This window comes from Hominimerdicola intestinalis (assembly GCF_054655215.1).
The window spans coordinates 285,206-342,876 of sequence record NZ_BAAHNZ010000001.1 but is presented as its reverse complement, the minus strand read 5'-3'; the positions used below and the strand labels follow the sequence as shown (position 1 = coordinate 342,876).

Below are 57,671 nucleotides of genomic sequence, written 5' to 3'. Positions count from 1 at the left end.
CGGATTGTAATAATTCGCAGGAATACCGCAATATAAAAAAACCGATACCGCCTTAAACGGTACCGGCTTCAGCGGATATACTTATCTGTAAATCCGTCTATATAACTTTTCAGCTCGTCAAGATCCTCCCTGCTTACCGATACAGACAAATCTGAAAGCTCTGTACCGGAGTAATCCCTGCCTACAAGATAGTCAAGGCTTACCTTAAAATAATCGGCCAGCTTAATAAGCGTTTCAATATCCGGCTCAACATTATGGTTTTCATATTTGTTTATACTCTGCTGGGAAACCATAACAATCTCAGCAAGCTCCCGCTGCGAAATGCCTGCTTTGCTGCGAAGCCTTTTCAGATTTTTTACCATTACTGCAACACCCCTTAATTTATTATAACAAATCCATGTTGTTATACAAACACCTTAAATTAGTTATTGACAACTATAAAGTGTTGTGATATAATATCAGCATTATATCAAAAAAATATTCAAAACTCATAGTAAAACTTATTGACAAATGCAAAGATGTATAATATAATTACAGTAAATGATATTTACTTATGCGCAATAATAGTCAGGTATTTTCCCCTCTGAAAAAATACTGCAGGACTACTTGTAAAACCTGCGGATTTATTATATAATAGGTAGTAGCATTACGGCTGCCTGCTAATATCGTTTAAAAGAAAGGAACGAAGTTTTATGGAAACTGCAGACCAGAATGTACTGGAAGTCAGGGGACTTTCAAAGCAGTACAAAAAAGGAGTTTATGCTTCTCAGGACGTAAGCTTTAACGTAAAAAAAGGAGAGATATTCGCTTTGATCGGGCCTAATGGCGCCGGAAAGACAACTACAATAAGAATGATCTCTACGCTGCTCAAGGCAACTGAGGGTGACGCCGTCGTTGCAGGACACAGTATTCTATCAGAACCTGAAAAGGTAAGGGAAAATATTACATATCTTCCCGACGAAGCCGGAGCATATAAAACAATGACCGGAAAAGGCTATCTTGAATTTATGGCGGGAATTTATGCCGGAAACAAAGCTCAGGCGGCAGAATTTGTTAAGACTGGCTGTGAGATATGCGAGCTAGGCGAAAGGCTGGAGGATAAAATAGGAAGCTATTCAAGAGGTATGATAAGAAAGCTTCTGCTTGCAAGAGCGATAATGTCAAAGCCTGCGCTTGCGATCTTTGACGAGCCTACCTCGGGACTTGATATAATCAATGCCCTTGAAATCAGACGTATGATAAAAAACCTGTCTGCTCAGGGTATGAGCTTTCTGCTGTCCTCTCACAATATGCTTGAAATAGAGTATGTTTCAGACCGGGTAGGAATAATAGCAAAGGGACATCTGCTTGAGGTCGGAACTCCGGCTGAGCTGAAAGAAAAATACAATACGCAGAATCTGGAGGAAGTATTTGAAAAGGTGGTGATGAGCAATGAAGTTTATTAATCTGCTGAGAAAAGAACTTAAGGAAATGCTCACTCCCCAGACTATTCTTACGCTGGTAATTATGGTGATCATTCTCTCAGTTGCGGGAAACGCTATGACTGGCGCTATGGAAAGCTCTCAGGAGGAAAGCTCAAAAATAACAATCTGCGATCAGGATAATACCGACTTTACCAAATCTGTTATAGCGCTTATGAAAAATCCTGCCGACGGGGTAGAAAACGACGTTACTCTTGTAGAGCTCGAAAGCGATGATTATGCAAAAGAGCTGAAAAGACTTGATAGGAAAAATATAGTAATTATCCCGAAAGGCTTTACGGAGCAGGTTGATAAGGGAGAGCAGGCACAGACAAAATACATAAGCCAGATGACCTCGCTTTCAACAATGTCAAACGTTTCAACCGGCTCGGATACTGCGCTATCAGTAATAGAAGCCGCTGTAAAATCAGCGCTTTATACAGACAAGGTATCAAAAGGACAGCTTACCGAACAGGAAGTTACGCAGCTCGATTCTCCTGTAGCTATTTCCGAAACAACTGTAGTAGCCGGAAAATCCGCTGAGATCTCTTCAATGATACTGTATTCAATGTGTCAGATGCAGGGTATGTTCGTTCCGATAATAGTATATCTTCTCATTATGTATTCATCTCAGATGATACTTAATGCGGTTTCAACGGAAAAGCTAGACAAAACTCTTGAAACGCTGCTTTCCGCTCCTGTTTCAAGACTGTCGGTGCTGAGTGCCAAAATGCTGTCCGCCGCAATAGTCGCAGCGCTGTACGCCGTAGTATTTATGTTCGGTATGAACAATATGATGTCGGGACTTATGGTAGGAGATACCTCACAATATTCAGGAATAGTCGAAGACCTGGGACTGTCTATGTCGGCAGGACAATATACCCTCGTAGGTATTCAGATGTTTATTACTATTCTTATCTCGCTTTCTATTTCACTGATACTTGGTGCGCTGGCAAAAGACGCAAAATCAGGTCAGACACTTATAATGCCGATAATGATCGCAGCTATTATCCCGTATCTGCTTTCGCTTATGCTCGATATTAAAACGCTGTCGCCGATACTGAGATATATTATTTACGCTATACCTTTTACTCATACGTTTATGGCTTCAGAAAATATTATGTTCGGAAATATGGAAGTTTACTGGGGCGGTCTGATCTACCAGCTGATAGTTCTGGCAATATGCATGAGCTTTGCTATCAGAGTATTTACAAGCGATAAAATATTTACTATGACTCTCAGTATAGGTCAGAAAAAGAACAGGGCCTCAAAAAGATTATTATTTGCCAAAAAGTAAATAAAAGGGAGAACAGCATAATGAAATCAAACAAAAATCTGAAAACCGCACTTATATGCCTGCTCTGTGCGGCGTCGGCTGTAATGGCAGCCTGCGGCTCCGGCAATAGCTCATCTGCAGAAGAAAGCTCGTCCGCCGCAACGGCTGCTCCGTCGGTCACGCTTCCGTCCGATTCACAGTCCAATGAATCCGAAAGCGACACCAGCTCACAGACGGATGACTCCAAAAGCTCGGATATAACGCCGCTTATGTGGGAAGTGACCTCGTCCGACGGAACAAAAATAACTATGATGGGTTCTATGCACGCGCTCAAGGACGAGACTTATCCTCTTCCAAATAAGATAACAGAAGCTTATGAAAACGCTGATATTCTTGCGGTCGAATGCGATATAACTACAGTTTCCACAAACTTTACGGCCCAGCTGAAGCAGCTTGAGAATATGTATTATGATGACGGAACAACGATAAAGGATCACCTTTCGCCTGAGGTCTACGACGGAATAACAGACTATGTTGAATCATGCGGGATTGATATTAAAAACTTTGAGACCTTCCGCCTGTGGGCGCTCAGCTCCCAGATGGAAACGCTTGCCCTTCAGCAGTCCGATTTAAAGATCAATAACGGAATAGACGCTTACCTCCTTAACAAGGCTCACGACGATAAAAAGGAGATATACGAAGTTGAATCTGTTGACTTCCAGCTTGATATGTTAATAAATATGTCCGACGAAATCTATGAAGCCATGCTTTCATCCTATAACGCCGAAACAAAGGACGATATGATAAAGCTGCTGGAGGACACATATCAGGCATGGGCAAAAGGCGATTATGATTTCCTTGCAGAATCAAACGATATAAACGTTTCGATAAAGCAGGCGGAGGAAGCCGGCGAGCCTCTTACAGACAAACAGATAGAGCTTCTTACCGACTACAATAAACAGCTTCTGTTTGACCGTAATATTACTATGAAAAACGCCGTAGAAGAGCTGCTTAAAGGAGATAAGGATGTTTTCTATGTAGTAGGCGTCGCTCATTTTGCAGGGGAAGGCGGTATAATAGACCTGCTTGAAAAGGACGGATATACGGTTACCAAGTTGGAATATTAATAAAATGCATTGCCGGTTAACGGCATACCAAAAAGCGTTACTTAGCTATAATTGCTCAGTAACGCTTTTTTACATTATTAGGTATAATACTGCGGTCATCTCTGAAAAACAATGTCAAACTGATAATACAGTTCCCCCGTCAGCATATTGATATAAATATATTTTCTCATATCTCCGTAACCATTAATTTCGCCTTCTTTTAAATACTCCGAATGGTCAACATCAATAATAAGCAAGCCGTATACCGCTGCTCAGTACAGGTCATATCTGTAAAAAATATTAGTGCCTGTATAGTCATTCAAATAAATACATTTGTTTACAGAATCGATCGCCGCACAGTGCATATTGGAAGCAGACGTAATATTATTGACCGTCTCTCCGCTGTCAAGGTCTATTATACTGACCTCCGTATTTTGTTCTTTGCTGTCTTCTGTTAAAAGGGACATATATACCCCGTCGTAGGAAATATGTACCTCATAATAATATTTATCTATTACATCAAGAATATCTTGATAAACTACCTGATATTTACTGCCATCGATCCTGACCGCCTTGAACTCCCCGTCCTCGGTGAAAGCGCTGTAGTATAAACGACCCATACTGTCTATATCGTATTGGTATAAATAACGTATCTTCTTATCTCCGAACAGATCGTAGTTATTAAACAAACTATACTTTTTATTACCATCGTTCAGATCATAATAACCGATCTCAAAATTACTTATATCTCTTCCTTCTTGTGTAACTGTATACTGATAGCTTTCATAATAAAGCCTGCCATTATTTACAGCCAACAATGATACCTGTTCCGATGGGTCATCATTTTCCGGTAGCTTTACTTCCGTATATTCGTCAGTTCCGGCTTCTGATTTATACAGAACCAGATTATCAAAGCTATAGTCCATCTGCTTATTCTGGTGATAGGAATAAACATACAAGGTCTGCATATCCTCTGACAAAAGAAATCCAGTATTGTACAGATCGTAAAAGTTCTTATATATATCCAGATTTTTTGAATTCCACTCTCCTATTTTCTGCATATCATCATTGTAGCATATCAGATCAAAGCCTGTATCATAGCTTCTGTCCTCATTTTCGGCTTGCTGGCTGTAGACTGCCGAAGAATAAAAACCGCCGGGAATAAAACAGTTATTGCGGTTCGGAGCAAGGCTGACGGATTCAGTCATGCTGTAATTCCATTTATCTCCGTCCCTGACGGCAGTTATCTTTCCGAGAGTGTCCTCTTCCTCATCATACCCAGAGATTCTAAGTGCATAGATTTTTCCGTTTTTTGCTTCTAGCTTCATCTGTAAGGGATTGCTCTGAATCTGCGAATCGACACGGAACAAACCTGTAAGATCAACAGGAGTTACCTTATCTGTTTTACCCATTTCAATAGAATAGTCCAGCGCAGAATCTAAATTTGCACCGCCCCAGCTGTAATCCGAACTATCAGCCTGCGAAACCGCTGATTTTACGGGAGCACTGAGTTCCTCATCGCCGCTGTCCTTTATTCCGCCGTCAAGCGAAACAAGCGCCCATACGCCTGCTATACACATTGATACGGCAGCCGCAATTGATACAAGCGGTTTTGAGCCGCTTATTTTAGCTTTTCCCGAAGAAACAGTCCTTACAGCGTTTTTCGGTGCATTTTCTCTTTCTTTTTTATCTTTCAGCAGCTGCTCCAGAACACGCCGCTTAGATTCATCAGGCATTCTGATCCTGTCGAATTCAGCCTTAACGGGATCATCAGCTTCCGTTGTTATAATCTTGTCGATCATTTAACCTGACCTCGCTTTCCGTTTTGCCGTTATCCGTTTGTTTTACACTTAATTTTTCCGTCTGATTTGAGCATTGTCTTTAATCTTTTTCTGCCCTTATGCAGCCAGCTATGTACAGTGCTTTCGCTTACATAATACATTCTGCCTATCTCCGCCGCAGTATATCCCTCATAATAAAAAAGGTATACAGCGTTTCTTTGCTTTTCCGGCAGTTCCAGCACCGATTCCATAGTTTCGCTTATTTCAAAATCCGCAGTTGTCTCCAATGCCTTATCCCGCTCTTTTCCGTCAGCTGCTTTTTTTCTCCACCAATGCTTTAAGGTGTTCTTGCATTGGTTCTGAGCGGTAACTATAAGCCATGCCTTTTCATGCTCCTGATTTTCAAACAGAGTTCCGTGCTCCATGTACTTTAAGAAGACAGCAGATACGGCGTCTTCTATATCGTACCGATTTCCTTTGAAATACATAAAGCATATTCGATAGATCATATCGGAATACATTTCAAAGGCTCTTTCAACGTCTTTATGCGTCGTAGTCCGCTCCCCCCTTTCTTTTTTAACAAACCTTTGTCTGTTATCTGAAAAGCTTTTCATTTATAATACAATCCTGCCCACTGAATCCTTGTGAACATTTTGTAAATGTTTTCACCGCAATACCGCTTCTACAGTTAAAAAAGAAAGCCTCTCCGATCTAAACGGAAAGGCTTTCAGGAAATTACGTAATTATTCCTCGTTTGAAGCTGTTTCGATATACTTTACAATATCTCCGACAGTCTTGATGTTTTCAACCTCTTCATCAGGAATTTCAACATCAAACTCCTCTTCAATCGACATAACAAGGTCAACAACGTCAAGTGAATCAGCGCCGAGGTCATCAACGATCGATGATTCCATAGTAACATCGCTCTCTTCAGCGTCAAGCTGCTCAACGACGATATCACGAACCTTTTCAAATACCACTAAAAGCACCCTCCATTCTAATGAGAATATTCGGCAGCACAGCAAGCCTATGATGCCTTATGATAGTTGAGCCGAATAACAGCTCTATCAACCATTATTTAGTCAAACTGCTATTCTCTTCAAAATCGCCAACTATTCTAAACTTATTATAGCGTTCATTTAGCAATTCGTCAAGACCTTTTTTCAATTTTCTTTGCAGCGCTTCAAAAATATAATCCGATATATTTTCAGCAGTCTGCTCGCAGTCGTTATGAGCTCCGCCGACAGGCTCAGGAATAATATGATCGCAAACCTTAAGCCGCTGCAGATCCTCCGCAGTGATCTTCATAATATCACAGGCTTCCCTCTCCCTTGAAGCGTCCTTCCACAAAATAGAAGCAAAGCCTCTCGGAGAAATAACCGAATAAATAGCATTTTCCAGCATAGCAAGCTCATCGCAGACTCCCATCGCAAGAGCTCCTCCCGAGCCTCCCTCTCCAAGTATAATTGAAATAACCGGAGTCCTGAGGGTCATAAAATCCATAATGCTCTTTGCTATAGCCTCGCCCTGTCCACGCTTTTCAGCCTCAACGCCGCAGAATGCGCCCGAAGTATCTACAAGGCATATTACAGGACGGCGAAACTTTTCAGCCTGCCTGGCAAGCCTGAGAGCCTTTCTGTAGCCCTCAGGATGAGGCATTCCGAAATTACATTCTTTATTTTCTTCAAGGTTTCTTCCCTTAACCTGAGCGATAACCGTAACCGGCATACCCTTGAATCGGCATACTCCTCCCATGATCGCTCCGTCATCGCCGTAATAACGGTCACCGTGCATTTCATAGAAATCGTCAAATATAAGGGGGATATAATCTCTTACCGTAGGTCTGCCCTTATGACGTATTATATCGAGTCTTTGGCTGGCTGTAAGATTATTCATCAATTACGCCCTCCTTTGCTTTATGTAGCTTCAGCAGATGAGCCAATGTCCTTCTCATCTTCTTGCGCTCAACTATCATATCTACGAAGCCTGCTTCCAACATAAATTCCGCCGATTGAAACTCGTCGGGAAGCTTTTGCTTTATCGTACCCTCGATCACTCTTCTTCCCGCAAAGCCTATAAGCACCTTAGGCTCGGCAATAATTATATCTCCGAGAGAAGCAAAGGAAGCCGTTACCCCTCCCGTAGTAGGGTCGGTCATTACGGTTATATAAAGCAGTCCCAACTGACTGTGACGAGCCACAGCGCCGCTGGTCTTTGCCATCTGCATAAGAGAAACTATTCCCTCCTGCATTCTTGCTCCTCCCGAAGCGGTAAAGGCAATTACAGGCAGTCGGTTCTCTGCCGCAAACTCAAACGCTCTTGTAATTTTTTCACCAACGACACTGCCCATTGAAGCCATCATAAAATTTGAATCCATTACGATAATTACAATATCTTCTCCTCGTATCTTGGCCCGTCCGGTTATAGCAGCATCGCTTAAACCGGTTTTTTCCCTAAGAGACTTCTGCTTTTCTTCATAGTCGGGAAAATCTATCGGATTTTTAGAGATCATATCCTTATCAAATTCCTCAAGACTGTCCTTGTCAATAGTTATATCAAGCCGTTCCCTTGCGGAAAGACGGGCATGATAATTACAACTAGGGCAGACCTTTCCGTTATTCTGAAAATCTTCGATAAAGGTAACGCCGGAACATCTGGGACATTTGAACAACAGTCCCTTTGGAATATCAGTTTTGCTTTTTTTTACCTCGTCAGCCTTTCCCTCGCCGTTAAAGCGGGTTCTTACGACTGAAAACAAATCCTCCAGCATTTAAACTTTCCCCCTTCTATATAATTTCCGTACGGTTAAGAAAGCCGTTGTCGTAATCTCCCTTTAAAAAGGCGTCGGTACGGATAAGCTTCAGCTGAAAATCTATATTGGTCGCTACTCCGTCCACTATAAATTCAGACAGCGCCCAGGTCATTTTTGCTATAGCTTCTTCACGGTTCGCTCCGTGAACGATAAGCTTTCCTATCATACTATCATAATATGGAGATATCTCATAACCCTGATATACTGCGCTGTCAACTCGTATTCCCGGTCCTCCCGGAATATGCAGGGAATTGATAACCCCGGGTGACGGACGGAAGCCCAGCGCAGGATTTTCCGCATTTATTCTGCATTCTATAGCATGACCGCTGTATTTTATATCCTCCTGCTTTATAGAAAGCCTCTCTCCGGACGCAATAAGCAGCTGCTGCTTAACAAGATCGACCCCTGTTACAGCCTCAGTAATAGGATGCTCAACCTGAATTCTGGTGTTCATTTCCATGAAATAGAAGCTGCCGTTTTTATCTACAAGAAATTCTATCGTTCCTGCATTTCTGTAGCCGCATACCTTTGCCGCCCTGACCGCCGCTTCGCCCATTTTACTTCGCAGTTCCTCGGTCATTATAGGCGACGGAGCTTCTTCAAGCACCTTCTGGTTTCTTCTCTGCATAGAGCAGTCACGCTCTCCCAGATATATTACATCGCCGTAATTATCCGCAAGTATCTGGATCTCAATATGCTTGGGATTTTCTATAAATTTTTCTATGTATATCTCGTCGTTGCCGAAGCAGGCAAGCGCCTCCTGTTTTGCAGCGGTCATCTGTGCTTCAAGCTCCTCGTCTGAACGCACGATCCTTATTCCTCTTCCTCCGCCGCCTGCTGAAGCCTTTACCATTACCGGATAACCAAGCTCGGCGGCAAGAGTATGAGCTGCGTGAATATTGGAGATCGCACCGTCTGAGCCCATAATTACAGGAACTCCCGCTTCCTTCATCGTTTCCTTAGCCTGAGCCTTATCGCCCAGCATTTCAATACTGTGAGCCCGGGGACCGATAAAAGTTATCCCGCATTTCTCACAGGTTTTAGCAAATGACGGATTTTCAGACAGGAATCCGAAGCCGGGATGAACTGCGTCCGCACCCGTTATCTCACAGGCGGAAATTATCGCTCTTACGTTTAAGTAGCTGTCCTTACTTGCCGCAGGACCTATGCAAACCGCTTCGTCGGCAATTTTTGCATGTAGAGCGTTTTTATCTGCCGTGGAATATACTGCTACCGTATGTATTCCCAGCTCCCTGCAAGCTCGTATCACACGAACCGCAATTTCGCCGCGGTTCGCTATTAAAACCTTTTTGAACATAGCTTTTTCGCCTTTCTCAAAGAAATTTCAAGAAAATCTATTCTTACTGCACTTTTAGCAGATCGTTTTCATATCTATTTTGATAAGCAGCAAAGCCTGCCGTTATCATGTTATCGTTCCATGGCTCGCTTGTGAAAACCTTATGACAAAGGCGTCTGCGATTTATGAACGGTCAAAACTCCTTACTTTAAGCTCTATATCCGATTCCGCCGTCTACTTTATCGCAAAGGTGATCTCCGCAGAAACCGCCTTTTTGCCATTTACCGTAGCAAGCGCCTTGCCGACTCCGATAGGCCCCTTGACTTTAATAATTTCAACCTCGATATTGAGAGTATCTCCGGGCAGGACCTGCTGACGGAACTTACAGTCCTTTATGCCGCCGAAAAGACCTATTTTCCCCTTGTTCTCAGGTAATGCAAGCAGCGCTACCGCTCCTGCCTGAGCGCACATTTCCACCATAAGGACTCCCGGAGTAACGGGATAGCCGGGGAAATGACCCTTGAACCAGAACTCGTCCTCTTTCATATACTTCGTAGCAACGACACGCTTTCCGACTTCAAGCTCGTTTACCTCGTCGATAAGCAGAAACGGGTCTCGGTGCGGAATTATCTCCATGATCTGATCTTTGTTAAGTACCACTGACATTTATTTTACCTCAATTCTAAAATGGGTCAGCCCCAGTAATCTTCTGCTCTAAGCTCGGAATGATTTTGCATATATTCATTCAGCTCAACAGAATCGCAGTTTATCAATTCAATTTTAAAATATCCTTTGAGTCCGCCTAGCTTTTGCATGATCCATTCGTCAAAATTTGAAATTTCTATATCGTCTACATAATACATAATTCCCTTATGCCGTTCAGCTTCATCATCTGAAGCGGCTAAATTGCATACCAAAATATGATATTTCTGCTTCTCATAATAAAGATTAAGCTCTTCAGCAAGCACCAAATTGTTTTCAACAGCAAATTCCTCCGAGTGCTTCAGATACAGTCTAAGCATATCATAATCAACAACATAGAAAAATTTTTCATTCCATTTTGCAATTAGCTTTTTAAATAATCCCATTTTCTTAACCAATAATCATAACCGTCTGATCGAACTCAAGTGCATCGCCGTCGGAAACCAGAATTTCCTTTACCACACCGTCAAACTCAGACTGAACCTCGCTCATAACCTTCATAGATTCTATAATAAATATAGTGTCTCCCTTTTTAATCTGCTGTCCGACCGTTACAAACGGCTTGTCATTAGGCGACGGAGCAGAATAAAAGGTTCCTACAATAGGCGCTTTTACTTCCTTGCCGGAAACAGCCGGAGCAGCGGAAGCTGAGGGAACGCTCTGAACAGGCTCTGCCGATGAAACTGGTGACGCAGCCATATTCATCACAGGCGGAGGCGGCGGACATTTTCTGCCCTTTATTGTGATCTTCTTGCCTTCGTCAATTATTGTTATTTCTCCGAGATTCTTTCCGTTTACAATATCGGCAAGCTTTTCTATTGTATCAAGGTCAAACTGACCGTATATCTTTTCACTCATTGCAGCTTCTCCTTAATCAGAATATTTTTTCAGGCATATCGTTGCGTTATGTCCGCCGAAGCCAAGGGAATTTGAAAGCGCACCCTTTATATCCACACTTCTGTTGCCCTCAACGCAGTAATCCAGATCACACTCCGGATCGGGAGTTTTATAGCCTAGAGTCTTATGAATAAAGCCCTCCTTGACCGACAGCGCGGTAACGATAGCTTCTACTCCTCCGGCAGCTCCGAGGAGATGTCCTATCATAGACTTTGTGGAATTTATAACGGTCTTTTCCGCCGCTTCTTCTCCAAGCGCAAGTTTAACCGCCGTTGTTTCATATTTGTCATTAAGATTTGTAGAGGTTCCGTGCGCATTGATATAATTGACCTCGTCGGGAGCAAGCCCTGCTTCCTCATAGGCATGCTTCATTGCATAAGCCGCCGCTTCTCCGGTAGGCGAAGGACTTGTCATATGATAAGCGTCACCGGTAGCGCCGTAGCCTGCTATCTCAGCAATAATTTCAGCGCCTCTTGCCTTAGCATGCTCAAGCTCCTCAAGACAAAGTATACCCGAACCCTCGCCAAGAACAAAGCCCTGTCTTTCAAGATCGAAAGGCGTAGAAGCAGTTTCAATTGTTTCCGCTCTTGACAGCGCTTTCATATTGTTAAAGCCGCCCAGAGCGAACCTTGAAATACAAGCCTCCGCTCCTCCGCACAGGCAAACGTCAAGATAACCGTCCTTGATTTTGCGGAAGGCCTCGCCTATAGCGTGAGTTCCCGAAGAACAGGCGGTAGTTGTACAGAAATTATCTCCCTTGAAGCCGGTCTTCATAGAAACCGTTCCCGCCGCCATATTTCCGATCATCATAGGTATAAAGAAGACAGATATTTTATCAGGCTTCTCGTTAAACTTAGTTACCTCCTGCTCGGTAAGATTCAGTCCGCCTATTCCGACACCAATAATAACGCCTGCTCTGAACGGATCTATATCCTTGAAGTCGGAGCCTGCCATTTCAAGCGCCTGTATTGAAGAGCAAAGAGCAAACTGCGTAAACCTGTCCATTCTCCTTGCCTCTTTTTTATCTATGTATCTGCTGCTGTCAAAATTTCTGACTGCCCCTACTACCTTAACAGGAAAATCTGCCGTATCAAACTGGTCTATATATGAAAGACCGTTTTTATTTGCCTTTATATTGTCCCAGAATTCTGAAACGCTCTGACCCAGAGGATTTACCGTTCCCATTCCTGTAATAACTACTCTTCTCATTTAAACACTCCTTTATTTTAATCAGCAATTGATGTTCTAACACGATAATATATTACCGACTCTACATAGAAAGTCCGCCTGAGATCTCTATTACCTGTCCTGTAACATAGCTTGCGTCCTTTGAAGCAAGGAACGAAACCACTCCGGCTATCTCTTCGACCTCGCCGTAGCGCTTCATTGCTATCTGAGCGATCATTGCGTCGCGCTGAGCGTCAGTAAGCTTGTCGGTCATCGGCGTTTTGATAAATCCCGGAGCTACTGCATTGCAGGTAACTCCCCTTGACCCCAGCTCCTTTGCCACAGTCTTTGTCATTCCGATTATTGCCGCCTTTGAAGCGGAATAGTTTATCTGCCCCGGATTTCCGTATACTCCGGCTACGGAGGAAAGATTGATTATCCTGCCCGACCTCTGACGCATCATAACGCTGCCCACGAACTTGCACATATTGAATACGCTCTTCTGGTTTACGGCTATTACGCTGTCGTACTGCTCCTCGCTCATTCTCGCCATAAGACCGTCCCTTGTTATCCCTGCGTTGTTTACAAGCACGTCAATACTGCCGAAGCGAGCCTTTACCGCCTTAACGGTTTCTTCTACCTGAGAATAGCTTGAAACGTCGCAGATGAATTTTTCGACCTCAACGCCCTCAGCTGCGATCCTCTCCATAATATCATTGTTCTCAAACATTGCCTCGCTGATGTCGTTAAGCGCAATATTAAAGCCGTCCTTTGCAAGTCTGAGTGCAATAGCCGCTCCTATTCCTCTTGCCGAGCCTGTTATAAGTGCAGTTGCCATACCTTTTTCCTCCTAGATAAATTCAGCTCCGAGCTGTTTCAGTTTTATATCATAATTTTCTTTTTTGTATAAAATGCCAGGATAATTATTCGCCTTTCACATACTTGGAAATTATCCCGTACCAGAATTTGCCCAGCTTTTCATAGCCCTCTTTTGTCGGGTGAACTCCGTCCTGAAGATCTTCTTTAGCGATCACGCTGTTTACGTCGGCAAGCTCTATATTTCTTCCCGCCGCCTTTTCCTCCTGTACAACAGTCTTTACCTTTTCATTATATTCGTCAACGTATTTATCCATAGCTTCTACCGTGAAAAACTCAGCTGAGATATAGGTGTTATCCTTTGCGTCCATATAAGGGATAGTTGCAAGATAAAGCATACCGTCCTCCGGCAGCTTTTCAAATATACTGTCCACAAGGTTTTTAAGTCTTGTGCCTGCATCGTCTAGCTCATAAAGACTTAAAATATCGTTAGTGCCGATTTGCAGCATTACCACATCGGGTGTATATAGGTCAAAAAGCTCGTCCACCTTGCCTGATATACCGCCCCTTACATCTCCCGTAACCGACTCGGAGATCGGGTCGATAGAATAGCCTGTATAGCCGCAGTGCTGATTATCGTAGCATTCTCCGGCTTTCTTTTTTCCTACAAAATCAACATACTGAGATAACCCGTTTTCCTCCAGCATATTAGCAAGCGGAACTCTGTATGAGCCTTTATATGTAAAGCCCTCGGTTATCGAATCGCCGAAAGCCATAAGCTTTATACTGCGAGGATACTGGACCTCAGCCTGTGACGATGAAGCCTGCGCCGCCGAGACGTTTTCCTCAGTTTTGGAAGAACCGTCCGACTTTCCGCATGAAGTCAGCAGAGCCGCAGATAATAATATAGGTACGATAAGCTTTACGATATTCATAATAATACCTCTCCTTTTCAGATTTCCGAAGCAAATCCAGGCGCATAGATTTATCTGTTCAAAAGCTGCTCCGCCTGAGCAAACATTTCCTCTATCATAGCCTTCGCCGGCTCTATTTTATTTACCATGCCTGCAATAGCGCCGCAGAGGAAGGAGCCTTCCTCAAGATTTCCGTCCTGTACAGCTTTTCTCAAAGAGCCTAAGGTAATCTCCTCAAACTCATCGGGAGTGATCGTTCCGTTCATTTCTCCGCCCGCAAGCTTTTTGGAAAACTTCGTCTTTACATTACGGCAGGGGTGACCGGTAGAACGTCCGGTTACTATACTGTCGGTGTCCTTTGCCTTTATAACAAGCTCCTTGTAGGTAGGATGAATCCGACATTCCTCAGCTGCAAGAAAACGTGTTCCCAACTGAACGCCCTCCGCTCCGAGCATAAAAGAAGCGGCGATTCCTCTGCCGTCGGCGATTCCTCCCGCTGCAACAACAGGAATTTCAACAGCGTCAGCAACCTGCGGAACAAGGCACATCGTAGTGTTCTCGCCGATATGTCCGCCCGATTCCGTTCCCTCTGCCACTACCGCGTCAGCGCCGGCTCTCTCCATTCTCTTAGCAAGAGCGACCGACGGAATAACCGGAATAACCTTGATCCCTGCCTCTTTCCACGCTGCCATATACTTGCCGGGGTTTCCTGCTCCTGTTGTTACGACAGGAACGCCCTCCTCGATAACGAGCTTTGCAAGTTCCTCTGCGTTAGGGCTCATAAGCATGATATTTACACCAAAAGGCTTGCCGTTTACAGCCGCTTTTGTCTTTCGGATCTCCTCTCTCAGATAGTCGATAGGGGCAGAGCCGCCTGCAATAAGCCCAAGTCCTCCTGCGTTTGAAACCGCAGCAGCAAGAGTCGATTCGGCAATCCAAGCCATACCGCCCTGAATTATAGGATATTTTATTCCCAAAAGCTCTGTGATTCTGGTCTTTGTCGTTGTCATATTCAAAACTCCTTTTCGCGCCTGCAGCGCGGCTATTTAATGTCGCTACAAATTTATTTTCCATGATAAATCATATTTTGCCAGAAGATGTTTTCCTCTTTGCAAAACGTCATACTCAGCGGCGCAGATTTTAACGCAGCCGTTGATAAAATCCTTTTCCAAGCTCCTAAAAGCAATAAGCTTAGGCTTTCCCTCGGGCTTTTCAGAAAAATCCTCCTGCATATCCTGCAAAAATTCTTCAATCTCAAAAGGATAAATACTGTTGATTTTTTCCTCTGCAAAATTTTCCGGCACGGCAGGCTTGTTCTCAAAGCCGTATTTTTCAACAAGCTTTCGATTTAAAATATGGTAATCCATATAAAGCCGAGCTGTCAACTCCGTGTCGCCGCGCCTTGAAAGCAGACCCTTAATATAGTAAAGATAATAACGGAAAAGGTTATCTTCGATCAAGTGAAAATAATATCCCAGATAAAGCTCGTCCGACATAACCTCGTCTTTAAAGCGGCCGAAAAAGCCATAAAAGTCAAAATGCTTACGCTTGCCGCCATCAAAAAGCTCTATAAAATGCGAGTTGACCGCTTTTTTATCCACCGACAAAACTGCGTCGGGAAGAATCTGACCTATTTCAAAACGATTTCTATCCGAAATAGACAGCTTACGTTCAAGCTCATATGCCACCGCCAGGTGCATTATTCTTGAGGCCATTACAATTAATATTCAAAAACCACTGCGCCGTAGGTCAGTCCGCCGCCGAAGCCTACCAGACAAACCTTATCGCCTCTCTTTATCTTCCCGTCCTTAACAGCGTCGTAAAATGCCAGAGGGATAGACGCAGAAGACGTATTGCCATACCTGTCGATATACATCGGGAATTTCTCCATAGGAAGTCCCAAATGCTTTGCGGCGGTCTCGATAATTCTTATATTCGCCTGATGAGGTACTATAGCGTCAAGCTCCGAAGGCAGGATACCGGCTCTTTCACAAGCCCTTTCTACCGCATTCGGCAGAGCCTTTGTCGCAAACTTATAGACCTCCTTGCCGTCCTGATAGAAATAATGCTCCTTGGTCTGAGGCATTTTCATATCGAAATCCTCCGTACTTGTACGGAATGCGTTTTCAGATCTCAGCGCTCTGGCTACAACCTTGTCAGCTCCGTTTCCATCCGCACCCAGATAATTTGAATAAACAGTCCCGTCGCATTTTTCAAGCACAAAAGCTCCCGCTCCGTCGCCGAACAGTACGCAGGAGGAACGGTCAGTATAATCCGTAAACTTTGAAAGCTCCTCAGTTGCAACGACAAGAACTGTTTTTACGTCACTGCCGCTGTGAAGATACCTCTTCGCCATATCAACAGCATAAGCAAAACCTGCGCACGCCGCATTAATATCAAAAGCCATACAGCCTATCGCTCCCAGCTCTCTCTGAATTATGCAGGCAGTTGACGGAGTATAGAAATCCGAAGTTACCGTAGTGGTTATAATAAGATCTATTTCAGACGGGTCGATCCCGGCGTCTGCAACCGCTTCCTTTGCCGCCATTGCGCCAAGGTAATATGTAGGCTCTCCGTTGGTTATATGTCTGGTCTTGATACCGGTGCGCTGAGTTATCCACTCGTCGCTGGTTTCAACTATTTTCGTAAAGTCCTCGTTTGTAGCAATCATTTTCGGAACGTATCTTCCTATTCCCCTGATCCTGATCCCCTGTGTTTTACTGATGTCCGCCAATTGAGTTTCCTCCCAAATTAAATAATATATTTTAAACAGGATATTGTACCGGCTTAAATTATATGCTATAATAGAATCAAACGCAAGCTTATATGTTAAAACCAAATCGCAATTAATTAAAATTTTATACTAAATACATGCACTTGTTTCAAAAAATAAGCTTAACCTTATTTATTATAAACCTATTTTATGGATTGGTAAATAACAAAAAATGAACAACTTGTGGCTGAACAAAACATTTCAATATTTTTTCATAATTAAGCTTTTACATATACAGAAGGTTCGGCTAACCGATCCGATCTAACGGCCTGATATGAAATTATATTATCACTTTACCCTGAACTTTTTTGTCAGATTATAAGTTTCGGTTTAATAATATCCGTTTGGTATATTGAAACGGAGCGTTTCAATTGTATAAAATAATTCTAAATTTAAAGGAGTAAAAACCATGGCAAAAAACATTTTTTTATTCTCAGGACAAGGCTCGCAGTACGCAGGAATGGCAAAGGAATTATACGACGGCTTCGACAGCGCAAAAGCGGTTTTTGAAACTGCGAATTCGATACTCGGCTATGATATTGCAGAACTTTGCTTTAACGGCCCTGATACCGAGCTTAATAAAACCGTTAATTCACAGCCTGCTATTATGGCTTGTTCTCTGGCGGCTTTTGAAGCGGCAAGGGCAAGCGGGATCAGCTTTGACGGAGTTGCCGGACACTCGCTTGGCGAATATGCCGCAATGGCGGCTTCAGGAGTTGTTTCAATTGAGGACGGCTTTAAGCTTATCAAGGCAAGAGCCTGCGCAATGCAGAAAGCCGCCGAAGCAAACAGCGGCGCAATGTACGCTATAATCGGACTGCCTGCCGAAGAGGTGGAAAAAGTCTGCGAAGAAACCGAAGGCTATGTCGTTCCCGTAAACTATAATTCAGCCGTTCAGACAGTTATTGCAGGCGAAACAGCAGCCTGCGAAAAAGCAGCCGAGGTATTTACAGGAATGAAGAAAAAAGCAATCAGGCTTAACGTCGCATCAGCGTTCCACTCAAAGCTTATGCAGTCTGCCGCAGATGAGTTTATCGAAACAGCTGTGACTGTAAAATTTAACTCTCCTGCAGTAGATTTTTATTCAAACGTTCTCGGCGCAAAGCTTGAAGATTTTTCAAATATGCCAAGCCTGCTCGCAAAACACATTGTTTCGCCTGTTAAGTTCACATCAGAGCTCGCGGCTATGAACGACGCCGGCTATGAAAACTACATTGAGCTAGGACCTAACAAAGTTCTCACAGGTCTTGTCAAGAAAACCCTCAAGGGAGCAAACGCAGTAAATATTGAAAATTCCGCAAGCCTTGAAAAGGCTCTGGCAAGTCTGAAATAAACCCGTCTTAAATATTGAAAGGAGCGTATATTTATGAAGCGTCAGGATTACTTATCTTGGGATGAATATTTTATGGGGATCGCCCTGCTTTCGGCAGGCAGAAGCAAGGACAGCAATACGCAGGTAGGCGCCTGTATCGTTTCCGAGGAAAATAAGATCCTTTCGGTAGGCTACAACGGAATGCCCACCGGCTGTAACGATGATGAAATGCCGTGGGAACGTGAAGGCGAAGCGCTTGAAACCAAATATCCCTTTGTCTGCCACGCCGAGCTTAACGCAATTCTCAACCGCTCTACGGGGAGCTTACAGAACGCGCGTATATACGTTTCGCTTTTTCCCTGCAACGAATGCGCCAAGGCAATTATTCAGAGCGGAATAAAAGAGGTCGTTTACATGGAAGATAAGTATGCCGATACCGACGGAGTAAGAGCCTCAAAGAAAATGTTTGAAATGACCGGCGTAAAAATGCGGCAGTATTTCCAAACGGACAGAATCGTAACAGTAAAGCTTTAAGGCATTTATAATGCTGCCTTTTTACCTGAGCATATTTAAGCTATGAACAAAACAAAATACGGCGCTTTATGTGTTGTTCAGATAAAGCGCCGCATTTTTTACAGTTCTGGTTAATAAACGTCCATAATAAAGAAACAGAAATCTTGCATAGCCCGCAGGAATAAGCTAATATATACTTATAAAAATTAAAGGAAATCAGGTGTGATCTATGAAACGTACAGAACTTAAAATCGACAGGGATAAAAAGCTGTCAAAAATAAGCAGGAATATCTACGGACATTTTGCCGAGCACCTCGGAAGATGTATTTACGGCGGTATTTATGTGGGAGAGGACTCGGAGATCCCCAACGTAAACGGTATGAGAAAAGACGTTGTTCAAGCGCTGAGAGAAATAAAGATCCCTGTACTGCGCTGGCCGGGCGGCTGCTTTGCCGACGAATATCACTGGAAGGACGGCATAGGAGAAAAATCACAGCGCAAGAATATGATAAATACTAACTGGGGCGGAGTAGTAGAGGACAACAGCTTCGGAACTCATGAGTTTTTCGAGCTTTGCCGCCAGCTTGAATGTGAGCCTTATATAGCAGGAAACCTCGGAAGCGGCACTGTTCAGGAAATGTCCGAATGGGTGGAATACATGACCTTCAGCGGAGTTTCCCCTATGGCTGAGCTTAGGAAGCACAACGGACAGGAGGAGCCGTGGAAGCTGAAATATTTCGGAATAGGCAATGAAAACTGGGGCTGCGGAGGAAATATGCGCCCAGAATACTATGCAGACGAATACCGACGCTATCAGACCTACTGCCGTAATTACGGAGATAACAGGCTTTACAAGGTCGCCTGCGGTCCAAGCGGAGATGATTACGGCTGGACAGACAAGCTGCTTGAAATAGTTAAGCCATGGCATACCGACGCAATTTCCCTGCATTACTACACCCTCCCTACAGGCGATTGGAGCAGCAAGGGAAAAGCCGTCGAATTCTCCGACAGGGAATACTATCAGACAATATCCTCAACCCTTTATATGGAGGAGCTTATAACCAAGCACGGAGAGATCATGGATAAGCATGACCCCGAGGGAAAAATAAAGCTTATAGTTGACGAATGGGGCTGCTGGTACGACGTTGAGGAAGGCACGAATCCCGGTTTTCTTTATCAGCAGAATACAATGCGTGATGCGATAGTTGCCGCCTGCAATCTCAATATTTTCAACAGTCATTCTGACCGTGTTACAATGGCTAATATCGCTCAGGCAGTAAACGTGCTTCAATCCGTACTGCTGACTGACGGAGCGGATATGGTAAAAACGCCTACCTACTATGTATTCAAAATGTTCTGCCCTCATCACGATGCAGCGCTTATAAAGGCTGAAATGGATATACCGTCAGCTGACTGCGAGGATATAAGCGTTCCTGCGCTTACATATTCCGTTTCCGAAGGCGAGGACGGAAAGCTTTTTGCTACCGTATCCAACTGCTCCCTTACAGATGATTTTGAAATTTCGGTCAACGCCGAAATAAACTCTGCTCAGATAATAACCTCTGACAAAGCGAACGCTCTTAACGATTTCGGAAAACCTGAAAGTGTTACTATCAAAGAGTATTCAGGCTTTAACGCTTCAAACAGCGGCTCGGTAATAACAATTCCAAGACTTTCGGTCGTTTCCTTTGAAATGAAGTAATGGATAAGCTGTGCAGAAAGTGTCTGCTTGAGGATATGGACGAAACTGATTATTTCAAGCGGCTGAAAGATTATATCTCCGCTTATCCAAAAGAAAAACGGACGGGCGGAGAAGAATATTCCCGTCGGCTTGAAGTATGCCGGAGCTGCGAAGAGCTTTACAGCGGAATGTGCCGAAAATGCGGCTGCTACGTCGAGCTCAGAGCATTGAAGAAAGAAGCACGATGTGCCGCCGTTCCCGACAAATGGCAGTAAGATCTTATCACTTATTGATGAAAGGAGCTTTAATATGGCTGAAATAGGAGTTGACTATTACCCCGAGCACTGGGACGAAAAACTCTGGGAGCAGGATGCGGAGCTTATGTCTCAGACAGGAGTAAAGCTTGTCCGTATGGCTGAGTTTTCATGGTCAAGACTTGAACCCTCTGAAAATAAATTCGATTTTGAATGGCTGGATAAAGCAATAAAGCTTTTTGCAGACAGGGGAATAAAGGTAATCCTATGCACCCCGACCAACTGTCCTCCGCTTTGGCTGTATGAAAGCTATCCGGACGCACTTCAGACCGAACGCTCCGGACAGCCTATTGCTACCGGAATAAGAGGTCACAGATGCTATAACTCCCCCTCCATCAGAAAGCTTTCGGAAAGGATTATCAGAAAGCTTGCCGAACGTTACAGAAGCAATTCGGCTGTTGCTGCATGGCAGATAGACAACGAGCTTGACGCCGCTCATTGCTGCTGTCCGGTATGCACCGAAAAATTCAGGACATACCTTAAAAATAAATACAGAAGCCTTGAAAGCATAAACAAAGCCTTCAGAAATAATGTCTGGAGCGGCGAATATTCTGAATGGACGCAGATAAAACCGCCTTTCGGAAGCTATCCTTTAGGCTGGTACAATCCCTCATATATGCTTGAATGGCACAGATTCTGCCAGAACAGCGTCAATGATTTTGTTAGGTTTCAGACGGAGCTCATAAGGGATATAATTCCGGGAGCTGTTATAACGACAAATACCTGGCTTTGTGAAAATACTCCCGATTTCTACAGTATGTTTGAACCTCTCGACTTTGTTTCCTACGACAATTATCCTCCGGTAAAGCTGCCCGACGATCCTGACACCTTGTATTCTCACAGCTTTCATCTAGACCTTATGAGAGGAATAAAACAGAAAAACTTCTGGATAATGGAGCAGCTGAGCGGTCCTCAGGGCTGCTGGATGCCTATGACGACTGTTCCGAAGCCCGGAATGATAAAGGGTTACGCTTTGCAGGCGATAGCAAGAGGAGCGGACGCAGTTATACATTTCCGTTGGCGCAGCGCAGTTTCGGGAGCAGAAATGTTCTGGCACGGACTTATAGACCAGAGCGGAGTTCCTTCCCGCAGATTCTTTGAGTTTTCGGAGCTTTGCAGAGAAGCAGCAGCTATAGATACCGAAGGGACCTCCGTCAGCTCCAAAGCTGCCCTGCTGTATTCCTCTGATACCGAAAGTGCTCTTAAGATACAGCCTCAGACCGACGGATTTCATTACTACAGCCAGCTAAAAGCCTTTCATGACGGCGTTACCTCTCTTGGCGCAAACTGCGATATAATAAGCGAAAGCTCAGACCTTTCCGCTTACTCGGTCATTATTGCACCGACTATGTTTATAACGGATATAAGCGTTGTACAACGGCTTTACAGCTTTGCTGAAAAAGGCGGAACTGTAGTCCTGACAAACCGAAGCGGCGTAAAGGACGAAAACAATAACTGCATTATGTCGCCGCTGCCCTCCGTATATACGGAGCTTGCAGGCTGTACAGTCGAGGAATACGATCCTGTCGGCTGGGATACCGCACATATTGCCATGAACGGCAGAGAATATGAGGTCACAAGCTGGTGCGACATTTTAAAAGCCGGCGACGCTGAAGTTATTGCAGAATACACCGACCGTTTCTACAAAGGGTCTCCCGCCGTTACCGTAAATTCCTTCGGAAAAGGCCGCTGCTATTATGTAGGAACTGTCGGAAAAAGAAGCTTTTACAAGGATCTCTGCATCGAAATACTTTCCTCTGCCGGAGTTGATCATATTCCTGATCTCCCCGATAACGTTGAAATTTCTGTACGCCAAGGGGCAGGGAAAAAGCTGACCTTTATTTTCAATAACAATGATAAAGCGGCCGAATTTGATTATTGCGGCAGGCATATAAGCCTGAAGCCTTTTGAAATTGAACTGTTAAAAGAATAAAAAGGCGTAACCAAATGATAATAGCAGCTGACAGAATAACGGGATTTTCCCGTTATTTTTATAAACAGAGCATATGGTCATAATATTTTGAATAAATTTCTGAAAACCCCTTGACTCTCCTCCTGCGTTATGCTTTATACTAAAATCAAGGAGATGAAAGCTATGAGATTTTCTATCGGAGAAACTGCCGAAATAACAGGAGTAACCATTCGTACATTGCGTTATTACGATAAAATCGGACTGCTGAAGCCGGCTGAGATCTCCGATGCAGGCTATAGGTATTACACGGAAAAAGAAATTGCGGTTTTACAACAGGTATTATTTTATCGTGAACTGGAGTTTTCACTTGAAGATATCAAAGGCTTGCTTTCAGCTCCCGAAGCTATCAGACGTCAGGCTCTTGAAAAGCACCGTAAGCTGCTTATAATGAAACGTAAGCGCATTGACGGTCTTATCAGGCTTGCGGAGGAAACTATAGGAGGAAAAATTATGAGCATACAAAATATCACCGCCGACGACATCGAAAAAGCGAAGGCGCAGTACGCCGAAGAAGTCAGAGAACGTTGGGGCGGCACAAAGGAATTTGAAAAAAGCGAGAGCAGTTTTTCCAAGCTTTCAGACTCGGGAAAGGAACGCCTTGCTTCGGAGCAGGACGAGATCTTCTCCGCATTTGCAGCGTGTGCAGATAAAGCTCCCGACAGCGCAGAGGTACAGGCTCTGGTAAAACGCTGGCAGAATTTTATTTCTGAAAATTACTATAAATGCACCGCTGAGATCCTGGCGGAACTGGGAAAAATGTATCTTTCAGACGAGCGGTTCAAAAACTATCTTGACAGCTACGGAAACAAAACGGCTCAGATTATGAGCGAAGGAATAAGAGCTTACTGCGGCGGATAAAAATCAAAGGCATATAACGGATAATACGTTATATGCCTTTTTCCTGCCGCCTGTGTTTCCTGCAGGTTGATTTTGTTTCGCAAAGTATCGCAGAAATCCATTGCTTTTAAACGGCGGTTGATATATAATATAAATAAAGCCAAGACTCAAACCGATTTCCGTTAAGGAGGATCTATGAACGATATTAATCTGTCTGAAAATCTTGTGCGGCTCAGGCACACAAAAAAGCTGACGCAGGAACAGCTTGCGGATTTTCTGGGCGTTACAAAGGCTTCCGTTTCAAAGTGGGAGACCCGCCAGAGCCTGCCGGATATACTTCTGCTGCCGAGACTTGCCGCATTCTACGGAGTAACGGTTGACGAGCTGATAGGCTATGAGCCTCAGCTTAGCCGGGAACAGATACAAAAGCTGTACTCGGAGCTTGCCGCCGACTTTGCCTCCCGTCCATTCGATGAAGCATTTAAAAAAACGCGTTTGCTTATTAACAGATACTATTCCTGCTATCCGTTTCTTCTTCAGGTAGGTATACTCTATTTAAACCACCTTGATCTTGCCGAAAAGGAGCAGCGTTGTGAAATTCTCAATGAAATATCAGCGCTATGCACACATATTGCAGACAGCTGTACCTCAGCAGATATATGCGCCGACGCAGCCACGCTTAAAGCAATGACCGATCTGCAGCTGGGGAAAATCCGGGAAGTAATAGATTCCCTCGAACCTGTTTCCGATCCGAAGAGAATATCAAACAGCAGCGGTTCAGTTTTGATCCAGGCCTATATGCTTTCGGGTCAGAAGGAAAAAGCACTTGATATGTGTCAGATTTCAATGTATCTCGGGCTTTTAACTCTTATTGGCTCTTCAGTTCAGTACCTTTCTGCTGCTGCCGGTGAACTTTCCGACTGCGAGGAAACGATAAGGCGCACAGACAGGCTCATAGAAGCATATCAGCTTGAACTGCTTCACCCCAACTCTGCCGCTCAGTTTTATTATCAGTCTGCTCTGGTCTATGCTTATCACGAATGCTTTGACGCTGCCGCCGAAAGGCTTTTAAAATATGAAAAAACTGTACGGCATTTGCTCTCAGAGGATAATTTGAAGCTTCACGGTGACTCTTACTTTGACCGTATTGATAAATGGATAGAGGCTTTGGAACTTGGCTCAGCGCCTCCCAGAAATATACGGGCCGTTGCAAGAAGTTCATGGGAAATACTTGAAGAACCGCTTTTTGAACCGCTTAAACAAAACCCTGCGTTCAAAAAAATATTAGGATCACTAAAAAAGGAGTACAGCAGATATGAATAATATAAAAGAATTTCTTCCGTTTCTGATCCCGCTTATAATCGCCGAATTTGCCCTGCTTTTCTATACAGTACGCCATATCCTTACTCACAGTACCTATAAAAGAGGAAACAGAACGATCTGGCTTATTATAGCTGTTGTCGGTATGGAATTTATAGGACCCGTTCTGTATTTTATCTTCGGCAAGGACGACAGCTGAAGCTATATAACGCTAAGAAAGGAAAACGCTTTAACAAAGGTAGATTAAAAATGAATATACTTACATTAAACAATATATCAAAGCGCTTTGGAGATAAATCGGTGCTGAACGGTCTTAGCATGGAAGTACCTGAACATACCGTTTTCGGATTCGTCGGGCAGAACGGAGCAGGTAAAACCACCGCAATGAAAATCATTCTCGGACTTATGCGCCCCGACAGCGGAGAAGCCTTTATAAACGGAGAAAGAGTAAGCTGCCTGAAAAACAAAACCAACCGCTTTATAGGCTATCTTCCTGATGTGCCGGAATTTTACTCCTATATGACGCCGAAAGAATATCTGTCCTTCTGCGGAGAAGTATCAGGAATGACTGCTTCGGAGATCAAGAAAAGAACTGATGAGCTTTTGCAGCTTACAGGTCTTGAAAATGAGAACCGCAGGATAAAAGGCTTTTCAAGGGGAATGAAACAGCGGCTCGGAATAGCTCAGGCAATGCTCAGCCGCCCGCAGCTCCTTATCTGCGACGAGCCTACCTCCGCTCTCGACCCGTCAGGCAGAAAGGAAATACTTGATATTCTCCTTTCGGCAAAAAGCAGCTCCTCGGTAGTATTCTCCACACATATACTTTCCGACGTAGAGAGAATATGCGACAGGACGGCTTTTCTTCACAGCGGCAGGATAGTGCTTCAGGGAAGCCTAGACGAGATAAAAGCAGTACATTCAGCGCCGGGCTATGAAGCAGAAACCGAATTATCCGACGACTCAGAAAAGCTTGCTGCCGCCTTTCCCGGATCTGTACGGACTGGCTCAAACCGTGTAGTATTCAGCGGAAAAACAAAGCAGCGGGATATCCTCGGCTTTATTTCCGAAAATAATATACCCCTGCATAAATTTGAAAGGCAGGAGCCGTCGCTTGAAGCGCTGTTTATGGAGGTGACCGGAAAATGAAAAGCTTCTGTGCATTTTTCAAAAAGGAATGGCTTGAGCTGGCTCGTACCGGAAAGCTGACGGTACTTATAATACTGTTTCTGATCTTCGGCATAATGAATCCCGCTATAGCAAAGCTTACTCCGTGGCTGATGAAAACCCTGTCAGGCTCGCTTGAAGGCTCGGGTCTTACTGTAACAAATATAACTGTAGATCAAGTAACCTCGTGGACTCAGTTCTATAAAAATATACCCGTTGCCCTTATCATTTTTATTCTTTTGCTGTCGGGAGCTTTTACCTCCGAATATCAAAAGGGAACTCTTATTCAGGTTTTGACAAAGGGCGCATCAAGGCATGGTATCCTTGCCGCAAAAACATCGGCGCTAATGCTGCTGTGGTCAGGGTGCTTCTGGCTCTGCTTCGGCGTTACCTTCGGCTATAACGCTTATTTCTGGGGAAACGGCACGCCTGAAAGCTATACTGCTCCGGCTCTTTGCTTCTGGCTTTTCGGAATATGGCTTATCTCGGCGGCGGTACTGTTTTCTGCGGCGGCAAAAAGCAGTTCTTCCGTTATGCTCGGCACCGGCGCAGTATTTATCGCCGCATATTTGTCAGGTCTTTTTCCGGCGGCGGAAAAGCTTTCTCCCACAAGGCTCATGCAGTCCGCACCCCTGCTTGCAAAACAGGCTTCTGCTGCTGATTATCTTCCGTCAGCGCTGACCGCCGTCTTGCTTTCAGCCGTATTCATTATTGCCGCCTCGCAAATTTTTCTCAGAAAAAAACTGTGAAACTAACCACGCTGTTCATACTGAAATGAACAGCGTATTATTTTTATAGGAATTTATGATGCGATCATATAAATTGCCCAACACGTTTTAAAACTGCCCGCTATGTGCACTTCGGAGACTTTTAAATAAAAAAACACGCAGATAACCTTATTATGCAGTATCAGAAAAAATATTCGGCTTTGCCCTGAGCAGAACCTCGGGCATACACGAAGCCGAGGAGTTTGCCGCTGAAATTTCCTGTAAAACTTATACGTCGTTTCTTAAAACAGACCTTATAACGAATCCCGACGGCTATGTCCGGAGAATAACCGGACACGTTTATTCAAGGTATATAGCTGATAAAAAAATTTTTCCTTCAGCGATATAAGTGATTTATCCCTGCCTCATAACAACGGAACACAGGAAAATCTGGAAAGCGAAAACCCTATCAATGACAAAACGGGAACAGACCGTTCAGTTCTGCTCCCGTTGATATTTGAATTTATAAAGTAATAAACGGCCGCCTTTCAACCAGCATTTTCTCCGTAAAGCCGTCTACATAAAGCAGCTCAAGGTCATTCACAAAATACTTTATATTAGTTCTCAGCTCGACTATAGCCTCCGCAAGCTCCGTTTCAATTAAAAGGCTTTCGGAAAGCTCCTCAGCAGAAGCAGTATTTATATTTACTGTTCTCATCTGCTCAGCAGCTTCAGCAGTGGTCGGCGACGTCTTCGCTTCGGTCTTTGACTCTGCGGTAACGGTTTTGCTCTCCTCCTGCCGCGTCTGCTCCGTTTCTTCAGGTTCACGGTACTCTGTTTGTTCCTCCGGCTGAGTAAGCTCGGCATAATCCCGATCAGAAACAAACAGATATTCCTTCAGCTTATTTAAAGTTGCTTCGCCTATCCCGTCGATCTCTAGCAGCTGATCCATATTACAGATGACCCCGACTCCGCTGCGGAATCCGATAATTTTCTGTGCAGTAACCTCACCTACTCCGTCTATCTGAATAAGCTGCTCTGCTGTTACAAGATTTATATCTGCCGGAAAGCTGTAAACGATCTCAGTTTTCTGCACAGCTGCCGACTTCGCCGAAGACGTTTTAGACGTTATTGTTTTCCTCGAAGTCTTTGCATATACGGTAGTCTGGACCGAGCCGCTGACCCTTCGGCTTACGGTTGATGTCTTAGCAGAAGAGCCTTGAGATTCATAATATACTTTTATCTGCTCATTTTGGGTGTTTCCTGCACGATTAATAAAAAAAGCCGCTGCGCCGGCAGATAAAACAACTGTAACGCAAACGGCTGCAACAACCGATGAAATCTTGGTTTTTACCTCAGAAACATTTTTTCTCTTGTCAGAATCTTTATTGTCATTTTCCTGCAAGATATTCACCTCACAGACCATAAGTGTCGAATATTGTCGTTTTTCTCATTTAAAGAATAACATATTATGGAGAAAAATGCAAGAGGGGGGAGCAAAAAAATATGATTTTTTACATATTATTTACTATTAGCGTTAAATCAGACCGCTGTCTTTATGATTTGTTTATATTGCCGAGATGTACTTTTTTACATTATACTTTTCCGAACGCTGATCGAATTCACAAAGCTTCCAGGACTCTCTGATTACTTTCAAAAAATCAAAAATGGTCTGCAATCTGTTTTTTTGCAGCAGCCTTGTTCCTAACGACCGACTAAAGCTGTGAAATCCTCGGCAGAGTTTCCATACATCTTCTCGTAATAGTTCTGATACTCACCGCTGATGATGGCCTCCCACCAGTCACGGTTCTCCAGATACCATTTTATCGTCTTTCGGATGCCGTCAGCAAATCTTGTTTCCGGCAGCCAGCCAAGCTCATTGTGGATCTTAGTCGGATCGATCGCATAGCGCATATCGTGACCCTTTCGATCCGTCACATATGTAATTAGAGAATATGGTTTCCCAAGCGCATCGCAGATGATTTTTACAATATCAATATTGCACATCTCATTGTGTCCGCCGATATTATAGACCTCGCCGACTCTGCCCTTGTGAATAATAAGATCAATCGCCTTGCAGTGATCCTCAACATACAGCCAATCGCGCACATTCAGACCTTCTCCGTAAACAGGAAGCGGCTTATCATTCAGTGCATTGGCGATCATGAGCGGGATCAGCTTCTCAGGAAAGTGATACGGGCCGTAATTGTTGGAGCAACGAGAGATACTAACAGGCAGACCATAGGTTCTGTGATAAGACAGTGCGAGCAAATCGGCAGAGGCCTTTGAGGAAGAATACGGACTGCTTGTGTGTATCGGCGTTTCTTCCGTGAAAAACAGGTCCGGACGGTCTAGCGGAAGGTCGCCGTACACCTCATCGGTACTTACCTGATGATACCTCTTTATCCCATATTTTCGGCAGGCATCCATAAGCACAGCCGTACCGATAATATTTGTACGGAGGAAAATACCCGGGTTCTCAATACTTCTGTCCACATGAGATTCTGCCGCAAAATTCACCACGATATCGGGCTTCTCCTCTTCAAAAAGCTTATAAACCGCTTCCCGGTCGCATATATCTGCTTTCACAAACCTAAACTGTGGATTGTCCATCACATGGGCAAGTGTGGATAAATTTCCCGCATAAGTCAGCTTATCCAGGCAGATGATCCTATACTCAGGATATTCCTTCAGCATATGAAAAATAAAATTACTTCCAATAAATCCAGCACCGCCGGTTACGATTATTGTCATATCAAAACTCCTTAATACAAAAACCTGTCTTCTGCCACTCTGCGCAGATGCTCACCATACGGTGATTTTCCGTAAATCTCTGCCGACTCAAGCAATTGTTCTTTGCTAATCCATCCCTCATGATATGCCACTTCTTCGAGAGCGGAAATTACAACATCCTGCCTGTTCTGCACGTTCTGAATAAATATCGACGCTTCCATAAGGCTGTCCATTGTACCTGTGTCAAGCCATGCAAAGCCTCTGCCGAGAATCTGTACCTTGAGTTTCTTCTCACGCAGATACATCCCATTAAGTGTCGTTATTTCAAGCTCGCCTCTGCCAGAAGGCTTTAATTTCTCTGCCATTTCCGAAACTCCGCCCGGATAGAAATACAATCCTGTAATGCAATAGTTGGATTTAGGATTCTTAGGCTTTTCCTCAACCGACAGTACATTGCCTTTTCTATCAAACTCGACGATCCCAAACCGCTCCGGGTCTTTTACAAAGTATCCGAAAATCGTGGCTAATCCTTGCTCAGCATTCTTTTTTGCTTCAGTCAAATTTTTTCTGAACCATCCGCCATAGAAAATGTTATCGCCAAGAATCATTGCGCAAGGCTCGTCACCGATAAATTCTTTTCCAATAATAAACGCCTGCGCTAATCCGTCAGGAGACGGCTGAACTGTATATGTAAGATGAATACCAAAATGACTGCCATCGCCGAGAAGCTCCTCAAACCTCGGTGTGTCTGTCGGCGTTGAGATAATCAATATATCTCTTATTCCCGCAAGCATAAGCGTTGACAGCGGATAATAAATCATCGGCTTATCATAAATCGGCAATAGCTGCTTACTTGTTACCCTTGTCAGCGGATAAAGTCTTGTGCCGGAGCCGCCGGCCAGAATAATTCCCTTCATATGTTTCACGTCCTAAAAACTTTATTCAAAAACGGTCTCTCCAAAAAGCAAATCCGTAAATGGTCAACTACAATACAAATTACAAAAATTCCAACGACTGAGCCTATCGCATGCAATGCAAAATACGATGTACTATATGCCCCCACATTATTCAGCATATCCTTCCACAGCCACCGCCGCATAGTATCGCTGTTTGCGTGGATAAGCAGAACTCCAAACGTGGATGCCGCAACTGTGTTTACAAACCTACTCTGCGGCACTTTCAGGTTCTTAAAGAACATAAACGAGCATACACCGTTTGTCACAGCCAAAAATGTATTTGAATCCTGCACAAACGAATACGCATCACTCAACCCAAACTTATTGCCGAACCACGCACAGCAGATGATGCTTAATACTGATACGCAGATTGAAAGTGCTGTTAAGCAGCCCCACAATCCGTTTTTATCAAACCACGGCTTCGGATAAAGCCTGATATATGATGCAATTATATAAAGCACAATAAACCATGTAACATAGTTCATCGACACCTTATGGAATGTGCCAAATAAGATATATGTAAATGCACACAACCCCAAAAGCATCAGGTGCTTTTTTTGATCTATGCTATGGATCAGGACATTCAAAAAAGGAATAAACAAATAAAAAATCAGAAAACAGCCTGCAAAGTTTGCCTCTACCTGTTTCACAGGCAAGAGCATCTTTATAAGTCCGCCAAAACTGAAAGACTCATATCCGGTCAACATAAATATCAGCCATATCATAATATGATAAAACATCACTTCCGCAAGCAGCTTGACAAACTTCTTTACCGTAATCTGTGACTTACACATAAAGTATCCCGTAATAAGGACAAAGCAGTTAATCGCAGTCTTTCCCCATGCTCCAAACAGCAAATAAAATATCGATTTTTCCGACATCAGATCGGAATACACAGAACCATTTTCGTCCAGTAGTCCTGAGTTTACTACATAGTGATGTGCTACAATCAGCAGCATTGCGATGATACGATAAAGCTCGAGGTTGGAACTTCTGACCTTACATCCAGTACCCCCACTCCCCCGATTTATGTTAACCTTTTCCGATGTTTCATTCATGCAGATTACCCCTTACACTTTAAAATCCAAAATCAATTTTTACTACGCCACTTTCAATATAGATATGTGTATCAAATGCCTCAGATAATTTTACAACCGTATCCAAAACATCCGTTTTATTTGAAAGAACTGGCCATCCTTTTATCCCCTTATTCCCCTCAAACCGAAGATCAATAGGATATATCTTTACAGCCTTCATGCCATTTTCATATTCGATACTTGCCAGAATACTTTTCCAAATTTAAAATCATGGCTTGAAATCAACTCTTCCAATTTGAAAACCCAGTATACTATTTTTCCGCCAAATGATGTGCTATAAACAAATCATAACAGCCAGATATTTTAATCATCGTCTAAATCCTCATATAACTTTGCTTAAAAACAAAGTATTCTTACTGCTTTTATCTATATAAACAAACCCTAATTTCTCATAAAACTTGATAGCCACCATGTTGGATTTTCTGACTTCAAGCACCAACCGTTCCATTCCTGCACTCTTTGACTGTTCGACAACTTCCTCCAAAAGACTTTTTCCAATACCGCGCTTCCGATACTTGGGGTCTACTGCTATTAAAGACAAATACGCATTTTTGTCTTTATCATCATTGCAATAAAATCCGGCAAACCCCATGATCTGCCCGTTTGCTTTTATCGAAATTACCCGTGCATATTTTGAAAATTTTTCAGCCAGCTTTCCCCTGTCTACCATACCGGATGACAGGGATTGAAGATATGGTGAAAATCTATCCAAAACATCGGCTATTGCTTCTTTTGTTTCCAGTTCTTCTATCATTTCTTCCATTCGCATACAACCGGCTTCCTTTTTCCAGATGCTAAAACAGGAATTTCATCAACAAATTCCACATTCACGTTTGCGCCGTCACCCAATACAGCCTTGATTTCCTTCAACGTATTTTCAACGCTTAGATTCTTATCTGCATTTAACTTTATCAAATACTCTTTCTCTGACTTTTGAATAAATTGCCACTGAACGATTCCCTGAAGGTTCTTCAATATTCTGGCAAAATTCATGGGATGCACAGGTTGCCCGGATGTGTTGTACACTAAGTCCAGTCGTCTGCCATATAATTTACTTATATAATTCCAACCATGGCTCTGTTCATTTCCTGTCGCATACACAGCCGTATCTCCCGTATCATATCTGATAAGAGGAAATGCATAATTAAAAAGATCAGTAATGACTATTCTCGCAAGCTCCCCCGGTTCTGCTTTCTCATCACTGTCCAGTTTCAGAAACTCAAAAACATAACCGGAATGGTTGAGATAATAGTTATTATCGCCAATTCTTTGTTGAGCTAGCATACCTGCTTCTTCATCCGCATACGCTTCAACAATGGGGATGCCTGCTATTGACTTCATTTTTTCTCGTGTTTCTTCATTAAGCGCTTCCGAACTAGAAACGCATACTTTGACTGTTGATAAATCTTTAGGATCGCCTTTTCCATCATCCATATACTTCACCAACGCATCATACCAAGAAGCATATGCGCGAAGTGCAACAATTTTATGCTTTTTAACTGTCTCCATAAGCATAGCAATTGTTTCATCGTCCACCTTACTTATATTGATAGGTATAATATTTTCTTTAAACGACTGCCATTTGGATTTACTCTGCCATTTTGTCCAAATTCTGCATTGACCTAGCATTTCATGAGACTTAAAGCCGACCTGTTCATTAAAATACTTCAGTTCAGCAATTCTGCGATTCCTCTTCCGTGTATCCTGCGGTATAGCAAAAGGTGTACCTGTACTGCCAGAGGTTTTCTGAATGTGAACTTTATCTCCTTCTTGCCCCGGTATTTTCTCTATAGGTACACAGACTTCGCTATAATGTTCGTTTAATATCGTCTTATTTACGACAGGAAACTGTTCCAGCCTGCAACCCGAATAATGCTTATAATAGGACGAGTATTCCGATGCATGCTTCAACAAATCATCCAGATGACCTTGCTGTATAGGAAGTCCTGTTATTTTATCTGAAAGAACTGCCTCCAAATCTTCATAAAACCTGCGAACCTTCTTTCCATGTAAATAATCATTCCCCCAGTAGAGGGTTCTCTTGATTAACCCATTAACACTTATATCAATACGCCTCCTCCAGTTCGACTTCAATCCACTTTTCTGAGTGGTCCATCATATCCAGCATTTGCTCCATGGAGTCAAACCTCATGATCAAACAACCAAGTGTTGTGTTGGCTCCCGTAAATGCTTTAATCTCATCTCCTGGTTTTTTAATTAAATGATTTTCAATAATATGATCCTGCGCTCTAATCCTGACTCTCTTCAATATGCCGTCATTCAAGCTGTGTACTGCGTAATATGCATAAAATCCTTTCGGTTCTGCGCCCTTAATTTCAATCGTTTCTCCCATTGCAGCCTTTACAGAACACTCCACAAGATCAACTCCTGTAGCATATTTAATTACGTCAGGAATGTAGTTCCCGCCGTCTCGCGGTGCAATCTCCATTAAATAAACATTAAAATCTCTGTCGATTCTTATATCGAAGTTATATGTTAATGTTTTCATATGAAGCAGAGTTAATAACCTCTGAATTTCAGCATGAATCTTTTCCTGTACCCAGTCGGGCATATTATATGGAAAGCTCGCCGAGATTGGTACAAACGGATTAACGCACTTCGGATTAAAATGATCATTTGCAAAGTAACGGAATACGAGTCTACCATCTACAGAAAGTCCGTCTCCGGCTATCTGATACCCGTATTTCTCGACAAATTCCTCAACAATAATTCGTTTTCCGCGTGAAAATCCCATAGCATAACTAAGCTTTTCCTCTGCCTCACCGACAGAATCAATGCGGCTAACGCCCTTGCTTCCGGAGGAATCTACCGGCTTAACAATAACAGGGAACTTAAATTTCCCCATCTCAATGTCTTTCATCGCCTCGCCGGTATCGCTATATCCTTTTGCAGCTGGCGTGCAGAAGCCGTGCTCTTTAAGGAACGCTCTGAAATTATCTTTATTGCATAAGATTTCCACTGATTCATAGGGGCTTCCCGGCAAGCCAAGCTTTTCTGCCACATACGCAGCTGTCGGCGCTGCCGGATCTGAAGCGTAAGCAAGCACACCGTCTACCTTCTCAAGCTGTGCAACCTTAAGTATCGCTTCTTTATCTGTAGTGCTTATTAAATAAAACCTATCCGCTTGGTACTGTCCCGGATTATCCGTCAGGTAATCGCACAGGACTGTATAATACCCCAATTTTTTTGCTGTCTCAATGGCAGTTATCTGCTGGGCAGAACCACCGAGCAATAATATCTTTTTCATCCTGACAAGCCTCTCTACTGTTCCTTCACAATATTGCCTAACTATTACCCTATCCCAAAATAATATCACAAATCAAATCGACATCATCAATAGCCAGATCGGCGTACAGTGGTAATGTCAAAACTCTCAGTGCTATATGCTGTGCAATCGGTGTTCTTTCTGTCCCGGCAGTCAGATAATTACGATAACACTCAAAACTGTTTGTCAATGGATAGAAATACTTTCTCGCCCCTATCCCTTGCTCAGCAAGCATGTTATAGATTTCATTTCTTGTGTACTTATATTCATCAAACACGACCGGGAAATATGCGTAATTGGAATCCACATCTTCTTGAATCTTAGCCAGTTTAATGCCCTCAACGCCGGAAAGCCTTTCTCTATAATGTTCAACAATTTTTTTTCTTTTTTTAATTTCTTCTTCCAGATGCCGCATATTACAGAGACCCATTGCCGCCTGGAATTCACTCATTTTTGCATTCCCACCAATATATGCAACATCTTCAGGGCCGTGGATGCCAAAATTCTTCTGATCATTCAGATACTGTACCCACTCGCTGTTCTTATAGCAAACAGCTCCACCTTCAATGGTATTAAATACTTTTGTAGCGTGGAAACTGAACATAGACGCGTCCCCAAAGCAGGCTGATGAAACGCCTTTGTATTTCACCGCAAACGCATGGGCGGCATCGTATATGATCTTAAGCCCATACTTGTCCGCAATTTTTTTGATTTCATCCACATCACAAAGATTTCCATAAACATGCACCGGTACGATAGCAACAGTCTTATCAGTAATAAGCTCTTCTATTTTGGATGTATCTATTGTATAGTCATCTTCCTTAATGTCACAAAAAACCGGAACAAGATCATTTCTCACTATTGCGTGGGTCGTCGATGCAAATGTGAACGGGGTCGTGATAACTTCTCCGCCCTTTGGCAGATTTAGTACTGCAATCGCATTTTCCAAAGCCAGATGACCATTCGTATAAAGCGTCACATACGGTACTCCAAGGTATTCCTCCAGAACTTTTTCCAGTTCCTTATGCTTCACGCCCATATTTGTAAGCCAGTGGCTTTCCCAAACAGGGCGTATCTCTTCTATATATTCCTCTAAACTTGGCAATGATGATCTTGTGACTAGTATGTTTCCCATGTGAACCCTCATTTCATATAAAATTCAAGTGATTTATTTCGCCTTTCTATGCAGTATTTTCAGTGTGACCGGTTTTACAATCTCCCATAGATATTGGAATGAATCCAGCTTCAATACAAGAGATCCGCCAATATAAATAACCACACCAAGTACGACCTGAATAATAAATGTAATAACATTCGATAATCCGATCATCTGAATAGGATAGACACATACCCCCATGAAGACCGCTAAAAGAATAGCCGGAAGAATATCCTTCAATTGCTCGATATAGCCGTATTTCAACAGCATCCGATTGGGTCTGGAATTAATAATCTGACTCAGTAAGCTACTTACAAGCAAACTGTAAGCCATAGGCATTACTCCGAACCACATAGTTGACAGCAGCAATACCATACCTACAACCTTCTTTGCAATCTCCAGTTTTAAGAACAGATCACTCCGTCCCATTGCCTTAATTGCGTTCAAATTCGCCGTATGTATCGGATAAAACATATATGATATACAAAATATCCTCAAAAATGGTACGCATGGAAGCCATTTATCTGTCAGGATAAGCCGAATTACCGGCGTAGCTGTAACAACCAGTCCCATCATCAAAGGTGCCATAATATATACACTAGTCTTGATTGCACGCCGGGTCATTTTCCGAATATGTTCCATGCTGTCCTGAACATTGGACATGGCCGGCAGCAAGACGCTATCAATGGATGCGTTTACATTAGTTATGATCAAGCTCGGAAATTTCTTTCCCTGATTGTAATAAGCAAGATCGGATGATGAATACATTTTGCCAATGACCAATTGACGTAAATCATTGTATACCGTGTCAAGAAGACTACTCGCCAATAGCTTCCACCCAAATGAAAACAACCTTTTTAAACGTTCAAACGAAAACATTTTATGCGGTCTCCACTTAACAGTTATCCACAGGATTGTTGTATCAATTGCTAGATTAATTACCTGTTGAGCGACAAGAGCCCATACACCAAAGCCGGAAAGAGCCATGACAATGCCCGCTGCTCCGGCAGTAATAGTTCCTCCTAATGTTGAAAAGAAAAACCTCTTAAACAGCATATGCCGTGATACATATGCTTGCTGAACATTCTTAATCCCAGAGATCAGCACCGTTAATCCCAACACACGGATGTATGGTGTCATCTCTGACCTACCATAGAAGCTAGAGATAAGTGGAGCAAAAAGGAATATTGCCAAATACAGAACCGCACAAAATAGAACATTTGTAAAGAACACTGTGGCAAAATCCAAATCATCCGCATCTTTTTTCTGAATTAATGCGTTTCCTAAGCCACTGTCCACAAAAACCTGTAGAATGGTAGTAAATACAGTTATTAATGCAATAGTTCCGTACGCATCCGGATCTAAAATCCGGGCAAGTACTATTGAGACAACAAAAGCAACCAACTGGGCTCCACAACGTTCAGCGAGTCTCCATATTAAGTTTGTAAATACAATCGACTTAGAATTCTTTGACAATTTGTTACCTCACAATATAATCTTATCGACTTTTGCTTTATTCATATTGTTATTCGTATTTTATCTTTTTCTCTTTGCGGAGTATCCACGCTACCTGTCTTAGCATTTGAAATAGTCCGGGAGTATAATATTGTATCTTTTTCTTTATCGGCATGGATTTAAGCATCGTTCTATATGGTTCTTGCTTCAATTTATCCTTGTCACGATAACATACATAATGTTCGAATAGCTGCTGTTTCTTTTGCTCCCGAATCACCGCATCGAATTTTCCCTCAGTCTCTTCATTAAGTGCATCAAGAAAAATCATTTGTTTTGAAATATATTCATCTCTTAATTTGGAGTTTTGATTCCATGCTACAGTTAATGAGTTTTTTGCAAGCACACGATGCGCACTCATCTTTTTTGGAGAATAAAAGATATATCCATATAAGGAGTTTTCTATAAGCCTGACATAATCTCCGGTTGGAGATTTCGTAAAAAATCCCGATGGTTTCCGTCGAATGATATCTGTCCGATAGAAATATGAATTTGTAACAACCTTTATCCCTAATCCTTCGATAGCATCTTCTGTGCCATACTTACACTCATGATTGGAAATTGGCTTAGAGTTAAATACCCTTCTTTTATCCTGAGAAACGATCCATCCGTTATGAATGAATGTAGAACAATCAGGATGTGCCTCCATATAATCGTATTGAACCTGGAGTTTATTACTGTCTGTCCAAAAGTCATCGCCTTCACACATAGCAATGTATTTTCCTTTAGCCAAAGGCCATAAAAAGGTTTTAGCTACCCTAATACCCTTTGAATACTGATTTTCACTTTGAATTACAGTGCGAATTTTGTTCGGATATCTTTCCTGATACTTTCTAACAATTTCAGTCGTCCCGTCAGTAGATGCATCGTCATGTATCAGTATTTCAAATTCAAAATTCGTTTTTTGCATTAGAAAACTCTTAATAGCCTCTTCAATATAAGATACTTGATTATATGTAATGCATATTATGCTAACCTTAATGTCGTTTTCATTTCCAGCTGATGCCATTAGATTTTTCCTCCCGCCAATCGGCACATAAGATTGTGCTTATATACAATATAACTTCCACCGTTATTTATCATAGTTATACAAATCAGACTCCTGACCTAACCCTTTTCTGTCTCTATGCCATACAAGATTGCAACAAGGCAAAAGAATGAAATGCCCATTGTAATTTCAACGCACCCCATAATAAAGAATATACAAATAATCGCGACTATTGGAAATCCTCTGTGCGGTTTCATGGTATTTATTTTTTTAAATACAATGATCAATACAAATGCCAGCAATACTACCCCGACAATTCCAACCATCATCATCCACTCAGTCCAACAATTCTGCGTGTCGGCAAACCCTATATACCGCTTTGTCACTTCATAGGTTGTTCCGTATCCATAACCGGTCCAAAAATGGCTTGCAAATACCGAAGGTAACTTATCATATATGATTGTTCGTCCTGTAAGTGTCAATTCTCGCCCAAGAGTACCGACTACAATATTTTGCACTGTACTATTTAACAGAATGAACTCGTAGAAAAAATAAAACAGTGCAGGAACTAAGGTAAATATGATCATTGTTTTTAATGAGCAGAGCCATGTTTTTATTTTTTCGGAAATCATAAATGCCACAAAAAGCAAAACGGCGCCTATCATCCCTGTGTTACAATTAACATAACGTGATATCCATATCGCCCAAACTGACATAATAATCAATGCGATATATCGTTTATCTTTTCGGTCTTGATTCAACCATTCTTTGCTCATATACAATGCGATCAATATAATATGCAGATATGAAACCGAAAACTTGGTTCCGCACAGATAATTTCCATATGATGATTTCAGTCCCGGCATAAATATGGCTGCTATGTCAACAACAATAGCGCAGAATAACGTGAGCCGGTAAAATTGTGTTATTATCTCCCCAATCCTTTCCTTTTCTGCCGCAACCTCTAAGAAGAAAAATGTTTCTGCTAATGTTGCCATAAACACTATTGCTGAAAGAAAAGGATCTCTTATAATTATCTCATCTCGTCGCAAATACGATGCTGCGATTGAAAATAAGCAAAAAACAATAATTGCACGGTTTAAAGTCCGATTTCTTCTTGTCATAAAAAACCTGTAGTTTGCAAGCAAATAAACCGCAATAACAACTATGCAAAAATATTTTAAGTAATTGTATTTTGGAAAATACCCTTCATCTACAGTGAATATTGTAATTATATATAAAAGAAAGCTTACAATCTTAAATGTAGAAACTTTAAATTTGCCTCTTTCCATGACGCTTGGGATCACTCCGTTTTCTGTATATTAAAGCAGTACTCCATGAATTCATCATAATTAGAGAATCTTGCCTTATGCTTATTTAAATAGTTTATTGTTGCCTCTCTGTTTAAGCACAGCTCAATCTTATCTGAAAATGTTTTGTTCGCTTCAATTGCACATCTATCACTAAAAACCATAAAGTATTCATGGAATATCTCCATATCGGGCTTGTGTCCGAATCTTTCAAAATATGCAACCGCAAGCTCCTTCGCTTCTTCCACCTGTGCATTATATCTTCTATAATAGAACTGGTCTAAGTCCATGATCTTCTTTGCCGGACATCCTGCGTAAACTCCATTTGAATCACAGTTTTTTGTCACTACACTACCGGCTCCAATAATTACATTTTCCCCAATTTGAACACCGGCTGTAATGATCGCATCCATGCCGATAAAAACATTATTTCCTATCGTGACACGGCCGGAAGAACCTAATATCCCTCCCTGATAGGTTTTTAGCACTGACCAAGAATAGTCGTGCGTAAGAATTTTTACTCCCTCAGTAATCCTAACGTGGTCTCCGATTGTAATCATCCAGGGGTACTGCTCATCTATCAAGGTCTTAGTTGGCACATATATTGTACAATCCTCACCGATAGAAACGCCAAGTTTTCTCAAGTAAGCTATATATGTCTCAGATGAATATCGTTTTCCTTGTATCAACTTCTTGCCGATTTCTTTAACGCGCATTTTACTATTTTTCCTCTCTTATACTTTGGCCCTGACCAACAGATAGACGATATGAAACAGCTTCATACGCATGGTTACAATCAGGCACTTTCTATTGAACGTCTCCTTGCTGACATTCATTTTATTCAGCACGTTCTGGAAATGATTATCTGCCACGATATCCTTCAGATTGTGCAGACGCACATCCTTGCTACAGTCAGCGGTGACCAAAGTTTTCAATGCCCCGATTATATTGGAAACATACTGAAATGCCAGTCGATCCTTCACATCCTGATTATATCCAAGTTCAAGGCAAGCAGCCTGACAGGCGTCGTAACAGTATTTGTTCTTTTCATACCGATCTCTTCGATATGTATGTGTAAGAGATCCGCCATTCTCACAATAGAAATATAACGCCTCTGGGAGAATTGTGACCGATTCTATATCTTTATACAAATGCAAAAGCGAAAAGACATCTTCCGATATATACTGCCTCTCTGATACAAACTTCCAGTTTGTTCGCCGTATTGCATCCATTGAGTACATGCAAGACCAAGCGCTCATCCACAAATTTGTTCTCTCCCCAGTTTTCGGGTCAGGCGCAATCAGATTAGGAAGTACATATGTACGAACACTCTCCCCTTGATAGTATTCTTTCTCTGTGTGAGGAATTGTACACTTCTTTGTCTTTCCATCAGAAGCTACATTACAGAAGCCAAAAAGCACAAGCTCTGCATTATGTTTCTCGATCTGCTGATAAGCCTTTTCTAACGTGTCCAGTGCAACATAGTCATCACTGTCAAAAAAGCATATATATTTTCCCGTGGCATATTCTATCCCGGTGTTCCTTGCCATTCCAAGGCCGGCATTTTCCTTATGGATAACCTTGATTCTCTTATCCTTTTTTGCCCATTCCTCACATAGTTGCGGACACTGATCCGAAGAGCCATCATCAACTAAGATGATCTCCAGATTCCGATATGACTGGTTTACAATGCTCCTTATGCATCGATCCAGATACTTTTCCACATTATAAATAGGCAGCACTATGGATATAAGTTCCTTTGTCATTTACAATCCTCCCACAGCAGGTGAAAGATTAAGTGTATTCTTTTCTCCACTTAACGTACAAAAACATTCCGGGAAGCATACAGAACAATACGAGCATTCTATGATTACTTTCTTTCAGTAATCTAATTAAGCTGTATCCTGCAAACCTTCCATAAATTATATACTGTAATCCTCCTTTAATACGATATTTGTTCTTTATATCCGTTCCCATGAACTCTTTTGCCCGATTCAAGCAGCCTATGGGAGCGTGTATATTATTTTTGCGTCTATTCTTAGTTAGACCATCTGCCTGATACTCACCGACATAAGTTGCTTTGTTAATATGAACCATGGAGTATTTCCGAGCCATTCTTATCCATACTAAATCTTCTCCAAGAAACCTTTCTCCCGGATATTCAGGAAACGGAAACTCCTTTAAACACTCAGTGAAAAATACCTCGGCTTTATCAGCGTGTGTATCATCGGCATTAACACGAGTCTCAATGTAGGTATCTATCCTCTCGCTTGGTATAAACTGTTTCCCGTTGATGACCCCGTCCGAAAACTTCCTTAAAAAAACGTATCCGCAAATTCCATCCATGCCACGATATCGCTCGTGGTACCGAAGTATTTCTGCCACGGCATCCGATGTAAGAGTGTCATCTGAATCCACGATAAACGTCAACTCTGATTTTATAGCACTGATCCCAACATTCAATGCGGTATGCTTTCCACCATTCTCCTTGTGAATATAATGAATTGGGAATGTGGCTTCTGCCTGCATCTCTCTGACGACCTGTTCCGTATCATCAGTACTGCCATCATCTACGATAAGCCATTCAAAGTCCTTCCTGCTCTGATTTTCCAAAGAATCATATAATCTTCGAATATCCCCCCACGGTTGTAGGCGGGTGTTAGAATTGTTAATATCATGGTTCTACCCCTTCATCTGCTGCGCAATATCCGCATCCACGATCTCCTCGCCGGTCTTGCCGACAAGCTGCTCCTTACTGGCTTCACTCAGCCCATCGTTGACCACAGCGCACAAATCACAAGTGCTGCATTTATCGAGTTCCTCTTTCGTAACTTTCCCGTCCCTATAATCCCTGACAATTTTCAATTCATACATGGAGTACGGCTTCTTCATGAACAGAGCCTTAAACTTATGCCATACCACCCAAAAGCCCGGCTTCCAGATGTATTTATGCATGGCAGGAGATACAGAACCGATCATCCAGCAGTCACGGTTACAGCAGCGTACTTTTTTCCTCACCTTTTCCGCCTCCGGGCTGTTCCACAGCTCGTCCCATGTCTGTGTGTTCAAGTTACCCATTACCTCTTTATCTTTTGTGCCGTTACACGGCATCACATCTCCATACGGATCGATAAAGAAGGTGTCAAAACTCATATCACAGGGCAGCAGTCGCTTCTGACCGTAGATGTAGTTGATAAGGCCGTGGTTGAAGTACGCACGCATCCACTTCTTCGGACTGTTGGATTTCAGCAGAGCGTTCACCAGATCCTCAAAATTCTGTGCCACCATCGGACGGTCGTGGATGATATTTTTCGCCTCCACAAAGTAAAAACTATTGTGAAGACTTGCTGTGGCAAACTCCATGCCCATCTCATTACTTATCTCATAAAGCGACACCAGGTCGGGAGCGTTCTTGTCCTGCACTGTCATTCCAAAGCCGACATCCTTCATGCCCATCTCGACCAGTTTCTTTAACGTGCCGTATCCACGCTGATAGCCATTCTGTAAGCCTCTGATCTCATTGTTGGTCTGCTCCAAGCCCTCGATGGAGATACGAATTCCGATGTTCGGAAACTCCTTGCACAGATCTACAATGCGGTCTGTGAAAAAGCCGTTGGTACTTATCACGATACGATCCGATTTCTTATAAAGTTCCCTGACGATTTCTTTTAAATCCGTTCTAATGAAAGGCTCACCGCCGGTGATGTTTGTGAAATACATCTTCGGCAGCTTTTTTATCGTCTCAATGCTGATCTCTTCCTCCGGCTTGGACGGCGCTTTATATCTGTTACACATGGAACAGCGGGCATTGCATCGGTATGTAACGATTACTGTTCCGTTTAATTTTTTCTCTGGCATGATCTCTGTCTCCCCCTTTATTGGTAAATTCTCATCAGCTTTTCGTAATACTCATCTATCGTATCAAAGCTGATCTGCTTGCAGTTTTTGCTGTATTCATCTGTGAGCTTCTTATCATTCCACAGCTTTTCGATCTGCTTCTTCAGCTCTGCTGCGTTTCCGCTTTCAAACAGCTCACCAGTCTTACCTACCTGAATCAGCTCCGAAATGCCGCCGATATTTGCACCCAAAACCGGAGTGCCGTACATTTGGCTCTCCATCACGGAAAACGGGCAGTTCTCATACCACTCTGACGGGTAGATTGAAAACCGTGCCTCTCTGATCAGACTTTCTAAAGCTTGTCCTGTCTGGAATCCGACATTCCTGATGTTTGGTATGCTCTCTATCTGCTTTTCCAACGGTCCGGTTCCTGCGAAAATAAAGTTCATATCCGGCAGCTCCTTGCAAACCTTTATGAGTGTGCCGATACCCTTTTCTTCCGAGAACCGTCCGAAATACAAAACATAATCTTTTTTAACGCTGTCTTTCCATTCAACCTTGTCTATGAAGTTGTGGATAGCCACAGTTTTCTTTGCAAAGAGCGGATTACTATCCATCTTGCATTTCATAAATTCAGAACAGCAGATGATTTTATCTATATATTTGTAGACTCCCTTCCACTTCCAGAAGTAAGCCTCTATAGTGCCTATTGCGCTCTTGGCTGTGGAACCGTGGATGCACTTGCCCTTAGTGCAGTTCATGAAATGCCCGCCCAGACATTTCTCGCAGTTCTCATGCGTATTCGGATTATTCAGCATATGGTTTGGGCAGATAAGGTTATAATCATGAGCTGTAAACACGATCCTGCACTTATGTCCGATCTGCTTCCGCCACTTCTCAATCTCAAGGATCACTGAGGGCGTGAGCTGGTATGTAAAGTTATTGAGGTGCACCACATCAGGCTTGAAATCATCCAACACAAGCCTTATCTTTTTCCTTGCCTCTATAGAATAAATGGTCTTAAGAGGATATGTGAGCTTAGACAGCTTGCTGCCGCCGTGGAAATCCATATCGGACGTGTAAGCATTGACAGCATTACTCACACATCGACCTTCATGCTCCATCCCGAAGTACTGGACTTCATGACCCTGGGAAATCAGATATTCGCCTAATTTAAAGATGTATGTTTCTGATCCGCCGTTCGGATAGAGAAATTTATTGATCATTAGAATTTTCATTTCATATCCTCATTTATCTTTTAATCACCTTTTGACCTACTACTTCTCCAGCAATTGCAAGCGTTTTCTTTAATAGCAAAGAAAATACTGTAGCTCCACAAACCGTCAAAACAACAGTGACCACATATTGAAGCCATCCGTTGCTGTCCTTAAGCCGTCTATTGCTCCGTAATGTTTCTTTTGCTTATTCGGCATTGCCTGTGCTTTCTCCATTCGTCTAACTCCTCGGTGCGGACATTCACACAATTTATTCTCATCCAAACAGCTATTTTCTCTTCCCATAAACTCCAACAGTCCTCTCAACTACCCTGTCCCATCCGTATTTCCTACAGATGTAATCTGCCGCTGATTTCTTATACTTCTGAACTACACTCTCGTCATCCAGCAGCATTTTCAGCTTCCCTTTTAAATCTTCCACATCGCTTTTTCGGAAAAGCACCGCCTTGCTGCCCACCACGGATCTACATTCGTCAATATCAGAAACCAGACAACAGTTCCCGTAACTCATGGCCTCCAAAAGGCTTAACGGCATCCCTTCCAGATCGGACGGGAGGACATATATAAAGCAGTTGCTGTAAAGCTCGTCCAGCGTCTTTCCCTGGATAAATCCTGTGAAGATCACATGGTCTTTAATATCCTCACAGACCTGCTTCAGCTCTTCCGCAAAAGCGTCTGTGTCCGATCCGCCGCCGGCGATCACTAGCTTTTTATCTGCACCGCCGTTCTTGACCAGACCTTTATACGCTTCAACCAGATATCTCAAACCCTTTTCCGGGACGAGCCGCCCCAAAAACAGAATATAGCTGTCTTTCTCAAGCCCCCAGCGTTTCCTTATCTCAGCCGCCTCCCGAATTTTCGGGCGGTTCACTCCGTTGGGGATATACAAAGTTTTTCTGCCGTAGGTATCCATAAAATACTTCCGAACTCCCTCCGACAGAACAATAATTTCATCTGCAAACTTTACGGCGCATTTCTCGCCGAACTTTATGTATTTAGAACCGAATCCGCCCTTCCATTTTTCTCTTTGCCAGTCTAATCCATGTATCGTAACCACAACTCTCTTTCCACACAGCTTCGGGATCCAGCACATAGCCGCCGGACCCTCGGCGTGGATATGGACGATATCGTAATGTCCGAATGCCGCCTTGACTGCCGCAAAGAAACTTGATGTCATTGCCGCCAGACCTTTTCTCTCTATCGTCGGAACGGTCCTGATCTTGATTCCCTTATACTCGGATAGCTGCTCGCCGTCAAACTCTGCACCGCTGACGTGATGACCTCTTCGATTATAACAAGTTACTTCATGACCCAACTGAACCAACCGGGCGGATAATTCCTCTGCTACAATTTCGATCCCGCCTTCTCGGCTAGGGATTCTTTTATGACCGAGCATCGCAATTTTTAATTTTCCGGCCATAAATAATATTCCTCCCTTTGATCCGTGCTGCTCGTCTTTATCTACTATATTTACTGTGGAAATCTCCTCTTCCATATATTTCCGCACTCTTGACACACTTTCATGGAGAGCAGATATTCTCTGTTCCCCACACTGTTTTCTATCTTCTGCTTCTGTATACTCATCTCAGATGTAAAGGCAGACATTTAAGATCTCCCTTTGCTTTCCTGCGAATATCCGTATTATACCCCCTGCCCCTTCAGCACTGCCGACACGGTTTTGAAAATTATCTTCCAGTCTACAAAAAAGCTTCTCTCATTTATGTACTTTATATCCAGCTCCATCCATTCGTCAAAGGATATCCTGTTCCTTTCCGGCTGTATCTGCCAGTAACAGGTCAGACCGGGAGTAACGTAAAGCCGCTGTTTTTCGTATTCGCTGTATTCTGCGACCTCTCTCGGAAGCGCCGGCCTCGGCCCTACTATACTCATTTCTCCCTTTAATATATTGAAAAGCTGCGGAAGCTCGTCTATGCTGGTCTTGCGTATAAACCTTCCGACCCTCGTTATCCTGGGATCCTCCTTTATTTTGAATACAGGTCCGTCCATTTCATTGTGCTGTATAAGATCCTTCAGCCTGTCCTCTGCGTCAACGACCATGGAACGGAATTTGTAGAACCTGAATACCTTACCGTTGCGGCCTACCCTTAGCTGAGAAAATATCGGACTTCCCTTGGGATCGTCAATAAATACGGCGGCTGCGGTGATAAGGAAAACAGGCATAAGAATTATTATCGCCAGCAGTGAAAGCACTATATCCTGGACCCTTTTGCATATACTGTACAGCCTTTTGACTTTAAAGCTGCTTACCTCAAGCTTCGGCAGTTCTTTCGCTGTATCCTCGCAGACCTCAAATTCAGCCGTTTCGTAAGCCGTTTTCATACGGTAATCTCCGTCCTATCCTCCATAAATATTTGCTTTTTCCAAGAGAAAACCGCCATAGCGCAATTTCCCTGACACTGCTTAATACAGCGGCAGGCAGCTCTTGGAAAAATTATGAATATGCTGTGATAAGAATTTTTTCTATCATTTATTCAACGTTACAATTTTATCATATTTTCGCAAATTCGTCAAGAATCATACGAATATTTTCGTATTTTAGCGAAAATTTCAGCGATAAACACAATTTTGTCCGAACGCCTAAAGCTATTTTATGACTTATTTTACATCTGAATATTTAAATTTCCATTTCTTTCTTAACATATATAAATTGAATATTTATACAGACTCAAAACCTCAGCAACGCTATCCCATGATCCCGAGATCCTTTCCGCCGCGGTAAAAGACAGGAATTATATCTATCGGAGCAGGACATACAACAGTCTGCCCGCCCTCATATACCTTTTTCGTGTAAGCGTCTGTCCAGACAGCGCCCTCAGGCAGATAGACCGTTCTTTCCCTTGCGCCCTCCTCCATTATCGGAGCGACCAGAATATCCGAGCCGAACATATAGGCGTCCTCAGTTTCCCATGCCTTAGGATCACCGCTGAAATCGAAAAACAGCGGTCTTATTACAGGCTCGCCGCTTTCGCTGGCACGATCCATGCATTCCCTTATATAAGGACGCAGACGCTCTCTTATAAACAGGTATTTTTTCAGTATCTCATAGTTTTCCTCTCCGAAGCTCCATACCTCGTTATCCTGTCCCGAGGTAAGCTGGCGTACTCCGTCAATGTACTCCTCCTCACGCTCATGCCACGGCGACCTTTCCCCATGCATACGGAATACAGGACAGAACGCTCCCCATTCAAACCAGCGGACCAGAAGCTCCCTGAAGCCTTCGTCCGAAATATCCCCTCCGAGAAAGCCTCCTATATCCGAGGTCCACCAGGGTATTCCGGCTATTCCCATATTAAGTCCCGCCTGAAGCTGCTCCCTCATTGCCCTGAACGATGAATGTATATCTCCCGACCAGGTAAGAACTCCGTATTTCTGGCTTCCTGCCCATGCACAGCGTACAAGGCTCATAACGTCACTTTCGCCTTCGGACTTAAGACCGTCATAAAAGCCCTTGGCATACATTTTAGGGTATATGTTTGTGCACTGCAGAGCAGGGCCGGCATAATATCTGTAATTGTCAAAATCGTAGGGTCCGTATTCAGGCTCCGCTTCGTCCAGCCAGAAGCAGCGTATACCGTATTTATAATAGTTCTCCCTGCATTTTTCCCATACGAACTTCTGCGCCCCGGGATTTGTTGCGTCGTAGAAAACCGTATTTCCCATCCACGTCATATGCAGGCCGCTTCCCCTGTCTGCACTGACGAGATAGCCGTTTTCCGCCATTTCCCCGAAATTCTCGCTTTTTTCGTCAATAGTCGGCCATACGGAAACTACCGTTTCTATACCAAGCTCTTTAAGTTCCTTTACCATTCCCTCAGGATCGGGCCAGTCCCTCGGCTCAAACTTAAAATCTCCCTGCCTTGTCCAGTGGAAAAAATCTATAACTATAGCGTCCATCGGAAGTCCCCGTCTTTTATGCTCTCTCGCTACCGAAAGCAGTTCCTCCTGAGTGCGGTAGCGAAGCTTGCACTGCCAGTAGCCTAGTCCGTATTCAGGCATTCTCGGCGCTCTTCCTACAGCAGCAGTATAGTTTTCTTCTATTTCCGCAGGAGTATCCCCCGCCGTAATAAAGTAATCCAGCTTTTTGGTGCTCTGCGCATACCATTCGGTCTTGTTAGCTCCGAATACAACAGACCCTACCGCAGGATTGTTCCAGAGAAAACCGTAGCCCCTGCTTGAAAGCATAAACGGAACGCTTGCCTGACTGTTCCTGTGGCAAAGCTCCAGCGAAGCACCTTTTTTATTCAGATTCTTTTCCTGATACTGACCCATCCCGTAGATCCTCTCGTCATCAAACGCCTCGAACCTTGCATAAAGCCGATGATCCGTTGATCCGGGAATGCATTTCAGCTCCCTCGCCTCTATCCTAAGCGGAACGCAGTAGCGGTTTATACGATTTCTGTTGCGTACATATTCCTCGGTAAGCAGCTCGCCCCGCTGGTTGTAAAAGCTCAGCTTTCCCTCATAGTCCGCCTTAACGGTTATCTTTCCGTTGGTAAGATAATAATTTACGCCTGAGGAATGATAACGGGAATACTCCTCTCCCTTATACCACGGGTCAGTAGTATCGACCGTTTCCGTCCTTATCTCCGCATTGTCCCCGTCGGGCTTTTCTTCCAGCGCCCAGTTATTGGTGTCCATCTGAGGCTCGTTTGTCATTCTTATTCTTAGCGAGTCCTTTCCCCACGGCTCTGCCCATAGCTGTGAGCCGCCCGATCTTATAATGATTCTGCTGCCTTCGCTGTAAATCTTCATTTCAGCTTCCTCCGTTACCATACTTTGCTTTTAAACGCTGTTTCTTCAAATATTCTTCCGTCGGGCATTCCGCCGAAAGAGAAAAAATACTTCAATTATATTTTACTTCATTACGCAAATAAAAGCAATAGTATTTTATAAATTTCGACGCTTTTATAACAAAAAGCCGCCGGATATTTTTCGGCGGCAAAAATCTGAATCCATATGTAAAAGCTGAAACTGCGCAAATTATTTTACAAAGCTGTCCCCCAGAAAATACAAAGCTATCCAGCCTGACGGGATCCTTCCCCATACATCATCTCCTACTGCCTTGACCTCCTTTACAGTAACCGCAGTTCCGGCTTTAAGCACTGCATAGGTCTTGTCAAGTGAATGTCTTTTTCCGTCGGCGGTCAGCTCCGAGCGTTTTTTCTGCGGCTTATCCGTTCCTGCGCCGCTTCTTACCTTCAGATTTACTGTAAGGGTATAGTCCCTGCCTGCCGCAAAACCGTGCATACCGCTTTCGCTTCTTTCTGAGGTATCGCCTATACAGATACAGCCCTGATAGCCTTTTCTCGCTTTAAATTCCGCTGCCGTCTGTCTTTTCAGCACTCCGTCATCAGAGGAAAGTCTGTTGTCAGCGTCTGCGTTTGCTTCGGTGTAATAGACCCTGCTTCCGTCCGTACATTCAATAAAAATAACGTGACCGTACCTGCCGCTGTTAAAACAGGCAATAGAATTGCTTACCGGCTCGGAGGAAAGCTTCAGACCCCTTGCTTTAGCCGACTCATACCATATATTGGCGTTTCCGGTAATTCCGGTATCTGTACCGCATTTCTCCTTTGCCCTGCCGCGAACGTACCAAACGCATTGAGCCTTGATCCCCTGAGCGTAGGCGCTGCTGCTGAGATCCGCAAGCCTTTTGCCTAACTTGCTTTCGTAGTTCATTTTTACTGCTCCTTTTTATATTCAGTCGTATCCGATAGTTTTTATTCTTCTCTGCTTTTAAGTATCTCAACTGCCTTTTTGAGCTGCTTCGGAACGGGTACTCCCATAATTCCCGCATTTTCAATTATCGACAGTGTTTCGTTTGCGCAAAAGGCAATGCATACTGCGTCCTTGATATATGCCGTACCCATAAGCCTGTCAAGCTGACAAGCCGCAAGCAGTATCAGCAGCACCATACCCTTGCGGCAAAGTCCTTTGAACCCCGCCTTGCTTTCAAGCGCTCCCGTCTTGCTTTTGCTGGATTTCTTGAATACTCCCGCTACTACTATTCCGGTAACGTAATCAATGCACATAAATATGATAAGTGTTGTCATTGCAGACGTCCAGCCCCCAAAAAGTGCGGAGATCCCCGAGCCGACAAGCCCCGCGGCAGTTATCGCCCAGTATCTTATACTATCCATAGGCGTTATTCTCCTTTGTCAAGCACCAGCCAGTCTACATAATACGTTCCTGCCGGAAGCGTTGCAGACAACGAGCTGCTTGAGTTTTGTCCTGCGCATATTACGGCGTATATTTTTCCGCTGTAATAATTCAGGGTCAGGCAGTAATTAAGATACGGCGCAGGAGTTCCGACTCTGTGTACCGACGCTGTAACTATCGTATTTTCAGTAGCCGTAAACGGAAGTGAAAGCGTTACGCTGACCATTGACGAAGCCGAGGAAATACTGTTCGAGCTTCTTCCGTAAATAATGTCGTCCTGCCTTACGACCTTTTGCCCTCCGTTATAAAGCCTGCCGCCGTAAATATAGGTATTGTCCCCGTTTGCCCCGTCACCCGACCGATATACCTTATCGCCTGTATCCAAGCGTTTTCCCAGAAGATAATACGGACTGTGAGAAGCCGCCGTATCAGTTAACGAATGTGAAACTCCGTCAGCTATTCCCGAAAACGCACAGCCGTGAAGCTCAGAGGTATTCGGTTTTGAACTGTTCAGCATATTCAGTGCGTTTGTTAACCTAACGTCTGTGCTGCTGAGGTCGGCCGCCTTTGCGTAACCGCTGAGATCCTCCGCATTAAGGTAGGGAAGTTCTGAATACGTCTTTGTTCCGTCGCCTGCCTTCGCCTTCATTTTTCCGTCTGAGGTAATTTCAATGCAAAGAATGCCTTTTTTTATTGCCGCCGTTTCCTCCGCCCATTCCTCAGACGTTTTTACAGCGTTGAGGACTCTCATTTTTATCTGTTCAGCCATAAGCTGCCCCCTTTCTTCTGTAGGGATCATTCCGTTCCCTTATCTATAACAAGCCAGTCTATATAATAGGTACCGCTTGGAATTTGACCCATATACGGAGCTGTTTGCCCTGCCTCAGAGCCTAAAACCACTCCATTTGCTCCAGCGATAATCACCGCATATACGGTCTTTATATCTCGTGTAAGAACCAAACAGATATTATAAAGCGGATTTGGCGCTCCTTCCATCATGATCGTCGCAATAATCTTTGTTTTGTCAGTTGCATCAAAGGGAAGCGAAAGCTTGACATATTGAAACGACGGTTTTCCCGTTACCGTTATAGTATCTCTTCCGGAAATTACTCCGCATACCTTTGTTACCGCTTTATCTATCATTTCGCCCGTAACCGAGCCTTGATAATCAGCCATAAAATTTCCTCCTTTTAATTATAAAATACACTGTATTTCCGCCGCTTCGGTATAATCCCTGCCGGCGCATTTGTATGTTTTTTGCTGAACGTCCCAATAGTAAACTGCATTTTCGTCGCTGGCTATATACAATCTTCCTGCTATTCCCGGTTCAGGAAAGGCATCTCTTGCATCAATATACAGCGCTTTTTCCGCACCTGCCGAACCGCCGCCGGAGGAGGACGAGCCTCCGGCCCCCATTTCCGTTTCGGTATCCGACTGTCCCGCCGCTTCTATAGATGCGGAAAGGCCGCCGTCAAACTCAAAGCTCAGCTCCATAACCGGCGCACTGAAACTTTCTCCCGAATCGGGCAGGTAAAATTCCGCCGTATCCCACACGTCTATCCTAGGATCGCCGATACGCTGATAAAGACTTACCGGACGGTATATAAACGGAAGTATCTCCGCACACAGCCTATCAAGCAGCTCCTTAGTCATATACGGGTTTTCTATATACATTGTACGTCCCGGCTTACCTCCCGTTATAACGCTGTTTTCACTTACTGTACATTGTATCTGCGTTATTGCTACATCCGTTTCGCTTACTTGGGGCGTATCCGTTGTGTCAGGATCGAGCTTTACTGCTCCGTCTGACCCGTACCATTTATAGGTAAGCCTGCCTGTACGGTCGAGAACGGCAAACCTGCCCTGGAGAGAAGCGATATAGCTTATCATCTGACGCATAGTTATTCCCGACGGCTTTTTATTTATAAAAGCTACATAATCGTAAAGCTGATAATACATTCCGTCCGAGATCTTATAAGCTTTATTATCGGAAGTAATATACCTTCCGCTTGAAACAGCTACCGAGCTTATGCCCAGCTGAGTGCATATTTCTTCCTCGATAGCCTTTGTACTGGCGGGGTACGGAAGCTTTGAGCGGTATTCAGTATCCGCCAGCGCAAGATGATCCGACGCCTCCAGTATATAGCCTCCGTCCTTCTTTTTGCAGGAAGCAGCGAAGAACCGTCCCATAGGTATAAGCTCGCTTTCCTCCCCGTTTTCCTGTGTATCGTCCGACAGATCGATAAGGCAGATATAAAGCTGAAAGGCTCTGCCCTCAAGATCGCAGGGAGTCTGCGAAAGCTCAGCCGTTATTCCCTGAGAGTATGCCCCTCCTATAGTTACATCTTCTCCTCCGCAGGAGCCGCCTATAGTCTTAATAGTCTTTATACTTTCCGAGCCGACGGAGAAATCCCCGAAGTCCATCAGGGCGCGGAAAGTTCTTCCGCTGCCCCCGATAGCCGTTATCAGCTGCTGTGATCTTACTTCATACAAGGCTTATCCTCCTTTCCGCTCACTGCTCTATAAGACTTATCGAGCAGCCCTTATACCATATTTCTCCGCCGCAGTCAAGCTCGGCTTCATATGTAAAATCCGTAGAATAACAGGTCACCGAACGCCTTACTCCGTCCTGCACAAATTCTACCGGAAAGTAGGCGGGAAGCTCAAAGAAAAGACTTTCCAGCGCTTTTTTATCCGCCCTGCTGAGCATTCCCCATTTCAATACCAGCTTCCAGTTCCAGCACAATATATCTCCTACCGATTTTCCCGTTGAGACCCTGCCGGAATTTGCCGCCCAGGTTTTATACCTCATTGCTGAGCTTCCGTCCGAATCGCAGGACGGAAGCTCAGTTCCGTTTACCTTTACCGAAAGGCTCATACCGTTATCCCTCCCGTTCTCGTTTTATACTGCCTGTACATTTTTATTACCGATCTCCAAAGCACTCTTCCGTCGATATTTCCCGTAACGGTAAGGTCAAGTCCTTTAAGCACGGCTATTATCTCTCTCAGAAGCGCCGCTATTTCGTAAAGCTGACCGCCGCCCATTGCTCCCTCCAGCTTTGACAGCGGAGCTATTACCTCGGGATCTATCCTTGCGTTTCTGTTATCGCCTACCATTGCAAGCTGCGGAGCGTAGGCAAGTCCTCCTGACGCAAGGTGAGGTATTTCGGGTATATCGACATTCGGAATATCTATACCGAACGTTCCTCCTCCCAGCCAATCGGGAATATCAAAGCTGAGAGCGTCGTTTATTCCGTTTATTATCCAGTTCAGACCCTTTTCGATAGCGCCTGTAAGTCCGTTTATAAGGTCGATTATAAGATTTATCGGAATTTTAACGATATTGGAAAGACTGTCCCAGATACCCTTGAATATATTTTTGATACCTGTAAACGCCTTCTCCCAGTCGGCAGTGAAAACGCCGGTTATAAACTGAACGATCCCCTTGAGCGCCGTTATTATTCCGCTAACGGCGTCGGTTATTTTTCCTATTACTCCGCCAACTATCTCTATTATCTTATTTATTACCGCTGAGACCGGAGGCCCGAGCTTTTCAACAAACCAGTTGACTATCGGAAGGATAAACTTATTGTATATCGCCTCTGCTCCCGTAACAAGCTCGCCTATAAAATCAAGGAAGTTGTCTATAAGCGGCTTTATATGATCCGTCCAGAGCATATCCACCGTTTCAACGACCTTGTCCCAGACAGGCTTCAATACGCTTTCCCAGATATTCAGCAGTGTTTCTCCCGTACCGGTTATCGCCTGCTTCAGACCGTCAAAAATAGGTTCTCCCCATTCTGCCCAGAACTCGGAAAGCGAGGTCATAAGACCTATCCACATTTCTGAAAAAAGGCTGAGTACCGGCTGTACCGCCTCTGTCCAGAGGGTATCGAATACTATTTTTATCTGCTCAAACAGCACTCCCAGGGTAGAAACTATCTCCGTTGCAAACTGCGTTATCATAGGAAGCGCCACTTCGATAAAGTTATTCAGGATAGGAAAGACCACAACATTCCATATATCTGAAAAAACAAGGTTAAAGCTGTCAAGCAGACCTACCGCCGACTGACCTATCGTCGCAAATACATTCTGGAGAAAGACCGTAAAATCTCCCGCAAAATATTCCTTCAGCGGCTCGCCGAGAGTGCTTATATCGGCAAACATTCCTCCAAGGATCTCTCCAAGCTGCGCTCCCTGCTCCTCAAGGCCGCTCCATATTCCTTCAAACGTCGGCGCAAAGCTTGTCTGCGCCCATGACGACAGGTTCGAGAAAATATTCTCTGCCTTTTCTCCTACGCTTTCAAAGGCGGAGGATAAAAAGCTCCGTATGCTTTCGCCCAGTCCCTCTGCCCACTTGCTTCCCTTGGAATCAAGCGACGAGGTATCCATATACGGCTGAGCGGTCTGGGTATCGCCGGAGGAATCGTTTCCGGCTACGTTCATTTCATCAAAAGAGGAAAGATAGACCGACGCTTTTTTTGCTTCCTTTCCTGCCTCGCCTACCTTTTTTACGCTTTTCTGAGCCTTTTCATAGGTCGTTCCGAACAGTCCTGAAATAAATCCCGCTACGCCCTGAGATACCGACGCAAGCGCCGACATAAGCGTATTCAGCGCAGGCATTACGGCGCTTATAATCGGAGTAAACGCCGTTTGCAGATTTGACTGTATGTCGCCGAACGACCTGGCAAATTCTTCATTTCCCATACAAGCGGAGGTAAGCGCCGAGGAAAACTGGTTCTTTACAAAATCTCCTGCGGTCTTGAATACTCCGCCTACCAGTCCTCCGAGAGCGGAAAAGCCTGACTTTAAAGCGCCTACGGCCCTTGAGCCGATATTTTTCACCGTTGTAAACGCTCCTCCCAGAACGTTTCCAACAGCCGAAGCCGCCTTTGTGACCGCAGAGGTAAGTCCCGACTTTACGGATACCGCTGCCGAAGCCGCCTTTTTCGTCATTGCTCCCAGTCCGGAAACTATTTTCTCCGCCGCCTTTGCTCCTACGTTTTTGACTGCTCCGAAGGCTGCACCTACCTTTTCCTTTACCGCCGCTCCGGCCTTTTTTGCCTTATCCTTGATATTTGAAAGAGCCGCCGCTAATTTTTCCGACGCCTTAGGCGACATTGCCTCCATTGCGCTGTTAAGCTCCTGCCACTTTTTCTGAAGCAGTCCGACCTTCTGCCTGACCGCTTCTATACGCTTGTCAATTCCCGAGACCGGATCGCTTTCAAGCTGAACGTTTTCAAGACTTTTCTGTATCTGATCCGTCAGCTTCTGCATCTGCGACAGGGTGCTGTTCTTTATATCGTCAAAGGTCTTTGAAAATTCCGACTTCAGCTTTGAGGTATCGGAAACGATATTTTTCATCATAGACGATACCGCACTGTCGGCTGAGGATATTCTGGCGACTGCCTTTGCGACAGCCTTTCCTGCGTCCTCCGCCGATCTTGTGACCGCAGAAAATGCGTCCGTCATTGCTTTTTCTATGACCAGAGCCGTTTGGACCATAGGCTTCTGCAGCTTGTCGATTATCTGTTTCTTTATATTGTCAAGCTGCGGATCCAGCTTTACTTCAACGCTTATTACTGCACTTTCACTCATCAAATCACCGTCCTTTCTAAAATTTTCAGGGTCACGCAAGCATAGAACGCAGCATATCCTCAAGCCCGCTTATGCCCTGTTTTATCTCTTCATCCGTTTTTGTCTTTTTCTTTTGTCCTGCTCTAAATCTGCGCCATTCGCTGCGTATATTTTGCTCGTGACGGGTAAAATTCTTCAGGCGATCCTTATTTTCCTCGCTTCGTACCGCTACCGTTCTTCCGAGCGGAGTGTCCTCCATAAGTCCCGAAACAAGCGTTATCCAGTCGCTGTAGGGAAGCTCCTCCTGCTGAGCGGGAAGCACTCCGTACTGCTTTGCTACCGACTGGATTATAAGCTCACGGTCATGATCGAGATCGTACCAGACCTCACTTTGCGGATTTCTGAAATCGTTCCTCCGCTTCTCCGGTCTCCTCTCCGGTCATAGCGGCTATCGTAAGCTTAACGAGCTCCTGATACGCTTCCCATGAAAGATCCAGCGAATTTATCTTTGAAACGTTTTCGCCATATGCCAGCGCAAGCATTTTATCTACGTCGTCAACGCCCATAGAGCCGCCCTTTTCGTACATTTTCATGACCTTTTTTACTGTTTTGACTCTGTTGTCAACAGGATAGACCTTATCTCCTATACGGATCTCCGGTGAGGACGCAAGAAGCTTATCGTCCAGGGTATACATTTTTGCCATAACAATGATCCTTTCTTTATGTAATATTTTTTATACTGCTTTCCCGCTTAAGCCGGCGGAGAGTTATCCGCCGGTACGGGAAGAGGTTTTCTTATGCGGACGGAGCGTCTGTAAACTCCGGCTTTCCGTCGGACATAAAGTCGAATGACAAAGGAGCCACTGCCGTTGAATCTCCTGATGACCACTCGGTTACGCTTACTACTCCCTTTACGGTAAGCTTTGCTCCGTCGGGGAATGTCCAGACCAGAGTTGTGGACGCTCCGGAGCCTGTTTTCAGCG

At 43.8% G+C, this 57,671-nt stretch carries 60 protein-coding genes (1 of these 60 cut by a window edge); 13 read left to right on the top strand and 47 right to left on the bottom strand.

The window, feature by feature from the left end:
* Window positions 1–68: 68 nt before the first annotated feature.
* Window positions 69–362, bottom strand: a complete 294-nt coding sequence (locus tag ACYQ0H_RS01690; protein WP_459811094.1) for a helix-turn-helix domain-containing protein — start codon at window positions 360–362, stop codon at window positions 69–71.
* A 330-nt stretch (window positions 363–692) separates the two neighbouring features.
* On the opposite strand from ACYQ0H_RS01690, the gene ACYQ0H_RS01685 reads away from it, so the two are divergent.
* From ACYQ0H_RS01685 to ACYQ0H_RS01675, 3 genes are read left to right on the top strand one after another with little or no spacing between them, the layout of a single operon-like run.
* Window positions 693–1,445 carry an ABC transporter ATP-binding protein gene (locus ACYQ0H_RS01685; RefSeq protein ID WP_459811093.1) on the top strand — a complete coding sequence of 251 codons (753 nt, stop codon included), beginning with the start codon at window positions 693–695 and terminating at the stop codon, window positions 1,443–1,445.
* Complete coding sequence (locus ACYQ0H_RS01680; RefSeq protein WP_459811092.1) at window positions 1,432–2,757, top strand: ABC transporter permease; 1,326 nt, start codon at window positions 1,432–1,434, stop codon at window positions 2,755–2,757. The genes ACYQ0H_RS01685 and ACYQ0H_RS01680 overlap by 14 nt, the downstream gene beginning before the upstream one ends.
* 20 nt (window positions 2,758–2,777) lie before the next feature.
* Window positions 2,778–3,863: a TraB/GumN family protein gene (locus ACYQ0H_RS01675; RefSeq protein ID WP_459811091.1), complete on the top strand. Its 1,086-nt coding sequence runs from the start codon at window positions 2,778–2,780 to the stop codon at window positions 3,861–3,863.
* Window positions 3,864–3,958: 95 nt separating this feature from the next.
* Here the strand turns inward: ACYQ0H_RS01675 and ACYQ0H_RS01670 are convergent, their stop codons facing one another.
* From ACYQ0H_RS01670 to ACYQ0H_RS01595, 16 genes are all read right to left on the bottom strand, one after another.
* Window positions 3,959–4,099 carry a hypothetical protein gene (locus ACYQ0H_RS01670; protein WP_459811090.1) on the bottom strand — a complete coding sequence of 47 codons (141 nt, stop codon included), beginning with the start codon at window positions 4,097–4,099 and terminating at the stop codon, window positions 3,959–3,961.
* Between the two features lie 15 nt (window positions 4,100–4,114).
* Window positions 4,115–5,644, bottom strand: coding sequence for a hypothetical protein (locus ACYQ0H_RS01665; protein ID WP_459811089.1), 1,530 nt, complete (start codon window positions 5,642–5,644; stop codon window positions 4,115–4,117).
* A gap of 29 nt (window positions 5,645–5,673) precedes the next feature.
* A complete protein-coding gene (locus ACYQ0H_RS01660; protein ID WP_459811088.1) occupies window positions 5,674–6,237 on the bottom strand; it encodes an RNA polymerase sigma factor in 564 nt (187 codons plus the stop codon).
* Between the two features lie 129 nt (window positions 6,238–6,366).
* Window positions 6,367–6,603 carry an acyl carrier protein gene (locus tag ACYQ0H_RS01655; protein WP_459811087.1) on the bottom strand — a complete coding sequence of 79 codons (237 nt, stop codon included), beginning with the start codon at window positions 6,601–6,603 and terminating at the stop codon, window positions 6,367–6,369.
* A gap of 94 nt (window positions 6,604–6,697) precedes the next feature.
* On the bottom strand, window positions 6,698–7,519 hold the full coding sequence (locus tag ACYQ0H_RS01650) for an acetyl-CoA carboxylase carboxyltransferase subunit alpha (RefSeq protein WP_459811086.1): 822 nt from the start codon (window positions 7,517–7,519) through the stop codon (window positions 6,698–6,700).
* Window positions 7,512–8,393, bottom strand: coding sequence for an acetyl-CoA carboxylase, carboxyltransferase subunit beta (gene accD, locus ACYQ0H_RS01645; protein WP_459811085.1), 882 nt, complete (start codon window positions 8,391–8,393; stop codon window positions 7,512–7,514). Before accD ends, ACYQ0H_RS01650 begins: the two co-directional genes overlap by 8 nt.
* Before the next feature lie 16 nt (window positions 8,394–8,409).
* Window positions 8,410–9,753, bottom strand: coding sequence for an acetyl-CoA carboxylase biotin carboxylase subunit (locus ACYQ0H_RS01640; RefSeq protein WP_459811084.1), 1,344 nt, complete (start codon window positions 9,751–9,753; stop codon window positions 8,410–8,412).
* Between the two features lie 213 nt (window positions 9,754–9,966).
* Window positions 9,967–10,398 (bottom strand): 3-hydroxyacyl-ACP dehydratase FabZ, encoded by a 432-nt coding sequence (fabZ, locus tag ACYQ0H_RS01635; protein WP_459811083.1) that lies wholly within the window; start codon window positions 10,396–10,398, stop codon window positions 9,967–9,969.
* Between the two features lie 26 nt (window positions 10,399–10,424).
* Window positions 10,425–10,832, bottom strand: coding sequence for a hypothetical protein (locus tag ACYQ0H_RS01630; RefSeq protein WP_459811082.1), 408 nt, complete (start codon window positions 10,830–10,832; stop codon window positions 10,425–10,427).
* A complete protein-coding gene (gene accB / locus ACYQ0H_RS01625; RefSeq protein WP_459811081.1) occupies window positions 10,825–11,292 on the bottom strand; it encodes an acetyl-CoA carboxylase biotin carboxyl carrier protein in 468 nt (155 codons plus the stop codon). The genes ACYQ0H_RS01630 and accB overlap by 8 nt, the downstream gene beginning before the upstream one ends.
* Before the next feature lie 12 nt (window positions 11,293–11,304).
* Window positions 11,305–12,540 carry a beta-ketoacyl-ACP synthase II gene (gene fabF / locus ACYQ0H_RS01620; protein WP_459811080.1) on the bottom strand — a complete coding sequence of 412 codons (1,236 nt, stop codon included), beginning with the start codon at window positions 12,538–12,540 and terminating at the stop codon, window positions 11,305–11,307.
* 61 nt (window positions 12,541–12,601) lie between these two features.
* Window positions 12,602–13,336, bottom strand: a complete 735-nt coding sequence (fabG, locus tag ACYQ0H_RS01615) for a 3-oxoacyl-[acyl-carrier-protein] reductase (protein ID WP_459811079.1) — start codon at window positions 13,334–13,336, stop codon at window positions 12,602–12,604.
* 85 nt (window positions 13,337–13,421) lie between these two features.
* On the bottom strand, window positions 13,422–14,249 hold the full coding sequence (locus ACYQ0H_RS01610; protein WP_459811078.1) for an SGNH/GDSL hydrolase family protein: 828 nt from the start codon (window positions 14,247–14,249) through the stop codon (window positions 13,422–13,424).
* Window positions 14,250–14,299: 50 nt separating this feature from the next.
* Window positions 14,300–15,238, bottom strand: coding sequence for an enoyl-[acyl-carrier-protein] reductase FabK (fabK, locus tag ACYQ0H_RS01605; protein ID WP_459811077.1), 939 nt, complete (start codon window positions 15,236–15,238; stop codon window positions 14,300–14,302).
* 45 nt (window positions 15,239–15,283) lie between these two features.
* Complete coding sequence (locus ACYQ0H_RS01600; RefSeq protein WP_459811076.1) at window positions 15,284–15,943, bottom strand: hypothetical protein; 660 nt, start codon at window positions 15,941–15,943, stop codon at window positions 15,284–15,286.
* Window positions 15,944–15,948: 5 nt separating this feature from the next.
* The gene (locus tag ACYQ0H_RS01595) at window positions 15,949–16,962 is read right to left on the bottom strand and encodes a beta-ketoacyl-ACP synthase III (RefSeq protein WP_459811075.1); all 1,014 of its coding nucleotides are present in this window, start codon (window positions 16,960–16,962) and stop codon (window positions 15,949–15,951) included.
* A 448-nt stretch (window positions 16,963–17,410) separates the two neighbouring features.
* Here ACYQ0H_RS01595 and fabD point away from each other — a divergent pair, with 448 nt between their 5' ends.
* From fabD to ACYQ0H_RS01545, 10 genes are all read left to right on the top strand, one after another.
* Complete coding sequence (gene fabD / locus ACYQ0H_RS01590; protein ID WP_459811074.1) at window positions 17,411–18,334, top strand: ACP S-malonyltransferase; 924 nt, start codon at window positions 17,411–17,413, stop codon at window positions 18,332–18,334.
* Window positions 18,335–18,367: 33 nt separating this feature from the next.
* The gene (locus ACYQ0H_RS01585; RefSeq protein WP_459811073.1) at window positions 18,368–18,847 is read left to right on the top strand and encodes a deoxycytidylate deaminase; all 480 of its coding nucleotides are present in this window, start codon (window positions 18,368–18,370) and stop codon (window positions 18,845–18,847) included.
* 208 nt (window positions 18,848–19,055) lie between these two features.
* A complete protein-coding gene (locus ACYQ0H_RS01580) occupies window positions 19,056–20,528 on the top strand; it encodes an alpha-N-arabinofuranosidase (protein ID WP_459811072.1) in 1,473 nt (490 codons plus the stop codon).
* A complete protein-coding gene (locus ACYQ0H_RS01575; RefSeq protein ID WP_459811071.1) occupies window positions 20,528–20,782 on the top strand; it encodes a DUF6171 family protein in 255 nt (84 codons plus the stop codon). Before ACYQ0H_RS01580 ends, ACYQ0H_RS01575 begins: the two co-directional genes overlap by 1 nt.
* 34 nt (window positions 20,783–20,816) lie before the next feature.
* Window positions 20,817–22,754 (top strand): beta-galactosidase, encoded by a 1,938-nt coding sequence (locus tag ACYQ0H_RS01570; protein ID WP_459811070.1) that lies wholly within the window; start codon window positions 20,817–20,819, stop codon window positions 22,752–22,754.
* Window positions 22,755–22,916: 162 nt separating this feature from the next.
* Window positions 22,917–23,651, top strand: a complete 735-nt coding sequence (locus ACYQ0H_RS01565; RefSeq protein ID WP_459811069.1) for a MerR family transcriptional regulator — start codon at window positions 22,917–22,919, stop codon at window positions 23,649–23,651.
* Between the two features lie 174 nt (window positions 23,652–23,825).
* The gene (locus tag ACYQ0H_RS01560; RefSeq protein ID WP_459811068.1) at window positions 23,826–24,953 is read left to right on the top strand and encodes a helix-turn-helix domain-containing protein; all 1,128 of its coding nucleotides are present in this window, start codon (window positions 23,826–23,828) and stop codon (window positions 24,951–24,953) included.
* The gene (locus ACYQ0H_RS01555; protein ID WP_459811067.1) at window positions 24,946–25,149 is read left to right on the top strand and encodes a PLDc N-terminal domain-containing protein; all 204 of its coding nucleotides are present in this window, start codon (window positions 24,946–24,948) and stop codon (window positions 25,147–25,149) included. Before ACYQ0H_RS01560 ends, ACYQ0H_RS01555 begins: the two co-directional genes overlap by 8 nt.
* Window positions 25,150–25,199: 50 nt before the next feature.
* Complete coding sequence (locus tag ACYQ0H_RS01550) at window positions 25,200–26,096, top strand: ABC transporter ATP-binding protein (RefSeq protein WP_459811066.1); 897 nt, start codon at window positions 25,200–25,202, stop codon at window positions 26,094–26,096.
* On the top strand, window positions 26,093–26,863 hold the full coding sequence (locus ACYQ0H_RS01545; protein WP_459811065.1) for an ABC transporter permease subunit: 771 nt from the start codon (window positions 26,093–26,095) through the stop codon (window positions 26,861–26,863). Before ACYQ0H_RS01550 ends, ACYQ0H_RS01545 begins: the two co-directional genes overlap by 4 nt.
* Window positions 26,864–27,344: 481 nt before the next feature.
* On the opposite strand, the gene ACYQ0H_RS01540 is transcribed toward ACYQ0H_RS01545, so the two are convergent.
* The 30 genes from ACYQ0H_RS01540 to ACYQ0H_RS01395 all read right to left on the bottom strand — a co-directional run.
* The gene (locus ACYQ0H_RS01540) at window positions 27,345–28,226 is read right to left on the bottom strand and encodes a ComEA family DNA-binding protein (protein ID WP_459811064.1); all 882 of its coding nucleotides are present in this window, start codon (window positions 28,224–28,226) and stop codon (window positions 27,345–27,347) included.
* A 299-nt stretch (window positions 28,227–28,525) separates the two neighbouring features.
* A complete protein-coding gene (gene rfbB / locus ACYQ0H_RS01535; RefSeq protein WP_459811063.1) occupies window positions 28,526–29,575 on the bottom strand; it encodes a dTDP-glucose 4,6-dehydratase in 1,050 nt (349 codons plus the stop codon).
* An 11-nt stretch (window positions 29,576–29,586) separates the two neighbouring features.
* Window positions 29,587–30,471 (bottom strand): glucose-1-phosphate thymidylyltransferase RfbA, encoded by an 885-nt coding sequence (gene rfbA / locus ACYQ0H_RS01530; protein WP_459811062.1) that lies wholly within the window; start codon window positions 30,469–30,471, stop codon window positions 29,587–29,589.
* 5 nt (window positions 30,472–30,476) lie between these two features.
* Window positions 30,477–31,568: an acyltransferase family protein gene (locus ACYQ0H_RS01525; protein ID WP_459811061.1), complete on the bottom strand. Its 1,092-nt coding sequence runs from the start codon at window positions 31,566–31,568 to the stop codon at window positions 30,477–30,479.
* 19 nt (window positions 31,569–31,587) lie between these two features.
* Window positions 31,588–31,767: a hypothetical protein gene (locus tag ACYQ0H_RS01520; RefSeq protein ID WP_459811060.1), complete on the bottom strand. Its 180-nt coding sequence runs from the start codon at window positions 31,765–31,767 to the stop codon at window positions 31,588–31,590.
* Window positions 31,768–31,929: 162 nt separating this feature from the next.
* Complete coding sequence (locus ACYQ0H_RS01515; RefSeq protein ID WP_459811059.1) at window positions 31,930–32,370, bottom strand: GNAT family N-acetyltransferase; 441 nt, start codon at window positions 32,368–32,370, stop codon at window positions 31,930–31,932.
* Complete coding sequence (locus ACYQ0H_RS01510; protein ID WP_459811058.1) at window positions 32,358–33,584, bottom strand: AMP-binding protein; 1,227 nt, start codon at window positions 33,582–33,584, stop codon at window positions 32,358–32,360. Before ACYQ0H_RS01510 ends, ACYQ0H_RS01515 begins: the two co-directional genes overlap by 13 nt.
* 88 nt (window positions 33,585–33,672) lie before the next feature.
* The gene (locus tag ACYQ0H_RS01505; protein WP_459811057.1) at window positions 33,673–34,875 is read right to left on the bottom strand and encodes an ATP-grasp domain-containing protein; all 1,203 of its coding nucleotides are present in this window, start codon (window positions 34,873–34,875) and stop codon (window positions 33,673–33,675) included.
* 49 nt (window positions 34,876–34,924) lie between these two features.
* The gene (locus ACYQ0H_RS01500; RefSeq protein ID WP_459811056.1) at window positions 34,925–36,028 is read right to left on the bottom strand and encodes a DegT/DnrJ/EryC1/StrS family aminotransferase; all 1,104 of its coding nucleotides are present in this window, start codon (window positions 36,026–36,028) and stop codon (window positions 34,925–34,927) included.
* Window positions 36,029–36,061: 33 nt separating this feature from the next.
* Window positions 36,062–37,525: a lipopolysaccharide biosynthesis protein gene (locus ACYQ0H_RS01495; protein WP_459811055.1), complete on the bottom strand. Its 1,464-nt coding sequence runs from the start codon at window positions 37,523–37,525 to the stop codon at window positions 36,062–36,064.
* Between the two features lie 49 nt (window positions 37,526–37,574).
* Entirely contained in the window at window positions 37,575–38,570 is a 996-nt protein-coding gene (locus ACYQ0H_RS01490) for a glycosyltransferase family 2 protein (protein ID WP_459811054.1), read from the bottom strand.
* Window positions 38,571–38,668: 98 nt separating this feature from the next.
* Complete coding sequence (locus tag ACYQ0H_RS01485; RefSeq protein WP_459811053.1) at window positions 38,669–39,841, bottom strand: O-antigen ligase family protein; 1,173 nt, start codon at window positions 39,839–39,841, stop codon at window positions 38,669–38,671.
* 11 nt (window positions 39,842–39,852) lie between these two features.
* Window positions 39,853–40,575: an acyltransferase gene (locus tag ACYQ0H_RS01480; RefSeq protein ID WP_459811052.1), complete on the bottom strand. Its 723-nt coding sequence runs from the start codon at window positions 40,573–40,575 to the stop codon at window positions 39,853–39,855.
* Between the two features lie 18 nt (window positions 40,576–40,593).
* Entirely contained in the window at window positions 40,594–41,625 is a 1,032-nt protein-coding gene (locus ACYQ0H_RS01475; protein WP_459811051.1) for a glycosyltransferase family 2 protein, read from the bottom strand.
* 28 nt (window positions 41,626–41,653) lie between these two features.
* The gene (locus ACYQ0H_RS01470; RefSeq protein WP_459811229.1) at window positions 41,654–42,493 is read right to left on the bottom strand and encodes a glycosyltransferase family 2 protein; all 840 of its coding nucleotides are present in this window, start codon (window positions 42,491–42,493) and stop codon (window positions 41,654–41,656) included.
* 48 nt (window positions 42,494–42,541) lie between these two features.
* The gene (locus ACYQ0H_RS01465; RefSeq protein WP_459811050.1) at window positions 42,542–43,717 is read right to left on the bottom strand and encodes a radical SAM protein; all 1,176 of its coding nucleotides are present in this window, start codon (window positions 43,715–43,717) and stop codon (window positions 42,542–42,544) included.
* Between the two features lie 17 nt (window positions 43,718–43,734).
* Complete coding sequence (locus ACYQ0H_RS01460; RefSeq protein ID WP_459811049.1) at window positions 43,735–44,934, bottom strand: glycosyltransferase; 1,200 nt, start codon at window positions 44,932–44,934, stop codon at window positions 43,735–43,737.
* A gap of 265 nt (window positions 44,935–45,199) precedes the next feature.
* Complete coding sequence (locus tag ACYQ0H_RS01455) at window positions 45,200–46,327, bottom strand: glycosyltransferase family 4 protein (RefSeq protein WP_459811228.1); 1,128 nt, start codon at window positions 46,325–46,327, stop codon at window positions 45,200–45,202.
* Window positions 46,328–46,572: 245 nt separating this feature from the next.
* Entirely contained in the window at window positions 46,573–47,271 is a 699-nt protein-coding gene (locus ACYQ0H_RS01450) for a sugar transferase (RefSeq protein ID WP_459811048.1), read from the bottom strand.
* A gap of 363 nt (window positions 47,272–47,634) precedes the next feature.
* On the bottom strand, window positions 47,635–49,704 hold the full coding sequence (locus ACYQ0H_RS01445) for a glycoside hydrolase family 31 protein (protein ID WP_459811047.1): 2,070 nt from the start codon (window positions 49,702–49,704) through the stop codon (window positions 47,635–47,637).
* A 228-nt stretch (window positions 49,705–49,932) separates the two neighbouring features.
* Window positions 49,933–50,631 (bottom strand): CHAP domain-containing protein, encoded by a 699-nt coding sequence (locus ACYQ0H_RS01440; protein WP_459811046.1) that lies wholly within the window; start codon window positions 50,629–50,631, stop codon window positions 49,933–49,935.
* Window positions 50,632–50,672: 41 nt separating this feature from the next.
* A complete protein-coding gene (locus ACYQ0H_RS01435; protein WP_459811045.1) occupies window positions 50,673–51,092 on the bottom strand; it encodes a phage holin family protein in 420 nt (139 codons plus the stop codon).
* A gap of 5 nt (window positions 51,093–51,097) precedes the next feature.
* Window positions 51,098–51,910: a hypothetical protein gene (locus tag ACYQ0H_RS01430; RefSeq protein ID WP_459811044.1), complete on the bottom strand. Its 813-nt coding sequence runs from the start codon at window positions 51,908–51,910 to the stop codon at window positions 51,098–51,100.
* Window positions 51,907–52,287, bottom strand: a complete 381-nt coding sequence (locus ACYQ0H_RS01425; protein ID WP_459811043.1) for a hypothetical protein — start codon at window positions 52,285–52,287, stop codon at window positions 51,907–51,909. Before ACYQ0H_RS01425 ends, ACYQ0H_RS01430 begins: the two co-directional genes overlap by 4 nt.
* Before the next feature lie 18 nt (window positions 52,288–52,305).
* Window positions 52,306–53,604: a hypothetical protein gene (locus ACYQ0H_RS01420; protein ID WP_459811042.1), complete on the bottom strand. Its 1,299-nt coding sequence runs from the start codon at window positions 53,602–53,604 to the stop codon at window positions 52,306–52,308.
* A 19-nt stretch (window positions 53,605–53,623) separates the two neighbouring features.
* Window positions 53,624–53,989 carry a hypothetical protein gene (locus tag ACYQ0H_RS01415; RefSeq protein WP_459811041.1) on the bottom strand — a complete coding sequence of 122 codons (366 nt, stop codon included), beginning with the start codon at window positions 53,987–53,989 and terminating at the stop codon, window positions 53,624–53,626.
* Complete coding sequence (locus tag ACYQ0H_RS01410) at window positions 53,986–56,709, bottom strand: phage tail protein (RefSeq protein ID WP_459811040.1); 2,724 nt, start codon at window positions 56,707–56,709, stop codon at window positions 53,986–53,988. Before ACYQ0H_RS01410 ends, ACYQ0H_RS01415 begins: the two co-directional genes overlap by 4 nt.
* A gap of 31 nt (window positions 56,710–56,740) precedes the next feature.
* Entirely contained in the window at window positions 56,741–57,037 is a 297-nt protein-coding gene (locus ACYQ0H_RS01405) for a Gp15 family bacteriophage protein (RefSeq protein ID WP_465249828.1), read from the bottom strand.
* A gap of 37 nt (window positions 57,038–57,074) precedes the next feature.
* On the bottom strand, window positions 57,075–57,392 hold the full coding sequence (locus ACYQ0H_RS01400) for a hypothetical protein (protein WP_459811039.1): 318 nt from the start codon (window positions 57,390–57,392) through the stop codon (window positions 57,075–57,077).
* 91 nt (window positions 57,393–57,483) lie between these two features.
* Window positions 57,484–57,671: the 3' end of a phage tail tube protein gene (locus ACYQ0H_RS01395; protein ID WP_459811038.1), read on the bottom strand. The gene runs 262 nt beyond the window's last position; only the last 188 of its 450 coding nucleotides appear in the window; its start codon lies beyond the right edge, outside the window; the stop codon is at window positions 57,484–57,486.

Excerpts from the sequence above, each read along its gene's own strand:
- ACYQ0H_RS01580 (WP_459811072.1), top strand. The coding sequence starts at position 19,056 with ATGAAACGTACAGAACTTAAAATCGACAGGGATAAAAAGCTGTCAAAA.
- ACYQ0H_RS01415 (WP_459811041.1), bottom strand. The coding sequence starts at position 53,989 with ATGAGCCTTTCGGTAAAGGTAAACGGAACTGAGCTTCCGTCCTGCGAT.
- ACYQ0H_RS01640 (WP_459811084.1), bottom strand. The coding sequence starts at position 9,753 with ATGTTCAAAAAGGTTTTAATAGCGAACCGCGGCGAAATTGCGGTTCGT.
- fabG (WP_459811079.1), bottom strand. The coding sequence starts at position 13,336 with ATGGCAACTGCACTTATAACAGGCTCGGCAAGAGGAATAGGAGCGGCT.
- ACYQ0H_RS01460 (WP_459811049.1), bottom strand. The coding sequence starts at position 44,934 with ATGAAAATTCTAATGATCAATAAATTTCTCTATCCGAACGGCGGATCA.
- ACYQ0H_RS01560 (WP_459811068.1), top strand. The coding sequence starts at position 23,826 with ATGAACGATATTAATCTGTCTGAAAATCTTGTGCGGCTCAGGCACACA.
- ACYQ0H_RS01690 (WP_459811094.1), bottom strand. The coding sequence starts at position 362 with ATGGTAAAAAATCTGAAAAGGCTTCGCAGCAAAGCAGGCATTTCGCAG.
- ACYQ0H_RS01430 (WP_459811044.1), bottom strand. The coding sequence starts at position 51,910 with ATGATCCCTACAGAAGAAAGGGGGCAGCTTATGGCTGAACAGATAAAA.
- ACYQ0H_RS01450 (WP_459811048.1), bottom strand. The coding sequence starts at position 47,271 with ATGAAAACGGCTTACGAAACGGCTGAATTTGAGGTCTGCGAGGATACA.
- ACYQ0H_RS01550 (WP_459811066.1), top strand. The coding sequence starts at position 25,200 with ATGAATATACTTACATTAAACAATATATCAAAGCGCTTTGGAGATAAA.
- ACYQ0H_RS01440 (WP_459811046.1), bottom strand. The coding sequence starts at position 50,631 with ATGAACTACGAAAGCAAGTTAGGCAAAAGGCTTGCGGATCTCAGCAGC.
- ACYQ0H_RS01545 (WP_459811065.1), top strand. The coding sequence starts at position 26,093 with ATGAAAAGCTTCTGTGCATTTTTCAAAAAGGAATGGCTTGAGCTGGCT.
- ACYQ0H_RS01500 (WP_459811056.1), bottom strand. The coding sequence starts at position 36,028 with ATGGGAAACATACTAGTCACAAGATCATCATTGCCAAGTTTAGAGGAA.
- ACYQ0H_RS01585 (WP_459811073.1), top strand. The coding sequence starts at position 18,368 with ATGAAGCGTCAGGATTACTTATCTTGGGATGAATATTTTATGGGGATC.
- ACYQ0H_RS01435 (WP_459811045.1), bottom strand. The coding sequence starts at position 51,092 with ATGGATAGTATAAGATACTGGGCGATAACTGCCGCGGGGCTTGTCGGC.
- accD (WP_459811085.1), bottom strand. The coding sequence starts at position 8,393 with ATGCTGGAGGATTTGTTTTCAGTCGTAAGAACCCGCTTTAACGGCGAG.
- fabZ (WP_459811083.1), bottom strand. The coding sequence starts at position 10,398 with ATGTCAGTGGTACTTAACAAAGATCAGATCATGGAGATAATTCCGCAC.
- rfbA (WP_459811062.1), bottom strand. The coding sequence starts at position 30,471 with ATGAAGGGAATTATTCTGGCCGGCGGCTCCGGCACAAGACTTTATCCG.
- ACYQ0H_RS01665 (WP_459811089.1), bottom strand. The coding sequence starts at position 5,644 with ATGATCGACAAGATTATAACAACGGAAGCTGATGATCCCGTTAAGGCT.
- ACYQ0H_RS01675 (WP_459811091.1), top strand. The coding sequence starts at position 2,778 with ATGAAATCAAACAAAAATCTGAAAACCGCACTTATATGCCTGCTCTGT.
- ACYQ0H_RS01555 (WP_459811067.1), top strand. The coding sequence starts at position 24,946 with ATGAATAATATAAAAGAATTTCTTCCGTTTCTGATCCCGCTTATAATC.
- ACYQ0H_RS01575 (WP_459811071.1), top strand. The coding sequence starts at position 20,528 with ATGGATAAGCTGTGCAGAAAGTGTCTGCTTGAGGATATGGACGAAACT.
- ACYQ0H_RS01525 (WP_459811061.1), bottom strand. The coding sequence starts at position 31,568 with ATGAATGAAACATCGGAAAAGGTTAACATAAATCGGGGGAGTGGGGGT.
- ACYQ0H_RS01520 (WP_459811060.1), bottom strand. The coding sequence starts at position 31,767 with ATGAAGGCTGTAAAGATATATCCTATTGATCTTCGGTTTGAGGGGAAT.
- ACYQ0H_RS01465 (WP_459811050.1), bottom strand. The coding sequence starts at position 43,717 with ATGCCAGAGAAAAAATTAAACGGAACAGTAATCGTTACATACCGATGC.
- ACYQ0H_RS01455 (WP_459811228.1), bottom strand. The coding sequence starts at position 46,327 with ATGCTCGGTCATAAAAGAATCCCTAGCCGAGAAGGCGGGATCGAAATT.
- fabK (WP_459811077.1), bottom strand. The coding sequence starts at position 15,238 with ATGACAACGACAAAGACCAGAATCACAGAGCTTTTGGGAATAAAATAT.
- ACYQ0H_RS01425 (WP_459811043.1), bottom strand. The coding sequence starts at position 52,287 with ATGGCTGATTATCAAGGCTCGGTTACGGGCGAAATGATAGATAAAGCG.
- ACYQ0H_RS01515 (WP_459811059.1), bottom strand. The coding sequence starts at position 32,370 with ATGGAAGAAATGATAGAAGAACTGGAAACAAAAGAAGCAATAGCCGAT.
- ACYQ0H_RS01680 (WP_459811092.1), top strand. The coding sequence starts at position 1,432 with ATGAAGTTTATTAATCTGCTGAGAAAAGAACTTAAGGAAATGCTCACT.
- ACYQ0H_RS01660 (WP_459811088.1), bottom strand. The coding sequence starts at position 6,237 with ATGAAAAGCTTTTCAGATAACAGACAAAGGTTTGTTAAAAAAGAAAGG.
- ACYQ0H_RS01480 (WP_459811052.1), bottom strand. The coding sequence starts at position 40,575 with ATGCGCGTTAAAGAAATCGGCAAGAAGTTGATACAAGGAAAACGATAT.
- ACYQ0H_RS01505 (WP_459811057.1), bottom strand. The coding sequence starts at position 34,875 with ATGAAAAAGATATTATTGCTCGGTGGTTCTGCCCAGCAGATAACTGCC.
- ACYQ0H_RS01445 (WP_459811047.1), bottom strand. The coding sequence starts at position 49,704 with ATGAAGATTTACAGCGAAGGCAGCAGAATCATTATAAGATCGGGCGGC.
- ACYQ0H_RS01410 (WP_459811040.1), bottom strand. The coding sequence starts at position 56,709 with ATGAGTGAAAGTGCAGTAATAAGCGTTGAAGTAAAGCTGGATCCGCAG.
- ACYQ0H_RS01570 (WP_459811070.1), top strand. The coding sequence starts at position 20,817 with ATGGCTGAAATAGGAGTTGACTATTACCCCGAGCACTGGGACGAAAAA.
- fabD (WP_459811074.1), top strand. The coding sequence starts at position 17,411 with ATGGCAAAAAACATTTTTTTATTCTCAGGACAAGGCTCGCAGTACGCA.
- rfbB (WP_459811063.1), bottom strand. The coding sequence starts at position 29,575 with ATGACAATAATCGTAACCGGCGGTGCTGGATTTATTGGAAGTAATTTT.
- fabF (WP_459811080.1), bottom strand. The coding sequence starts at position 12,540 with ATGAGAAGAGTAGTTATTACAGGAATGGGAACGGTAAATCCTCTGGGT.
- ACYQ0H_RS01475 (WP_459811051.1), bottom strand. The coding sequence starts at position 41,625 with ATGACAAAGGAACTTATATCCATAGTGCTGCCTATTTATAATGTGGAA.
- ACYQ0H_RS01610 (WP_459811078.1), bottom strand. The coding sequence starts at position 14,249 with ATGAATATCGTAAAGCTTATCGTACCTATATTATTATCTGCGGCTCTG.
- ACYQ0H_RS01600 (WP_459811076.1), bottom strand. The coding sequence starts at position 15,943 with ATGGCCTCAAGAATAATGCACCTGGCGGTGGCATATGAGCTTGAACGT.
- ACYQ0H_RS01400 (WP_459811039.1), bottom strand. The coding sequence starts at position 57,392 with ATGGCAAAAATGTATACCCTGGACGATAAGCTTCTTGCGTCCTCACCG.
- accB (WP_459811081.1), bottom strand. The coding sequence starts at position 11,292 with ATGAGTGAAAAGATATACGGTCAGTTTGACCTTGATACAATAGAAAAG.
- ACYQ0H_RS01565 (WP_459811069.1), top strand. The coding sequence starts at position 22,917 with ATGAGATTTTCTATCGGAGAAACTGCCGAAATAACAGGAGTAACCATT.
- ACYQ0H_RS01650 (WP_459811086.1), bottom strand. The coding sequence starts at position 7,519 with ATGAATAATCTTACAGCCAGCCAAAGACTCGATATAATACGTCATAAG.
- ACYQ0H_RS01485 (WP_459811053.1), bottom strand. The coding sequence starts at position 39,841 with ATGGAAAGAGGCAAATTTAAAGTTTCTACATTTAAGATTGTAAGCTTT.
- ACYQ0H_RS01685 (WP_459811093.1), top strand. The coding sequence starts at position 693 with ATGGAAACTGCAGACCAGAATGTACTGGAAGTCAGGGGACTTTCAAAG.
- ACYQ0H_RS01490 (WP_459811054.1), bottom strand. The coding sequence starts at position 38,570 with ATGGCATCAGCTGGAAATGAAAACGACATTAAGGTTAGCATAATATGC.